General features: G+C 72.5%; 54 protein-coding genes (2 of these 54 cut by a window edge). 30 read left to right on the plus strand and 24 right to left on the minus strand.

The window, feature by feature from the left end; translation table 11 throughout:
• The 5 genes from ACIBR0_RS11160 to ACIBR0_RS11180 all read left to right on the plus strand — a co-directional run.
• On the plus strand, positions 1 to 867 hold the 3' portion of the coding sequence (locus tag ACIBR0_RS11160) for an LLM class flavin-dependent oxidoreductase (protein WP_396714449.1). It extends 165 nt beyond the left edge of the window; the window shows 867 of its 1032 coding nt (coding positions 166–1032); its start codon lies beyond the left edge, outside the window; it ends in the stop codon at positions 865 to 867.
• 37 nt (positions 868 to 904) lie between these two features.
• Entirely contained in the window at positions 905 to 1636 is a 732-nt protein-coding gene (locus ACIBR0_RS11165; protein ID WP_396714451.1) for an NADPH-dependent F420 reductase, read from the plus strand.
• Between the two features lie 38 nt (positions 1637 to 1674).
• Positions 1675 to 1929 carry a GNAT family N-acetyltransferase gene (locus ACIBR0_RS11170; protein WP_396714453.1) on the plus strand — a complete coding sequence of 85 codons (255 nt, stop codon included), beginning with the start codon at positions 1675 to 1677 and terminating at the stop codon, positions 1927 to 1929.
• 224 nt (positions 1930 to 2153) lie between these two features.
• Positions 2154 to 2657 (plus strand): GNAT family N-acetyltransferase, encoded by a 504-nt coding sequence (locus ACIBR0_RS11175; RefSeq protein ID WP_396714455.1) that lies wholly within the window; start codon positions 2154 to 2156, stop codon positions 2655 to 2657.
• A gap of 334 nt (positions 2658 to 2991) precedes the next feature.
• Positions 2992 to 4596, plus strand: coding sequence for a DHA2 family efflux MFS transporter permease subunit (locus ACIBR0_RS11180; protein ID WP_396714457.1), 1605 nt, complete (start codon positions 2992 to 2994; stop codon positions 4594 to 4596).
• A 155-nt stretch (positions 4597 to 4751) separates the two neighbouring features.
• Here ACIBR0_RS11180 and ACIBR0_RS11185 read toward each other — a convergent pair whose 3' ends face one another.
• Positions 4752 to 5093 carry a metalloregulator ArsR/SmtB family transcription factor gene (locus tag ACIBR0_RS11185; protein WP_357029018.1) on the minus strand — a complete coding sequence of 114 codons (342 nt, stop codon included), beginning with the start codon at positions 5091 to 5093 and terminating at the stop codon, positions 4752 to 4754.
• A 199-nt stretch (positions 5094 to 5292) separates the two neighbouring features.
• The gene (locus ACIBR0_RS11190) at positions 5293 to 5733 is read right to left on the minus strand and encodes a DUF6223 family protein (RefSeq protein ID WP_396714459.1); all 441 of its coding nucleotides are present in this window, start codon (positions 5731 to 5733) and stop codon (positions 5293 to 5295) included.
• Between the two features lie 228 nt (positions 5734 to 5961).
• Here ACIBR0_RS11190 and ACIBR0_RS11195 point away from each other — a divergent pair, with 228 nt between their 5' ends.
• From ACIBR0_RS11195 to ACIBR0_RS11210, 4 genes are all read left to right on the plus strand, one after another.
• Positions 5962 to 7092: a sensor histidine kinase gene (locus ACIBR0_RS11195; protein WP_396714461.1), complete on the plus strand. Its 1131-nt coding sequence runs from the start codon at positions 5962 to 5964 to the stop codon at positions 7090 to 7092.
• The gene (locus ACIBR0_RS11200) at positions 7089 to 7751 is read left to right on the plus strand and encodes a response regulator transcription factor (RefSeq protein ID WP_357028976.1); all 663 of its coding nucleotides are present in this window, start codon (positions 7089 to 7091) and stop codon (positions 7749 to 7751) included. Before ACIBR0_RS11195 ends, ACIBR0_RS11200 begins: the two co-directional genes overlap by 4 nt.
• Positions 7752 to 7803: 52 nt before the next feature.
• Complete coding sequence (locus ACIBR0_RS11205) at positions 7804 to 9159, plus strand: hypothetical protein (RefSeq protein ID WP_396714464.1); 1356 nt, start codon at positions 7804 to 7806, stop codon at positions 9157 to 9159.
• 199 nt (positions 9160 to 9358) lie between these two features.
• Positions 9359 to 9751 (plus strand): hypothetical protein, encoded by a 393-nt coding sequence (locus ACIBR0_RS11210; RefSeq protein ID WP_396714466.1) that lies wholly within the window; start codon positions 9359 to 9361, stop codon positions 9749 to 9751.
• Between the two features lie 96 nt (positions 9752 to 9847).
• On the opposite strand, the gene ACIBR0_RS11215 is transcribed toward ACIBR0_RS11210, so the two are convergent.
• The 4 genes from ACIBR0_RS11215 to ACIBR0_RS11230 form a co-directional block, all read right to left on the minus strand.
• On the minus strand, positions 9848 to 10681 hold the full coding sequence (locus tag ACIBR0_RS11215; protein ID WP_396714468.1) for a PIG-L family deacetylase: 834 nt from the start codon (positions 10679 to 10681) through the stop codon (positions 9848 to 9850).
• An 82-nt stretch (positions 10682 to 10763) separates the two neighbouring features.
• Positions 10764 to 11255, minus strand: a complete 492-nt coding sequence (locus ACIBR0_RS11220) for a hypothetical protein (RefSeq protein ID WP_396714470.1) — start codon at positions 11253 to 11255, stop codon at positions 10764 to 10766.
• 62 nt (positions 11256 to 11317) lie between these two features.
• Complete coding sequence (locus ACIBR0_RS11225) at positions 11318 to 12562, minus strand: MalY/PatB family protein (protein ID WP_396714472.1); 1245 nt, start codon at positions 12560 to 12562, stop codon at positions 11318 to 11320.
• A 27-nt stretch (positions 12563 to 12589) separates the two neighbouring features.
• Positions 12590 to 13342 (minus strand): GAF and ANTAR domain-containing protein, encoded by a 753-nt coding sequence (locus ACIBR0_RS11230; protein ID WP_396714474.1) that lies wholly within the window; start codon positions 13340 to 13342, stop codon positions 12590 to 12592.
• A gap of 255 nt (positions 13343 to 13597) precedes the next feature.
• On the opposite strand from ACIBR0_RS11230, the gene ACIBR0_RS11235 reads away from it, so the two are divergent.
• The 5 genes from ACIBR0_RS11235 to ACIBR0_RS11255 all read left to right on the plus strand — a co-directional run bounded on the left by ACIBR0_RS11235 (position 13598) and on the right by ACIBR0_RS11255 (position 21149).
• Positions 13598 to 13960, plus strand: coding sequence for an STAS domain-containing protein (locus ACIBR0_RS11235; RefSeq protein ID WP_396714476.1), 363 nt, complete (start codon positions 13598 to 13600; stop codon positions 13958 to 13960).
• 207 nt (positions 13961 to 14167) lie between these two features.
• Entirely contained in the window at positions 14168 to 16153 is a 1986-nt protein-coding gene (locus ACIBR0_RS11240; RefSeq protein ID WP_396714478.1) for a SpoIIE family protein phosphatase, read from the plus strand.
• 140 nt (positions 16154 to 16293) lie between these two features.
• Complete coding sequence (locus ACIBR0_RS11245) at positions 16294 to 18168, plus strand: transketolase (protein ID WP_396714891.1); 1875 nt, start codon at positions 16294 to 16296, stop codon at positions 18166 to 18168.
• Between the two features lie 97 nt (positions 18169 to 18265).
• Positions 18266 to 20503, plus strand: coding sequence for a molybdopterin-dependent oxidoreductase (locus ACIBR0_RS11250; protein ID WP_396714480.1), 2238 nt, complete (start codon positions 18266 to 18268; stop codon positions 20501 to 20503).
• 46 nt (positions 20504 to 20549) lie between these two features.
• Positions 20550 to 21149 (plus strand): TetR/AcrR family transcriptional regulator, encoded by a 600-nt coding sequence (locus tag ACIBR0_RS11255; RefSeq protein ID WP_396714482.1) that lies wholly within the window; start codon positions 20550 to 20552, stop codon positions 21147 to 21149.
• 155 nt (positions 21150 to 21304) lie between these two features.
• On the opposite strand, the gene ACIBR0_RS11260 is transcribed toward ACIBR0_RS11255, so the two are convergent.
• The 3 genes from ACIBR0_RS11260 to ACIBR0_RS11270 form a co-directional block, all read right to left on the minus strand.
• Positions 21305 to 21931, minus strand: coding sequence for a response regulator (locus tag ACIBR0_RS11260; RefSeq protein ID WP_396714484.1), 627 nt, complete (start codon positions 21929 to 21931; stop codon positions 21305 to 21307).
• Positions 21928 to 23199, minus strand: coding sequence for a sensor histidine kinase (locus ACIBR0_RS11265; RefSeq protein ID WP_396714486.1), 1272 nt, complete (start codon positions 23197 to 23199; stop codon positions 21928 to 21930). The genes ACIBR0_RS11260 and ACIBR0_RS11265 overlap by 4 nt, the downstream gene beginning before the upstream one ends.
• Positions 23200 to 23303: 104 nt before the next feature.
• Positions 23304 to 24233 (minus strand): hypothetical protein, encoded by a 930-nt coding sequence (locus ACIBR0_RS11270; protein WP_396714488.1) that lies wholly within the window; start codon positions 24231 to 24233, stop codon positions 23304 to 23306.
• 169 nt (positions 24234 to 24402) lie between these two features.
• Here ACIBR0_RS11270 and ACIBR0_RS11275 point away from each other — a divergent pair, with 169 nt between their 5' ends.
• The gene (locus ACIBR0_RS11275; RefSeq protein ID WP_396714490.1) at positions 24403 to 25731 is read left to right on the plus strand and encodes a nicotinate phosphoribosyltransferase; all 1329 of its coding nucleotides are present in this window, start codon (positions 24403 to 24405) and stop codon (positions 25729 to 25731) included.
• On the opposite strand, the gene ACIBR0_RS11280 is transcribed toward ACIBR0_RS11275, so the two are convergent.
• A complete protein-coding gene (locus ACIBR0_RS11280; protein WP_396714492.1) occupies positions 25676 to 26962 on the minus strand; it encodes an MFS transporter in 1287 nt (428 codons plus the stop codon). The genes ACIBR0_RS11275 and ACIBR0_RS11280 overlap by 56 nt on opposite strands.
• A gap of 116 nt (positions 26963 to 27078) precedes the next feature.
• On the opposite strand from ACIBR0_RS11280, the gene ACIBR0_RS11285 reads away from it, so the two are divergent.
• The 5 genes from ACIBR0_RS11285 to ACIBR0_RS11305 all read left to right on the plus strand — a co-directional run bounded on the left by ACIBR0_RS11285 (position 27079) and on the right by ACIBR0_RS11305 (position 31323).
• A complete protein-coding gene (locus ACIBR0_RS11285; protein ID WP_396714893.1) occupies positions 27079 to 28302 on the plus strand; it encodes a multidrug effflux MFS transporter in 1224 nt (407 codons plus the stop codon).
• Between the two features lie 105 nt (positions 28303 to 28407).
• On the plus strand, positions 28408 to 29334 hold the full coding sequence (locus tag ACIBR0_RS11290; RefSeq protein WP_396714494.1) for a hypothetical protein: 927 nt from the start codon (positions 28408 to 28410) through the stop codon (positions 29332 to 29334).
• A gap of 111 nt (positions 29335 to 29445) precedes the next feature.
• Positions 29446 to 29916 (plus strand): phage holin family protein, encoded by a 471-nt coding sequence (locus tag ACIBR0_RS11295; RefSeq protein WP_396714496.1) that lies wholly within the window; start codon positions 29446 to 29448, stop codon positions 29914 to 29916.
• Positions 29917 to 30002: 86 nt separating this feature from the next.
• Positions 30003 to 30128 carry a hypothetical protein gene (locus tag ACIBR0_RS11300; RefSeq protein WP_396714498.1) on the plus strand — a complete coding sequence of 42 codons (126 nt, stop codon included), beginning with the start codon at positions 30003 to 30005 and terminating at the stop codon, positions 30126 to 30128.
• 175 nt (positions 30129 to 30303) lie between these two features.
• Positions 30304 to 31323 carry a GGDEF domain-containing protein gene (locus ACIBR0_RS11305; RefSeq protein WP_396714500.1) on the plus strand — a complete coding sequence of 340 codons (1020 nt, stop codon included), beginning with the start codon at positions 30304 to 30306 and terminating at the stop codon, positions 31321 to 31323.
• Between the two features lie 21 nt (positions 31324 to 31344).
• Here the strand turns inward: ACIBR0_RS11305 and ACIBR0_RS11310 are convergent, their stop codons facing one another.
• The 3 genes from ACIBR0_RS11310 to ACIBR0_RS11320 all read right to left on the minus strand — a co-directional run bounded on the left by ACIBR0_RS11310 (position 31345) and on the right by ACIBR0_RS11320 (position 35563).
• On the minus strand, positions 31345 to 33081 hold the full coding sequence (locus tag ACIBR0_RS11310; RefSeq protein WP_396714502.1) for an FAD-dependent oxidoreductase: 1737 nt from the start codon (positions 33079 to 33081) through the stop codon (positions 31345 to 31347).
• An 82-nt stretch (positions 33082 to 33163) separates the two neighbouring features.
• The gene (gene glpK, locus ACIBR0_RS11315) at positions 33164 to 34681 is read right to left on the minus strand and encodes a glycerol kinase GlpK (protein ID WP_396714504.1); all 1518 of its coding nucleotides are present in this window, start codon (positions 34679 to 34681) and stop codon (positions 33164 to 33166) included.
• 48 nt (positions 34682 to 34729) lie between these two features.
• The gene (locus ACIBR0_RS11320; RefSeq protein ID WP_396714506.1) at positions 34730 to 35563 is read right to left on the minus strand and encodes an MIP/aquaporin family protein; all 834 of its coding nucleotides are present in this window, start codon (positions 35561 to 35563) and stop codon (positions 34730 to 34732) included.
• A 192-nt stretch (positions 35564 to 35755) separates the two neighbouring features.
• On the opposite strand from ACIBR0_RS11320, the gene ACIBR0_RS11325 reads away from it, so the two are divergent.
• Positions 35756 to 36523, plus strand: a complete 768-nt coding sequence (locus tag ACIBR0_RS11325) for an IclR family transcriptional regulator (RefSeq protein WP_396714508.1) — start codon at positions 35756 to 35758, stop codon at positions 36521 to 36523.
• Between the two features lie 43 nt (positions 36524 to 36566).
• Positions 36567 to 38090 (plus strand): glycerol kinase GlpK, encoded by a 1524-nt coding sequence (gene glpK, locus ACIBR0_RS11330; RefSeq protein ID WP_396714510.1) that lies wholly within the window; start codon positions 36567 to 36569, stop codon positions 38088 to 38090.
• Positions 38091 to 38140: 50 nt separating this feature from the next.
• Here glpK (ACIBR0_RS11330) and ACIBR0_RS11335 read toward each other — a convergent pair whose 3' ends face one another.
• The 5 genes from ACIBR0_RS11335 to ACIBR0_RS11355 all read right to left on the minus strand — a co-directional run bounded on the left by ACIBR0_RS11335 (position 38141) and on the right by ACIBR0_RS11355 (position 42470).
• Complete coding sequence (locus ACIBR0_RS11335; protein ID WP_396714512.1) at positions 38141 to 39730, minus strand: beta-1,3-glucanase family protein; 1590 nt, start codon at positions 39728 to 39730, stop codon at positions 38141 to 38143.
• A 169-nt stretch (positions 39731 to 39899) separates the two neighbouring features.
• A complete protein-coding gene (locus tag ACIBR0_RS11340) occupies positions 39900 to 40286 on the minus strand; it encodes a DUF2267 domain-containing protein (RefSeq protein ID WP_396714514.1) in 387 nt (128 codons plus the stop codon).
• A 298-nt stretch (positions 40287 to 40584) separates the two neighbouring features.
• A complete protein-coding gene (locus ACIBR0_RS11345; protein ID WP_396714516.1) occupies positions 40585 to 41733 on the minus strand; it encodes a hypothetical protein in 1149 nt (382 codons plus the stop codon).
• A 40-nt stretch (positions 41734 to 41773) separates the two neighbouring features.
• Complete coding sequence (locus ACIBR0_RS11350) at positions 41774 to 42049, minus strand: hypothetical protein (RefSeq protein WP_396714518.1); 276 nt, start codon at positions 42047 to 42049, stop codon at positions 41774 to 41776.
• A 22-nt stretch (positions 42050 to 42071) separates the two neighbouring features.
• Positions 42072 to 42470: a DUF2267 domain-containing protein gene (locus ACIBR0_RS11355; protein WP_396714520.1), complete on the minus strand. Its 399-nt coding sequence runs from the start codon at positions 42468 to 42470 to the stop codon at positions 42072 to 42074.
• A gap of 21 nt (positions 42471 to 42491) precedes the next feature.
• Between ACIBR0_RS11355 and ACIBR0_RS11360 the strand changes: the two genes are divergently transcribed.
• Both ACIBR0_RS11360 and ACIBR0_RS11365 read left to right on the plus strand, forming a co-directional pair.
• Positions 42492 to 42707, plus strand: coding sequence for a hypothetical protein (locus ACIBR0_RS11360; protein WP_396714522.1), 216 nt, complete (start codon positions 42492 to 42494; stop codon positions 42705 to 42707).
• A 127-nt stretch (positions 42708 to 42834) separates the two neighbouring features.
• Positions 42835 to 44382: a PP2C family protein-serine/threonine phosphatase gene (locus ACIBR0_RS11365; protein WP_396714524.1), complete on the plus strand. Its 1548-nt coding sequence runs from the start codon at positions 42835 to 42837 to the stop codon at positions 44380 to 44382.
• 21 nt (positions 44383 to 44403) lie between these two features.
• Here the strand turns inward: ACIBR0_RS11365 and ACIBR0_RS11370 are convergent, their stop codons facing one another.
• Positions 44404 to 45864 carry an SDR family NAD(P)-dependent oxidoreductase gene (locus tag ACIBR0_RS11370; protein ID WP_396714526.1) on the minus strand — a complete coding sequence of 487 codons (1461 nt, stop codon included), beginning with the start codon at positions 45862 to 45864 and terminating at the stop codon, positions 44404 to 44406.
• A 173-nt stretch (positions 45865 to 46037) separates the two neighbouring features.
• On the opposite strand from ACIBR0_RS11370, the gene ACIBR0_RS11375 reads away from it, so the two are divergent.
• A complete protein-coding gene (locus ACIBR0_RS11375; protein ID WP_396714528.1) occupies positions 46038 to 47063 on the plus strand; it encodes a hypothetical protein in 1026 nt (341 codons plus the stop codon).
• Between the two features lie 40 nt (positions 47064 to 47103).
• Positions 47104 to 48174, plus strand: a complete 1071-nt coding sequence (locus ACIBR0_RS11380) for a zinc-dependent alcohol dehydrogenase family protein (protein WP_396714530.1) — start codon at positions 47104 to 47106, stop codon at positions 48172 to 48174.
• Here the strand turns inward: ACIBR0_RS11380 and ACIBR0_RS11385 are convergent.
• From ACIBR0_RS11385 to ACIBR0_RS11405, 5 genes are all read right to left on the minus strand, one after another.
• Positions 48149 to 48610 carry a DUF1203 domain-containing protein gene (locus ACIBR0_RS11385; RefSeq protein ID WP_396714532.1) on the minus strand — a complete coding sequence of 154 codons (462 nt, stop codon included), beginning with the start codon at positions 48608 to 48610 and terminating at the stop codon, positions 48149 to 48151. The genes ACIBR0_RS11380 and ACIBR0_RS11385 overlap by 26 nt on opposite strands.
• 149 nt (positions 48611 to 48759) lie before the next feature.
• A complete protein-coding gene (locus ACIBR0_RS11390) occupies positions 48760 to 49167 on the minus strand; it encodes an arsenate reductase ArsC (protein WP_357037220.1) in 408 nt (135 codons plus the stop codon).
• On the minus strand, positions 49167 to 49940 hold the full coding sequence (locus ACIBR0_RS11395) for an aquaporin (protein WP_396714534.1): 774 nt from the start codon (positions 49938 to 49940) through the stop codon (positions 49167 to 49169). The genes ACIBR0_RS11390 and ACIBR0_RS11395 overlap by 1 nt, the downstream gene beginning before the upstream one ends.
• A gap of 59 nt (positions 49941 to 49999) precedes the next feature.
• Positions 50000 to 50695 (minus strand): helix-turn-helix domain-containing protein, encoded by a 696-nt coding sequence (locus ACIBR0_RS11400; protein ID WP_396714536.1) that lies wholly within the window; start codon positions 50693 to 50695, stop codon positions 50000 to 50002.
• 54 nt (positions 50696 to 50749) lie between these two features.
• On the minus strand, positions 50750 to 51127 hold the full coding sequence (locus ACIBR0_RS11405) for an ArsR/SmtB family transcription factor (protein WP_396714539.1): 378 nt from the start codon (positions 51125 to 51127) through the stop codon (positions 50750 to 50752).
• Positions 51128 to 51277: 150 nt separating this feature from the next.
• Here ACIBR0_RS11405 and ACIBR0_RS11410 point away from each other — a divergent pair, with 150 nt between their 5' ends.
• The 4 genes from ACIBR0_RS11410 to ACIBR0_RS11425 form a co-directional block, all read left to right on the plus strand.
• Positions 51278 to 51604 carry an ArsR/SmtB family transcription factor gene (locus ACIBR0_RS11410; RefSeq protein ID WP_396714895.1) on the plus strand — a complete coding sequence of 109 codons (327 nt, stop codon included), beginning with the start codon at positions 51278 to 51280 and terminating at the stop codon, positions 51602 to 51604.
• Positions 51604 to 52101 (plus strand): GNAT family N-acetyltransferase, encoded by a 498-nt coding sequence (locus ACIBR0_RS11415; protein WP_396714541.1) that lies wholly within the window; start codon positions 51604 to 51606, stop codon positions 52099 to 52101. The genes ACIBR0_RS11410 and ACIBR0_RS11415 overlap by 1 nt, the downstream gene beginning before the upstream one ends.
• A 75-nt stretch (positions 52102 to 52176) precedes the next feature.
• Positions 52177 to 53595 carry an FAD-dependent oxidoreductase gene (locus ACIBR0_RS11420; protein ID WP_396714543.1) on the plus strand — a complete coding sequence of 473 codons (1419 nt, stop codon included), beginning with the start codon at positions 52177 to 52179 and terminating at the stop codon, positions 53593 to 53595.
• On the plus strand, positions 53595 to 54418 hold the 5' portion of the coding sequence (locus tag ACIBR0_RS11425; RefSeq protein WP_396714545.1) for an MFS transporter. 430 nt of this gene lie beyond the right edge of the window; only the first 824 of its 1254 coding nucleotides appear in the window; its start codon is at positions 53595 to 53597; its stop codon lies beyond the right edge, outside the window. The genes ACIBR0_RS11420 and ACIBR0_RS11425 overlap by 1 nt, the downstream gene beginning before the upstream one ends.

Raw genomic sequence — 54418 nt, forward strand, 5'->3', positions numbered from 1 at the left:
GAGTACGCGGTGTCGACCCCGGAGACCGTGCTCGCCGGGATCGCCACGCGCACCGCGCGCATCCGCCTCGGTTCCGGGGTGACCGTGCTGAGCTCGGACGACCCCGTACGCGTGTTCCAGCGCTTCGCCACCGTGGACGCGCTGTCCGACGGCCGTGCCGAGGTCATCCTCGGACGCGGCTCGTTCACCGAGTCGTTCCCGCTGTTCGGCTACGACCTGGTTGACTACGACGCGCTGTTCGAGGAGAAGCTCGACCTCTTCGTGAAGCTGCTCGACGAGCGGCCAGTCACCTGGAGCGGCACCCTGCGCGCCCCACTGCGGGACGCCGACGTCTTCCCCAAGACCGAGTCGGGACGCCTCCCCACCTGGGTGGGCGTCGGCGGGTCGCCGCAGTCGGTCGTACGCACCGCACGTCACGGCCTGCCGCTCATGCTCGCCATCATCGGTGGCCCGCCCACGCGCTTCGCGCCCTACCTCGACCTGTACCGGCGGGCCGCGGCCCAGTTCGGCACGACCGCGCACCCGGTCGGCATGCACTCGCCGGGCTTCGTCGCCGACACCGACGAGGAGGCCAGGGAGGTGTTCTGGCCGCACTACCGGGTCATCCGGGACCGGATCGGCGCCCTGCGCGGCTGGCCGCCGATCCGCCGCGCCGAGTTCGACGCCGAGATCGCGCAGGGATCCCTCTACATCGGCTCGCCGGAGACCGTCGCCCGCAGGATCGCCCGCACGATCGACGACCTGGGCGTCGGCCGGTTCGACCTCATCTACACCGCGGGCGCGCAGCCGGTCTCCGCCCGCCTGCGGGCCGTCGAGCTGTACGGCACGAAGGTGATCCCCATGGTCCGCGACATCCTCGCCGGCTGACCTACCGACGGCTCAGCACCGAACGGAAGGGAACGACATGAACGACACCGCCCCCGACGGTCCCCGGACCCTCGGCATCCTCGGTGCGGGCAAGCTGGGCACCGTGCTGGCCCGGCTCGCCCTGGCCGCCGGTCACCGGGTGTTCATCGCCGGCTCCGGCGATCCCGCGCGGATCGCGCTGACCGTCGAGGTGCTCACTCCCGGCGCGGTCGCCACGACCGCGCACGACGCCGCGGCCCGCGCCGACATCGTCGTTCTCGCCCTCCCGCTCGGCAGGTACCGCACCATTCCCGCGGACGCCCTGCGCGGAAAGCTCGTCGTCGACGCCATGAACTACTGGTGGGAGGTCGACGGCATCCGCGACGACCTCACCGATGCACGGACGTCCTCCAGCGAGATCGTCCAGGCGTTCCTTCCGGGCACCCGTGTCGTCAAGGCGTTCAACCACGTGGGCTACCACGACATCGAGGACAAGGCCCGACCCGCGGGCGCCGCCGGACGTACGGCCGTCGCGATCGCCGGCGACGATTCCGCCGATCTCGCCGCCGTCGCCGCCCTCGTGGACGCGCTCGGCTTCGACCCGGTCATCGCCGGTCCCCTCGCCGACGGCATACGCTTCGAACCCGGCACCGAGCTCTTCGGCGCCGACGTCGACGCGGACGAGGTCCGCGCCAGACTCGACCGCTTCCCGGAGTCGGAGCGTGGGCGGATCGTCGCCCGCGCACGTGCCGGGACACGGGGCCTGATCGACCACGGAGGCGGACAGTGAGCGACGGGGACATGATCGTCGTTCGGAACAATCCGGACATGACGAGGTACGAGGTTCTGGTCGACGGCACCCTCGCCGGCTTCGCCGACTACCGCCTCGTCGACGACCGCGTGGTCCTCACCCACACCGAGGTGGACGTCGCCCACGAGGGGCGCGGACTGGGCTCGCGACTGGTCGGGGAGGCGCTTGAGGACATACGACGGCAGGGCCGATCCGTCGTCCCGCTGTGCTCGTTCGTCGCCTCCTACATCGGCCGCCACGCCGAGTATGCCGACCTGGTCCGGCACCCGTGACCGAGCCGGCGGCGCGGCGACCTGCGGGTTTCGATGGGTCGGCCTGGCGTCGACGGCGGGATGCGTCGTGAGACCCGGATGGCGGCCCGCGCCTGCGGCGCCACCGGGACCGCCCCCGTACTGCGACGGATCGTGCGGCGTGGAGCTCTAGTCGGCATCCGACCGGTCGGCGCGGCGACGATCGCCCGGCAGGGTCGTCCGCGCGGTGACTACTCTTCCGGGCCATGGGTGAGGCGCGCAGGGCCACGGCGGCGGACGCAGCGGAGCTGGTGCGTCTGAGGGGCGTGTTCCTGGGCGAGATCGCCGTGCGCGGCTCGGCCGCCGACGGGTGGCAGCGAGCGGCGTTCGAGACCCTCCGGACCCGGCTCGCTGCTCCGGACCCCACCATGGTCGCCTTCGTCGTCAACCGCACTGACCGGCCCGGCGCGTTGGCTGCCTCTGCGGTCGGTGCCGTCGACTGCCGGCTCGGCGGGCCGGACGACCCGACGAGCGAGCGCGGATACGTCTTCAACGTCGTGACCGAGCCGGACCAGCGGCGGCGGGGGTACGCCCGGCTCTGTATGGCGGCACTGCTCACCTGGTACGGCGACCGCGGAATCCGGACCGTGGACCTGCGCACCTCCGCGGGCGGGGAGCCGCTCTACCGCTCGCTCGGCTTCGTCCGCACGACGTCTCCCGCGATGCGGCTTCGGCTGCCGACGCCAGGCGCCGCAGAAGTGTCCGGCTGACAGGTGTACCCGCGAGGGTGTCCCTCCCCGTGGATGTGCACCCTGCTCAACTGCCGTTGACGCTGTCCTTCCGCGATCTCATGAGCATGGAGAAGGTCTCGCCGCTCCCACGCGCACCGCGACCGTGGTACGGGCTCGCCGCCGGTTGCCCGGACACCGGGCGTGATCGGCCTCACGTGGCCCTCTGCCGGTCGCTAAACAAGCGGCGGGGTGTCGGTGCCGGCGGATAGTCTTCCTGCGGTTTCACCCCTCAGCACGTCGCGCCCCTGTCCTGGCACGCGTCGCGCCGGCCACCACCGCTCATCCGTTCGGCCAATCTGACTCAGGAGATTTCGTGACACAGCAACCTGTCGCGACACCGCAGCCTGTTCCGACATCGGACAAGCTCGACGCCGCGGTCTTCAAGGTGGCGGGCGTCGTCGTGCTCGGCGCGATCATGTCGATCCTCGACGTGACGGTGGTGAGCGTCGCGCTGCCGACGTTCCAGAGCGAGTTCGACGCCTCCTACGCCCGCGTCGCGTGGACGATGACCGGCTACACGCTCGCGCTGGCCACGGTCATCCCGCTCAGCGGGTGGGCGGCGGACCGGTTCGGCACCAAACGGCTGTACATGATCGCCCTGGCGCTGTTCACGATCGGGTCGGGCCTCTGCGCCACCGCCGACACGATCGGAGAGCTGATCGGGTACCGGGTGCTGCAGGGCCTCGGCGGCGGCATGCTGATGCCGATCGGCATGACGATCATGACGCGGGCCGCGGGTCCGCACCGGATCGGCCGGTTGATGGCCGTCCTCGGTATCCCGATGCTGCTCGGCCCGATCGGCGGCCCGATCCTCGGCGGCTGGCTGATCGACGTGGCGAGCTGGCACTGGATCTTCCTGATCAACCTGCCGATCGGTGCGATCGGGCTCGTCTACGCCCAGATGGCCCTGCCGAAGGACAACCCCGAACCCTCGGAGTCGTTCGACTTCCTCGGCATGCTGATGCTCTCGCCGGGGTTGGCCCTCTTCCTGTACGGCGTTTCCACACTGCCCGAGGCCGGCACCTTCGCCGACCCCGAGGTGTGGCTGCCCATGCTGGTCGGCGCGGCGCTGGTGGTGGCGTTCGTCCTCTACTCCTTCAAGCCACGGCACCCGCTGCTCGACCTGCGGCTGTTCCATAACCGCAGCCTGACCATCGCGTCGGTGACCCTGTTCGTGTTCATCATCGCGTTCATGGGCGCCGGCCTGCTGTTCCCCAGCTACTTCCTGCAGGTGCGCGGCGAGTCGACGCTCACCGCCGGCCTGCTGATGGCGCCGCAGGGCCTCGGCGCGATGGTCACCATGCCGATCGCCGGCATGCTGGCCGACAAGGTGCCGGTCGGCCGTACGGTGCCGTTCGCGCTGGTGCTGATCGCGGCCGGGTTCTTCACCTTCACCCAGGTCGACCCGAACACGTCGTACGTGCTGCTGTGCGGCTCGCTGTTCGTGATGGGTCTCGGCATGGGTGGCACGATGATGCCGATCATGACCTCCGCGCTGCGGACCCTCTCCGGCCCGGAGGTGGCCCGCGGCTCGACCCTGGTGAACATCCTTCAACAGATCGGCGGCTCCGTCGGCGCCGCGGTGATGTCGGTGATCCTCACCAACGAGCTGAACAACTCCCGGCCGATCCCCGGCGCGGTGGACCCGAACGGCGCCCCGGTCACCGAAGCCGGCCTGGCCATCGCCGTGCAGCAACGGCCGGAGCTGACCCAGCAGTTCCCGGTCGAGCCGTCGGTCATCGAGCGCGGGCTCGACTTCGCCGCCAACTCCTTCGCCACGACGTTCTGGGTGGGCTTCGCACTGGTGCTGCTGACGTTCATCCCGGCCGCGTTCCTGCCCCGTCGGCGGGAACGCTCGCACCTGCTGGACGACCAGCCGGGCGACGAGCAGATCAGGACCCCCGTCGTCATCCACTGACCCGACCTGTCGGGCAGCTTGTCTGATCGTACGTTCTTACGACGGCGGAACCCGGGAGCACACGATGCTCCCGGGTTCCGCCGTCTCGGGCGACGTGCAGTTCGTCGTTCTTTCGCCGTGGGCGAAGGGCGGTGCGCGTCGGATCATCCTGCCCGTCAGCGGGCTCTCTTCGTCGCCCGCTTGCGGGGCGGCGTCAACAGGTCGGCTATCGCCGCGATCGCGGACGGCACCAGGCGGTAGTACGCCCAGACGCCGCGCTTCTCGCGCTCGAGCAGACCCGCCTCGGTGAGGATCCGGAGGTGATGACTGACGGTCGGCTGGGAGAGATTCAGCGGCGCGGTGAGGTCGGTGACGGACGCCTCGCCCTCCGGAGCCGACTGGATCAGACTGAGCAGTCGCAGTCGAGCCGGATCGGCGAAGGCCTTCAGCACTTCCGCGAGCCGCTCGGCATCGGCACGCTTGATCGGCTCGCCGGAGAGCGGCGAGATGGCAGGCATAGCAGTTTTCGCGGTTCCCACGTCTTACATCGTTCCATCAACACCGTCGACAGGCCGGTGGAACGCGCAGCAGTACCCGATGGCGACCTGCCGCTGCCCATCCTCGCCGTGCCATGGAGGGCTCCCCACACCCGCCGGAGAGCGCCCCGAGGGCAGAACCCGCGACATGGCACCGCCGCACCATGGCCGGGCCGGCCGCTCAGCCGGTGCGGCGGGAGCGGTGCAGAGCCAGTCCACCCAGGACCGTGGCGATCAGCCCCACGACCACGGCCACGTAGGCCCCGCCCCGGCCGTTGCCGGTGCCGATGCCGCTGTCGGAGGTGGCCACCACCAGCCCGCCGAGGGCCATGCCGATCAGCCCCGCGGCGAGGGCCACGGTGGCCCCGGGTCGTCCGGTCCCGGTGCCGACACGACTGGTGCGGCGGGCCAGAGCCAGTCCGGCGATGATCACACCGGCCAGCCCCAGCACGGCGGCCACCGAGGCCCCGAGTCGCCCGGCGCTCATGGTGGAGACACTGGCGGCGGCCGGCTGGCCCGAGACGTACGCGGCCGCCGGTGCGGCGAGCCCGAACCCTCCGAGCAGGGTGGCCGCGGCGGCGGCAAGCACCAGACGGATCATCTTCAGCGTTCCTGAGCTCATGGCTCTCCTCTTTCCTGCGTCTCGTTCCCGAGGTCCGGATGTCGCCTGATCATGTCGCCCGGGCCCGCCGCCGGTCGTCCTGCAGGCGTACGCACTTCGCGCTGCCACCGGTGGCGCAGCCGACTGCTGCGGACGTCGCAGACGGCGGGGAGGTACCGCGTGTGCGGTAGGCGGCGGCTCGTCAGCCAGGAGGAGTCGCCCGCGGCCGGACCTGGCTAGGGTGCGCTTGTGTACACAGGACGGGTCGGCGTTCCGGCCGGCATCAGAGATGGGGCCATCGCCGTTGGCGTCGCAGCGACGCTGCTGGTCGCCGCGCTGTCCGGGAAACACGTCGCCACGGACCTCGACCTGCTCGGCTACACCCTGTTGGTGGCGGGTGGTCTGGCGCTGTCCGCGCGCCGCCGGGCCCCGGTGCCCGTCCTGGCCGTCACCGGGCTCTGCGCGGTGGGTTACCAGGCGGTCGGTTTCGACGTGCCCGCCGTCGCGTTCCTGTTCGCGGTGTACGTCGCCGTGCGCGCGGGCCACCGCGGCGTCACGGTCGTGGCGGCTGTGCTGATGCTGGCCGCTCTTCCGCTCGCGGCTCTCACCCTGCCGCAGGACATGTCCGTGAGCGAGGCGCTCGCACGGGGGCGGGGCGCCCTCGAGCTGGCCTGGCTGGTCGCCGCCGGTGCCGCGGGTGAAGCGCTGCGGCAGGCCGAGCGGCGGGCGGACGAAGCCGAGCGCACCCGGGAGGAGACCGCGCGCCGTCGCGCCGACGACGAGCGGCTGCACATCGCGCGGGAGTTGCACGACACCCTCACCCACCAGATCTCGATCATCAAGGTGCAGGCCGAAGTCGCCGTCCACCTGGCCCGCAAGCGTGGGGAGGAGGTCCCGGAGGCCCTGCTGGCGATCCGGGAGGCCGGTCGTGAGGCGACCCGGGAGCTGCGAGCGACCCTGGGGGCGCTGCGCGACGACGGCAAGGCCCCGCCGCACGGGCTCGACCACCTCCCGGAACTGGTGGAACGGGCCCGCGCGACCGGCCTGGACGCGACGTTGACGGTCGAAGGACAGCGACACGACGTGCCGGCCGCGGTGGACCGGACCGCGTACCGGATCGTGCAGGAGTCGCTGACCAACATCGCCCGTCACGCCTCGGCCGCCACCGCGTCGGTCCGGATCGACTACCGTCCGGACGCCCTCGCCATCCGGGTCGAGGACGACGGCACGGCCATGCCGGACACCGCCCCGGTGCCCGGCGTCGGACTGCTCGGGATGCGCGAGCGCGTCACGGCCCTCGGCGGTCGGCTGCGCGCCGAACCACGGCACGAGGGCGGCTTCACCGTCCACGCCGAACTTCCCGTGGGCCGGACATCATGATCCGTGTCCTGCTGGTCGACGACCAGCCGCTCCTTCGCAGCGGCTTCCGCGCGCTCCTCGACGTCGAGGACGACATCGAGGTGGTGGCCGAGGCCGCCGACGGCAGGGAGGGCCTGGCTCTCGTCCGGGAACACCTGCCCGACATCGCGCTCGTCGACATCCAGATGCCGGTCATGGACGGCATCGAGACGACCCGGCGCATCGCCGCGGACCCGGCCCTGGCCCGGGTGCACGTCGTCATCCTGACCAACTACGGGCTCGACGAACACGTCTTCGACGCGCTGCGCGCCGGCGCGGCCGGTTTCCTCGTCAAGGACATCGAGCCGGAAGACTTCCTCCACGCCATCCGCGTCGCCGCGCGCGGCGACGCGCTGCTCGCACCGTCGATCACCCGCAAGCTGATCGACCGGTACGTCTCCGAGCCGCTCCACCCGGCCGCCGGCCCGGGCCTGGAAGGGCTGACCAACCGCGAACGTGAGGCCGTCGTCCTGGTCGCGCAGGGCCTGTCCAACGACCAGATCGCCGACCGTATGGTGATCAGCCCACTGACCGCGAAGACCCACGTCAACCGGGCCATGGTCAAGCTCCGTGCCCGCGACCGCGCCCAACTCGTGGTCCTCGCCTACGAATGCGGCCTGGTATCCCCCCGCAACCGCTGACATCGGCAGCCCCGGGAAGGACACGTGGCGGCGCAGCCGTACCCTTCGCTGCGTGACATACGGGGAGCCTGTGGCCGACGACCACCCGCCGACCACGCCCGCCGGGACCGGGCCGGCGCCGCATCCGCTGCCCGACCGGCGACCTCGCCGGCGCTGGCCGTTGTGGACGGCGTTCGTCGTGGTCCTGCTGCTGCTCGCTGGCGGCGCGTCGACGGTGCTGCCGGCCGGTGCGGTCCGCGGGACCGACGCGACGCTCGCGCGGATCGCCGCACCGGCGGAGAACCCGACCACCCGCGCCGCTCGGAAACTCGCCGAGCGGATCACCGTGCAGCTGGATCGGCAGTCCGGCGCGCTGCTCAGCGGAGACCAGGCCGCGTTCCTGGCGATCGCGGAACCGGCCGTGCACGCCAACCTCCGCCGCCGGTTCGCCACGCTGCGGGCGCTGCGGGTGAGCGACTGGCAGGGTCGGCCGAAGGGCCTGCCCACCGAGGCCGGACGACCGGGTGAGTGGCGGCTGTCGGTGGAGTTCCGGTACTGCTTCGCGGTGCCGGACTGCCGCCGGCCCAGTTCTGTGCTCGTCGAGACGCGGTGGCGCGACGGCGGAGCGGAGCCGCGCCTGCTCGAACTGGCGCAGTCCGAGCCCGTGCCGCAGCTGGCCGGCCGGGGGACCGTACAGGCTGGTGCCCTGCCCTGGGAGATCAGCAATATGGTCGTGGCGGTGGGCAGGCGCACGCTCGTGGCGACGACCCCTGCGTTCCGCCGGCACTTGCCGGACCTGCTGGCGCGGGCCGAGGCGGCGGCGCGGACCGCCGATCAGTACGTCGTGACCGGCGACCGACCGGACCGGTACCGGGTCTACTACGCCGGCCCCAAGGAGTGGAAACGCTGGTACGGCGGCGAGCAACCGGAGTGGGTCGCCGGGTACGCCATCGGCCTCGGCGGCGACCACGAGGTCGTGGTCAGGCACGACAGGTACACCGCCGCCGGGCTGGGTGAGCTGCTGCGGCACGAGCTGACCCACGTCGCCTCGCTGCCCGACCACGACGGTCTGGACGACTCGACGTGGTGGCTGACGGAAGGGCTGGCCGAGTACGCCGCCACGGTCGGTCGGTACAACGGGCTGACCGAGACGCGGCGGCTGGTCAAGCGCGGCTGGGACGGGAAGCTCGACACCCTCGCACCCACCGAGGACACCCCGGACGCGCGGGTGGTCGGTAGCTACGGGATCGCGTACCTCGCCGTCCGGTACCTCGTCGAACGGTTCGGCGAGGAGCGGGTCTTCGCCTTCGTCAAGGCGGTGATCCACGACCGTCGGATCCCGCGGCAGACGTCCGACGAGATCTTCGACGTGCCCTGGTCCACCCTCCACGCCGACTGCGTCAAGCACGTCCGGGGTGCCGCGGACTGAGCCACCATGTGCACCCCGTGCCGGCCCCGGTACGAGGTCGTGGCCGACGGGAAGGGAACTCGTGTTGGTGTCGACCCGGGGAAGACGTCGATGCTGGTTGCTGGCGGGGCTGCTGCTCAGCCTCAGTCAGGCTGGCGCGGCCTGCACGCATCCGCCCCGCCCGGACTATCGGGTGGGCTACGTACGGGTCGACGGACAGATGGCTGTCTACGCGCCGGTCTGCACCGGAGACACGGTGGCGGCGGTGCAGGTGGAGCAGATGCCCGACGTCGGCGAGAGCGGCGACGTGACGCTCATCTGGGACGCCGAGCAGCCGACCGAGGCGAGCGTGCGGGAGGGCCTGATCGTTCTCGGCACGGGTTTCGCCACCGTACGGCAGGCGCCACCGGCGCAGTTTGCCGGCGTGTTGTCGGTGGCGGTCGACACGACGGCCGGGCGGCGTTACTCCGCGGCGCTGCCGGTGCCGGACCGGACGGACCGGTTCCCGGCCGGCACGCCGCTGACCGACATGTCATTCGTCACCGAGGACGGGACGGCCGACTACACCACGATGCGGGCCCACTTCTCCGCCGAGTTCGACAACTGCGGGTGATTGGTGGGCAAGCCCTCGGAGGTCTGCCTCGCCCAGCGATCACCCGTCGAGCCCCGCAGGGTCGGCCGGCCCGGCCTCGGGAACGAGCCGAAACGGTCAGCGCAGTCCGGCGAACAGGTCGTTCTCGGGTACCGGCGCGCCGGTGGTGTCGCGGACCCGGACGAAGGTCTCCATGCCCATCAGCTCGGTGAACCGCTCCCTGCCCAGTTGCAGGAAGAAGATGTTCTCGGTCTGGCTGGCGTGCGTGGCCAACGCGTCGAACTTCTGGGCGCCGTAGTTGCTCGTGTCCACCCAGGTGGTGATCTCGTCGTCGGGCAGACCGAGCTGCGGCACCTGATCCGCCGACGCCGCGTCCGGCTCGGCCCACTCGACGCCGATCTCCTTCATGACCCGGCCGAACTCCTCGAACGCCGAGCGCGGCACGGTGGTCCAGTACACCTTCGCCGGGATGTCCGTCATCGCGACGGCGGCCATGGTGATGCGGTGGGCCTGGATGTGGTCCGGATGGCCGTAGAAGCCGTTCTCGTCATACGTGACGACCACGTCCGGGCGGTACCGCCGGATCAGCTCCGCCAGCCGGTCCGCCGCCTCCGCCACCGGGGTCGTCCAGAACGCGCCGGGCAGGTCGTTGGTCGGCCAGCCCATCATTCCGGAATCGGCGTAGCCGAGCGTCTCCAGGTGGGTGACCTTCAACGCCGCGCAGCTGGCCTCCAGTTCCTCCTGGCGCATCGCCACCACGGCGGCCGGCTCGTGCCCCGGGTCGCCGGGCTTGACCCCGCCAGGACCGTCGCCACATCGCCCGTCGGTGCAGGTCACCAGCACTGTCGAGATCCCTTCCGCCGCGTAGCGGGCAAGGACACCACCGGTGCTCGTCGCCTCGTCGTCGGGGTGGGCGTGCACCGCCATCAACGTCAGAGTTCGCTCAGCCATGCCGTCACCCTACGAGGGTCGTCGCTTCCGCGCGGGCCCGCGGACGCCGCCGCCGTACCCCGGCGACGATCCCCACCCACCGTCAGCCCTCCCGGTACGCGGGCAGCCCCAGCGCGGTCCGCACCCGGCCGGCCTCCGTGGCGCCACTGTGCGCCGCTGCGGCGCGGATCTCCCGCATCAGCGCGTCGGCGTCCGCCGCCTCGCCGGCCCGCCGCCAGTGCCGTAGCGCGACGTCGTTCTCCTTGAGGAGTGCGGCCATCGGCGCCCGTACCTCCGCCGGCCAGACCGCCTCGCGCAGCTCGACCGCGTGCGCCGCGTTCGTCCGGGCCACCTCGGCGGCCAGCGTCCGGACCGTCCGCCACGGCTTCCCGGCGTTGGCCGCGTCCTCCAGTTCTTCCAACGCGATGTTGTACGGCGCCACGATCGCCAGGTAGCGGCTCTTCGCCTCGGCGGGTGTCAGCGCGGCCGGGGTGGTCGGCGCGGCGCTCTGCCAGACCGGCGTCGACGCTCGGGGCCCGACCTGTTCGCCGGCGCCGCAACCGGCGAGCAGCACGGTCAGGGTCAGGACGGACATCCAGCGACGCACGGGGCTTCCCTTCTGGTCCCTCCGGTGCCGGCGCTCACTCATCCGAGGGCTCATCCCGCCGACCGGTGCGCGTCGACCGCCCGGCCCATGCGGGTGACGGCCTCGGTGAGGATCGTCGGCGAGGTGCCGAAGTTGAGGCGTACGAAGCCTGCCCCGCCGGTGCCGAAGACGTGCCCGGAACTGAGGGCGACCCGCGCGCGGTCGAGGAACATCTTCGCGGGCCCGGCGACGTCACTGGCCACGCCGGGTCCGCCGTCCGGCTGTTCGGTGTCGATGCCCAGCCTCGTGCAGTCCAGCCAGGCCAGGTAGGTGCCCTCGGGGCGGTGGTACGTGACCGACGGGAGGTGCGTGGCCAGCAGCGTCCGCAGGAGCGTGCGGTTGGCGTCGAGGCCGTCGAGGAGGAGGTCGAGCCACGGTCCGCCGGCGCGGAACGCGGCGGTGTGCGCGACGACGCCCAGGTGGCTCGGCCCGTGGCCGACCTCTTCCGGCATGCGGTCGAGGTCCGCGGCGGCCCGCGGCCCGGCGACGGCGAGCGCCGCCTTGAGGCCGGCGAGGTTCCACGCCTTCGAGGCGGAGACCAGGGCGAAAGCGTTCTCCGCGCCGGCCACGGCGAGGTACGGCGTGAAGTGCGCCCCGGGGAGCACCAGGGGGGCGTGGATCTCGTCGGAGATCACCCGCAGGCCGTGCCGGTCGGCCAGTGTGGCGACGGCCTCGAGTTCGTCGCGGCGGTGGACCGTGCCGGTCGGGTTGTGCGGGTTGCAGATCAGGAACGCCGGCCGGCGGCCGCAGGCCCGGGCCCGGCGGAAGGCCTCGTCGAGAGCGGCCGGGTCCATCCGCAGGTCCGGCCCGAGCGGTGCCTCGATCACCTGCCGGCCGGCGTGAGCCACGAAGGCGTAGAAGGGCGGGTACACGGGGGAGCAGACGACCACGGCGTCTCCGGGATCGGTCACGAGCCGGAGGACCTCGACGATGCCCATCATCACGTCCGGTACGACCGTCGTGTGGTCGGCGCGGAAGCCGTTCCAGCCCCAGCGCCGGGCGGCGAAGTCGCCGACCGCCTCCGCGTACGCCGTGCCGTGCGCGTACCCGGTGTCACCGAGGTCGATCGCGCGGTGCAGCGCGTCGCCAACCGGGGGAGCGAGGGGTACGTCCAGCTCCGCGACCCAGAGGGGGAGCACGTCGGGCGGGTGCATGCGCCACTTCACGCTGGTGCGCTGACGGAGTTCGTCCAGCGTCAGCCGGGTGAGGGGGTTCTGGTCCGCGGATCCGTCGGCGAAGGGGGCCGGGCTTGCCATGCCGCCCACCCTAGGCCGCCGCGCTGGTCACGACTGCTGGCGGGGCGTCACGAACCGGGGCGCCGGGTGCGGGGACTCGCCGGTGACCTGCGTGATGATCTCCACAGCGACGTCGCGCAGTTTGCGGTTACGGCGCTGCGACGCCTGCCGGAGCAGGGTGAAAGCCTCCGTGGCGGTGCACCGTTGTTGGCCCATCAGCACCCCGAGGGCCTGGTCGATGACGCTGCGGGAGGCCATCGCGTCGGTGAGCTGCTGGTGCAACAGCGCCTGGTCGGCCTGGCGGAGGATGATGGCCAGCGCCGCCGTCCCCTGGTCGGCGAACGCCACGGCGTTCCGGCGTGCCTTCTCGGTGAAGGCTCCGGGCTCGGTGGCGTAGAGGTTCAACGCCCCGACGGTCTCCCGGTCGACCGTCATCGGCAGCGACAGCGAGCTGACGATGCCGAGCCGCAGCGCGTGTTCCCGGTAGCGGCGCCAGCGGCGGTCCGCGCGCAGGTCGTCGACCTCAACGACCCGTCCACGGCGCAGGGCTTCGAGACAGGGCCCCTCGTCGGCGCCGTACTGGATCTCGTCGCCCTTCGCGGCGAGGTCGCCACTGCTGGCGACGGTGAAGGCGCCGCCGTCCCGGCGCATGGTCAGCCCGCAGGCCACCGCGGGAGTGACGACCTCCGCGGCGACCCGGACGACCTGGTCGAGGAACAGGTCGACGTGCAGCGAATCCGCGAGCAGGGTCAACAGCCGGCCGTACGCCGAGGCAAGGTGCGATTCAGCAGCGTCGGACACCACCGCCACCTCCTGAAAACCATGTGTCCGTTGTTCCACCGAAGGTGAGGACTGTCCTGGCCCGCTCCCCGGGGGAGCCGCCGGGCAGCGCGATTCGTCGCCGGCGGGCCCGCGCTGCCCGAGGGGCAGGGTGCGGATCGGGCGGGAGCAGGCTAGGGTCGACGTGGGTTCGGACATGAGCCCAGGACCAGTGCCACCCGCCGACGGCGGGCCGAGCGCCGACCCGGTCCCGACATCCTCACCGAGGAGCAGCTCATGTCCGTCCATCAGGCGCCATCCCGGGCGGTGCGGGGGACCCCCCGCCGGTCGACCCTGTCCCTCGCGGTCGCACGGGAAGGCCCGGCCGCGGTGCTGAGCGTCCGCGGGCCACTCGACATGGACACCGTCGGCCTGCTCGTCGACCTCGTGGACGGCGTGATGGCCGGCCAACCGCCCCCGGTGCTGGTGCTCGACATGAGCGGCGTGGACTTCTTCAGCGCCGCCGGGATCACGGCGCTGCTGACGGTGCGCGGGCGGGTCGCCTCGGGCGGATGCACGCTGGTGCTGCGCGAGCCGTCCCGGATCACCGTCACCGTCCTCGACCTGGTCGGCCTGCGGCACCAATTCACCACGGACTGACCTGCCTTTCCCTCCACGTCTGTCGGGTCGTACCCGTTGCTGGCCCGCTTGATCTACCCAGCAGTTGGATCAACCCAAACCCCGCTGGCGCTCATCCCGGTCCGGCAATCCACGCCCCGCTTCGCGGGCGCTCGATGCAACGGATTGGCGCGATGAGGGTGGAAATGGCAAGGTGCTGCTAGCCACGCCGGGTTAGGGGTAACACCAATGGTCCGTCCGCATGAAGCTCGCTGGTCTTCGGGCGACCCGAAGGCGGTGGTCGACGCTTTCGAGGACCTGCCCGGATTCGTATGGATCTTCGAAGGTCCTGAGCTGCGGGTCGTTGCCGCGAATCCGGCGGTGCGAGCGGCAGTCGGCAACCGCAGTGGTCTGATCGGCGAACCCTTCAGGCAAGCGGTACCCGAACTGGCAGGTCAGCACATCTTCGAACTCCTCGACCAGGCCCTTCAGGGTGTACGTTCGCACGGCTACGAGCAGCGCGTCCTGACCGACCGTGACGGCGACGGCCGGTTGACCGAGGCGTTCTACACCTTCGACATGGCGCCCTGGCGCAACCCGGACGGCTCGGTCCGCGGGGTGATCGTGCAGGCTGTCGACGCCACGCCCGTGGTGGCCGCCCGGCGGGCCGCCGAAGCCGCCGCCGCCACCGCCGAACGCCGCTACCGCCAAGCCGCTGGTCTGATCCTGGAGTTGCAGCGCAGCCTCCTGCCCGACGTGCTGCCCGTCCTGCCCCGCGTACAGGTCGCCGCTCACTACCTCGTCGCGGGCAACGACCTCGTCGCCGGCGGGGACTGGTTCGACGTCGTTCCTCTGCCCGACGGGCGGCTCGCGCTGACCGTCGGCGACGTGGTCGGGCACGGTGCGCAGGCCGCGGCGGCGATGGGTCAACTCCGCACCGTCACCCGGCAGGCGTTCCAGTCCGACGGCAGCCTGCCGCACGTGCTGAGCGTCCTGAACGCCTTCGCGGCCCAGGCCACCACGACCCGAGCGGCCACCACCTGCGTCGCCGTGCTCGACCCCACCACGGGCGCACTTGAGGTGGCCAGCCACGCACACCCACCGCCGCTGGTGATCGACGCCGCGGGCGACAGCCGGTACCTGCCTCTGGCGCCCGCGGGACCACTCGGCACGGGAGCCGGTCCCGCCCCGGTCCACACCTTCCGCCTGGCGGGCGGCGATGTTCTGCTGCTCTACACCGACGGCCTCATCGAGCGGCCACGGCAGAGCCTGCACGACAGCCCCGGTGCCCTGGCCACCGCCGCGGCGGCAGCTCGGCGCGACGTGCTCGACGAGGACACCACGCTGCCGGACCGACTACCCGATCGAATCTGCACCCTGGTCACGGAACGTCTCGCCCTGGCCGGGGGCGGCTTCGGCGACGACACCACGCTCCTGGCCGCCCACCTTCTGCCGGAGCCCGTCGCGCCCCTTCACCTCACTCTTCCCGCCGACCCGACAGCGCTGCGCCCGATGCGTCAACACCTGCGCGACTGGCTCAATCGGATCGGTGGCCGGGAGCAGGACGTCAGCGACCTCATCCACGCCGCAGGCGAGGCCGCCACGAATGCCATCGACCACGCCTACGGAAGCGGCACGTCGGGGGCATTCACGATGCGCGCCCGGCTGGACGAGCAGGGCGTCGTCCATCTCACCTGCACCGATCAGGGACAGTGGCGGCCCCCGGTCCACGACCCCGGCGGTCGCGGTCGCGGACTGACCATGATCCGGGGACTCGTCGACCGTGTGGAGGTCAGGCACACCGAAGCCGGCACCACCGTCAGCATGCGCCATCACGTCGGCCGGGCCACCGACGTCACCACCGTGGCCACCGCCCAGGCCGCCGGCCCGCACAAGCAGCCCATCGTGGTCGACGAGTTCGCGCTGGCCGTCATCGAGACCCCGATGGGCCGGACACTGCGGGTGCAAGGCCCGGTGGACCTGGCCACCGGCCCTCGGCTTCGCGCCGCGATCATGCAGGCAAGCCGGGGCGGCAGCCTTCCGATCACCATCGACCTCACCGCTGTCACCCACCTGACCAGCACCGGCGTTCAGATCCTGCACGAGGTCACCCGCACCATCACCGAGCTGCACGTCACCGCGAGCCGGCACAGCCCCGCCCACGGTGTACTGCAACTGACCGGACTGCGCCACCTTCTGGCTGATTCCCCTGGGAGTGGCACCCAGACCCACTGAAGCGCCGACGATGTGCCGCCTTCCTGGCTACGTTGACTGCGGAGGCGGTCAGCGGAAGCTGCCGCAGCGGTGAGGCGGGACGGCCCGTACCGGGTGGGCTGCCCGCGACGAGCGTGGCGCGAAAGGCGATGCCGGTGACGATGGAAGCGGAGCGCACCCTGCGCGAGGAGGACCTCACCCAACTGGCGGAGCTCGCCGCCCAGCTCCGGGTGGACTCGATCCGGTGCAGCACCAGAGCCGGATCGGGGCATCCGACATCCAGCCTCTCCGCCGCCGACCTGCTCGCGGTGCTGATGTCCCGGCACCTGCGGTACGACTGGGCGGACCCCCGCGGTCGCGCCAACGACCATCTGATCTTCTCCAAGGGCCATGCCTCGCCGCTGTTGTACGCGGTCTTCAAGGCCGCCGGTGCGATCACCGACCAGGAACTGGTCGAGACCTACCGCCAGTTCGGGTCGCGCCTGCAGGGACACCCCACGCCGGCGCTGCCCTGGGTGGACGTCGCGACCGGCTCGCTCGGTCAGGGGCTGCCGGTCGGCGTCGGGATCGCGCTCGCCGGCCGGTACCTCGATCGTCTGCCGTTCCGGGTGTGGGTGCTGTGCGGCGACAGCGAGATGGCCGAGGGCTCCGTCTGGGAGGCGCTGGACAAGGCCGGCCACTACGGGCTGCACAACCTCACCGCGATCGTCGACGTGAACCGGTTCGGGCAGCGGGGACCGACCGAGTTGGAGTGGGACCTGGACACCTACCGTCGGCGGGTCGAGGCGTTCGGCTGCCAGGCGCTCGTCGTCGACGGCCACGACCTGGTCGCCATCGACGAGGCGTTGGGCCGCGCCCGGCAGGCGACGGGTCCCACGGTGGTGCTCGCCCGGACGGTCAAGGGCAGGGGTGTGCCGGAGATCGAGAACCAGCCGGGATGGCACGGCAAGCAACTGGAACCGGAGATGGCCGAGCGAGCCGTCGACGCTCTCGGTGGGGTCCGCCAGATCCGCGTGGCGACGCCGCGGCCGGATCCCGTACCGTCGGCCCCCACGCCCACGGGCCAGCCGCCGGTGCTGCCCCGGTACGACAGGGGCGCGAAGGTCGCCACGCGGAACGCGTACGGTGACGCGCTGCGCGCGGTGGGGTCGCGGCCGGAGGTGGTCGCCCTGGACGGCGAGGTCAGTGACTCCACCCGTGCCGACCGGTTCGCCGAGGCCCACTCCGACCGGTACTTCGAGATGTTCATCTCCGAACAGCAGATGGTCGCCGCGGCGGTCGGGCTCCAGGTACGCGGGTACCGGCCGTTCGCCTCGACCTTCGCCGCCTTCTTCTCCCGCGCGTACGACTTCGTCCGGATGGCGGCCGTCTCCCGGGCGGACATCGCCCTGGCGGGGTCCCACGCGGGCGTGGAGATCGGGGCGGACGGTCCCTCGCAGATGGGGCTGGAGGACCTGGCGGCCATGCGCGCGGTGCAGGGGTCCACGGTCCTGTATCCCAGTGACGCCGTGTCCTGCGCCGCCCTCGTCGCCCAGATGGTCGACCGCAGGGGTGTCACCTACCTGCGCACCACCCGGGGCGGGCACCCCGTCCTCTACGACAACGACGACACCTTCCCCGTGGGTGGCAGCAAACTGCTCCGCGGCGGCGGCGACGACGATCATGTCGCGCTGATCGGGGCGGGGGTGACGGTGCACAACTGCCTCGCCGCCGCCGACGAACTGGCGCGCGAGGGGATCAACGCCCGGGTCATCGACCTCTACTCGGTGAAGCCGCTGGACCGGGAGCGGTTGATCGAGGCTGTCCGGGTCACCGGGGGCCGGCTGGTGGTGGTCGAGGACCACTACCCGGAGGGCGGCCTGGGCTCCGCGGTCCTCGAGTCGCTGGCCGACGTCGCCGAGCCGCTGCGCGTGGCACACCTGGCGGTGCGCGGGCTACCCACCTCGGGTAAGCCGGCCCAGTTGATGGACGAGGCCGGCATCGGGGTGAGCGCCATCGTCGCGGCGGCGCGCGCCCCGACTGCACAGCCCGGCTGACGTGACGGCCGCCGGTGGTGGCAGCGGGGGGTGACAGCCGTCCGGGCGGCGTGTCACCATACCGACCAGTCGGTATCCCATCGGAAGGGCCCCCGCGATGCCCGGAACGACCGCGACGCGCACGGCGTACCGCACCTGTCCCCTCTGCGAGGCCACCTGCGGCCTGACCCTGACCATCGCCGACGACCGGGTCACGCATGCCCGCGGCGACCGCGAGCACGTCTTCAGCCATGGCTTCGTCTGCCCGAAGGGGGCCGCGTTCCCGCAGCTCCTCGCCGACCCCGACCGCCTGCGTCGGCCGCTGCTGCGCGTGGACGGCACGCTGCGCGAGGTCGGCTGGGACGAGGCGTTCGCCGCCGTCGAGGCCGGGCTGAACGCCGCCCGGGCCGGCGGCCGCGACGCGGTCGCGGTGTACCTCGGCAATCCCAACGTGCACACGATGGCCGGCGGGCTCTACGTGGGCCCGCTCGTCCGGTCGCTCAACACCCGCAACGTCTTCTCCGCCAGCACCGTCGACCAGATGCCCAAGCACGTCTCCTCGGGCTACCTGTACGGCGACCCGAACGCCATCCCGGTGCCCGACCTCGACCGCACCGACCTGCTCGTCCTGCTCGGCGCCAATCCCTGGGAGTCCAACGGCAGCCTCTGCACCGCGCCGGACTTCCCCGGCCGGCTGCGGGCGCTGCAGGCGCGCGGCGGCCGGTTCCTGGTCGTCGACCCCCGCCGCACCCGTACGGCGGCCGCCGCCGACGAGCACGTGCCCATCCGACCCGGCACCGACGCGTTGCTGCTGTTCGCCGTCGTGCACACCCTCTTCGACGAGGACCTCGTGCGGCTCGGCCGGCTGGCGGAGCACGTCACCGGTCTCGACGACGTCCGGGAACTGTCCGCGGCGTTCGCCCCCGAGCGGGTGGCCGACCGGTGTGCGGTGCCGGCGTCGCGCATCCGTGAGCTCGCCCGCGAGCTCGCGGCCGCCCCCACGGCCGCCGTGTACGGGCGCATCGGCACCTGCACCGTCGAGTTCGGAACCCTGACCAGCTGGCTGGTCGACGTGGTCAACATCCTGACCGGCAACCTCGACCGGCCCGGCGGGGCGATGTTCCCCCTCGCCGCCCACCAACGCGTCCGCGCCAGCGGCCCGGGCAAGGGCTTCCGCACCGGACGCTGGGCCAGCCGGGTGCGGGAACTGCCCGAGGTCAAGGGCGAGCTGCCGGTCGCCACGCTGGCCGACGAGATCGAGACGCCGGGGGAGGGCCAGGTCCGGGCGCTGATCACCGTTGCCGGCAACCCGGTCCTGTCCACGGCGAACAGCGAACGGCTGGACCGCGCGCTCGGCTCGCTCGACTTCATGGTCAGCGTCGATCCGTACCTGAACGAGACCACCCGGCACGCCGACGTGGTGCTGCCGCCACCCGACCCCGCCCGCTCGGGACACTACGACTTCGCGTTCCTCACCCTGGCCGTGCGCAACGTGGCGAGCTACTCGCCGCCCGCGCTGCCACTGGATCCCGACACCCCCGACGAGTGCGAGATCCTCGCCCGGCTCACGCTGATCGCCGCCGGGCAGGGCGCCGGCGCCGACCCCGCGGTGCTGCACGAGCAGATGCTCGGCCAGGTGGTCGCCGAGGCGGCCGAGGGACTGGGCCGGCCGGCGGGTGAGCTGCGGGCGCTGGTCGCCGGAAACGGGCCGGCCGAACGCCTGCTCGACGCGCGGCTGCGGTTCGGCGCGTACGGCGACCTGTTCGGACAGCGACCGGACGGGCTGTCCCTGACCCGGTTGCTCGACCACCCGCACGGTGTCGACCTGGGACCGCTGCGACCGCGGCTGCCGGAGGTGCTGCGCACACCGACCGGAGCCGTCGACCTGTGCCCGTCGCCGATCGCGGCCGACGTGGCCCGGCTCCGCGAGGCCCGCGACGCGTCGCCGGAGGGCTTCGTCCTCGTCGGCCGCCGGCACCTGCGGTCGAACAACAGTTGGATGCACAACGTGCCGGCGCTGGTCAAGGGCCGGGACCGGTGCACGCTGCAGGTGCATCCCGACGACGCGGCGACGCTCGGGCTGGCCACCGGGCAAGCCGCGCGCGTCTCGTCGCGGGTCGGGTCGGTCGTCGTCGCGGTGGAGGTGACCGCCGACACCATGCCGGGCGTGGTGAGTCTGCCCCACGGGTGGGGCCACGACGTGCCGGGCACCCGCCAGTCGGTGGCGCGCGCGCATGCCGGCGTCAACAGCAACGTGCTCACCGACGAGACGGCGGTCGACCCCCTGTCGGGCAACGTCGTGCTCAACGGCATCCCGGTGCGCGTCGAGCCCACCGCACCGGCGGCACCTGCGTAGGCTGGCGCACCGGGCCGGCGGGCGGCCCCGGGAGGGACGGGCACCGGTGGGTCGGACGGGCGACGGCGAGGCGCTGCCGCAGCGACTGCTGGCGGTCGCCACCAGACTGTTCGCGGAGAAGGGCTTCGAGAAGACCTCGGTCCAGGAGATCGTGGAGGCGGCCGGGGTCACCAAGGGCGCGATGTACCACTACTTCGCCGCCAAGGACGACCTGCTCCAGGAGATCTACCAGCGGCTGCTGCGCATGCAGCGCGAGCGCCTGGAGGCCATCATGGCCGGCGCGCAGCCCGTGGCGCGGCGGCTGCACACCGCCGCCGCCGACGTGGTGGTCACCGCGATCGCCAACCTCGACGACGCCACCGTGTTCCTGCAGTCGATGCACCTGCTCTCGCCGGACCGCCAGCGCGCGGTGCGGGCGGCCCGCCGCGAGTACCACGAACGCTTCCGCTCGCTGGTCGAGGAGGGCCAGCGCGCCGGGACCTTCCGCGGCGACGTGCCGGCGGACCTGGTCGTCGACTACTTCTTCGGCGCGGTGCACCATCTGGGCGCGTGGTTCCGCAGCAACGGCCGGCTGACCCCGCAGCAGGTCGGTACCCACTTCGCCGACCTGCTGCTGTCCTCGCTGCGCCCGGAGCCCGGTCTCTGACCTTGATCGAAACCCTCATCGTGCGGGCCCTCTGCGAGCGCGACATCGCGGTCCCCGTGTACGACCACGGATGACGCGATCGGCCGCCACCACCGGCCCCCGGGGCGATCCTGGGTGGGGCACCGTGCCGGCCCGACCCCGGCCGCGGGCGCCGCTCAGGCGCCCCTGGCGAACAGGGCGAGGCGTACGCGGTTGGGGCTGTCGGTCTTGGTCATCAGGCTGGTGATGTGGGTCTTGACGGTGGTGACGCCGATGTGGAGCCGGTCGGCGATCTCCGTGTTGGAAAGCCCCTCGGCGACCAGGTTCAGCACGTCCTGTTCGCGCGTGGTCAGTCCCTGAGCGGGCCGTGGCGCTTCGGCACGGGCATGTACCGCACGCTGGACCAGGCGCTGCAGCACCTCCTGGCTGAACGGGCTGTCGCCCGCGGCGGCCCGGCGGACGCCGTCGAGCAGGTCGCTGGGTGGTGCGTCCTTGAGCAGGAACCCGCAGGCGCCGGCGGTCAGCGCGGGATAGAGGTGGTCGTCGTCGCCGAACGTGGTCAGCACCAGGACGCGGGTGGCGGGGCGGTCGGCGAGGATGCGGCTGGTCGCGGTGATGCCGTCGACGCCGGGCATGCGCAGGTCCATGACGACGACATCGGGGACGAGCCGCGCGGCGAGGGCGATCGCCTCGCGACCGTTGTCGGCCTCACCGACGACCTCGATGTCGGGCTGGGCGTCGCAGAGCATGCGCAGACCCGCGCGGATGAGGTGCTGGTCGTCGACCAGCAGGACGCGGATCACGCCGGCTCCGGCGCGTGCGGCCCGGCCGAGGTCTCGCGTGCCCGGGGCGTCGACGAGGCCGGCGTGACGGCGGGGGAGAGGGGTGACGCCGTCGGTCCGGTGACCGCGGCAGGGAGGAGGGTGCGGACCCGCCAACCCTCGCCGGTCGGGCCCGCCTCCAGGTGACCACCGAGGACGTCGACGCGTTCCCGCATACCGGTGATGCCGTGGCCGCCACCGGCCGGCACCGCCGCCGGCACCCGTCCGCGCCCGTTGTCCGAGACCTCCCATCGGACGGCTCCGTCGACCACGGCGACGGACAGGCGCGCCAGCGCGGACGTGCCGGCATGCTTGGCCACGTTGGTCAGCGCCTCCTGGGTCAGTCGCAGCACCGCCAGGCCCCGAACCGCGTCGAGTGAACCGACCGCCGGGTCGATGTCGGCCTCCACGGTGACACCCGCCTGGCGGGCCCGGTCGACGGCCGCGCCGAGGGCCGCCGGAAGCGCCGCCGGCTCGATCGCGGTCAGCGCCGCGTCACCGCGTACCCCGTCGGGGTCGCGCAGCACCGCGACCAGCCGGCGCAGGTCCGCCAAGGCCGCGGTGCCCGTGCCGTGCACGTCGTCGAACACCGCGCCCACCTGTGGAGGCAGGTCCGTGAGGACGTGCCGGGCCACGCCGACCCGCAGCACCATCGACGCCACGTGATGCGCGACCACGTCGTGCAGTTCACGGGCGATGGCGGTGCGCTCGTCGGCGCGGGCGGCGCGGCTCTCCGACTCTCGCCGGCGCTGCTCCTCCGCCGCCCGCTGCTCGGCCTGTCGGGCGACTTCGCCCGTGGTCCGGACGACCAGGCCCAGCAGCAGCGGCACGCCGACCTCCACCAGCAGGCCGAAGGCGCCGGAGAGGACCCGTCCGAACGGGTCGCCGATCGAGTCGGTCAGGTCGACCGCGACCAGCAGACCAGCGGCCAGCCAGATCGTGCGTGGCCGGGGCGCCCGCATGGCCACCTCGAGCAACGCCCAGCTGGCACCCACCTGGTTGATCGTCGTGTCGTCGAGGACGGGGATCGCGACCGCCAGCAGCGCGGCCTGCACCAGCAGGTTGGGCAGCGGTCGGCGGTGGAGCACCAGCGCGACCGCGAACGCGACCGCCGCGAGGAACCACTGCAGGGCCGTCGGTGAACGTCCGGCCTGGGTGCCGAAGACCAGATAGCCGACGCCGCTGAGGTCGAGCAACAGCATCCGCGCGAGCGTGTCCCGCGTGTCGAACAGTCGTGCCACCCACCCCACCGGATCAGCCTAGGCGCTGCCGGCGGCGCGCAGGAACCGCAGCAGGAGCATCAGCGCCCAGAACGGCGCGGCCACCGCGAACGTCAGCGTGAACAGGGTGGCGGTCATGCGGCCAGCGCCAGTTCCGGGCTGCGGCGGCGGGCCAGGACCACGCCGGTGGCGGTCGCCGTCGCGACCACCAGGGCCGCCCCGGCGGCCAGGGTGATCGCGTCCGGACGCAGGAGCGGTTGCCCGCGCAGGGCCTGCCAGGTCAACAGCATCGTGAGTACGCCGTAGGCCACGCCGGCGACCACCAGCAGTCGCACGCGGCTGCGCTCGTCGAGCCGCGTGCCGAGGAACCGGCTCAGGAGGATCGCCAGGATCGGCAGCGCCTGCAGGGCGTGCAGTCCCACGAAGTGCCCGATTCGCAGGTCCCCGCCGGTGGTGCTCCAGCCGACCAGCGGCAGCCCGGGCCCTCCGTCCGGTACGCCCACGCTGTGCGCCCCGCTGATCCCCTCGATTCCCGAAGCCTGCCCGGGCAGCACCATCGGCACCGCCGCCAGCATGCCCAGCAGGGTCAGGCCGAGCCCCAGCCCGACCGCGTACGCGGCGACCCGGTCCGCCAGCCGCTGAGACAGCACGACGATCCCGATGACGAGGTGCGCGACGAACAGCACCATGATCGACGCGCCCATGGCCTGCCACAGGACGGCGTTCAGCGCGCTGGTCTCGTTGTAGTGGCTGGTCGTGCCGCGTAGCACCTGCCCGACGATCACCACCATCTCCGCCACCGACATCGCGACGACGACGGTGCCCGCCCACTCCGCGAGCCGGCTGCGCTGCGGCAGGAGGGAGAGCATCCAGGCGAGGGTGGTGCCGTACAGCACGAACGACACGGCGAACTTGAACGGCTTGAGCCAGATCGGTACGCCGGTGAGGACACGCGGATCGGCGACGATGCCGACCGCCGAGACGACGGCGAGCACCGCCATCGCGGAGACGAAGACCATCATGGGGCGGTGCCAGTGTGCCGCCCGGTGCAGCGCGGTAGTCATGTCTGTAGATGCTGGTGAACCGGCACCCGCGTTGCGCCCGACCGCGAGCCCGGGTTGTGGCCGGCGGTCGGAGCGCCGCCTCCTCCCTGGGTAGCAGGCGAATACCTCCCGTTTCGCGCGCGCCCGACCGTCGCATCGCACACAGTGGTGGCGTGGTCGAGGAGGAGACATGACGGGGTTGCGGACCGACCTGTACGAGCTGCGGATGGCGGCCAGCTACCTGCGTCGCGACATGGTGGAGAGCGCCACGTTCAGCCTGTTCGCCCGCCGTCTCCCGCCACGGCGCGGCTTCCTGGTGGCCGCCGGGCTGGGCGAGGCGCTGGCGTTCCTGGAGGGCTTCAGGTTCGACGACGACGAACTGGACTACCTGCGCGACGTCGTCGGGCTCGACCAACCGGCTCTCGCCGCGCTCGCGCGACTGCGGTTCACCGGCGACGTCTGGGCCGTGCCGGAGGGTCGCGTGGTGTTCGCCGACGAGCCGCTGCTGGAGGTCACCGGGCCGATCGCCGAGGCGCAGCTGGTGGAGACCGGTGTGCTGAACCTGCTCACCTTCCACACCACGGTGGCCAGCAAGGCGGCCCGCTGCCGCCTCGCCGCCGGCGGCGCCCAGCTGATCGACTTCGCGTTCCGCCGTACGCAAGGGATCGAGGCGGGGGCGGCCGTGGCGCGGGCGTCGGCCATCGCCGGCTTCGCGGCGACCAGCCACGTCGAGGCCGCCCGCCGCTACGGGCTGCGGCCGTCCGGAACGATGGCCCACTCGTACGTCGAGGCGTTCGGAGACGAGCGGGCCGCGTTCCGCGCGTTCGCCACGGACTTTCCCACGAACCCCGTGTTCCTCGTCGACACGTACGACACGCCCGCCGGAGTGCGGGCCGCCGTCGACGTCGTCACCGAGCTGGGCCTGACCGGGCCGCTCGGCGTCCGGCTCGACTCCGGAGACCTTGCCGCGCTGGCCCGGCGGACCCGCGCGATCCTGGACGGTGCCGGGCTGACCCGGGCCCAGATCGTGGCGAGCGGCAGTCTGGACGAGGACGTCATCGCCGCGCTCGTCGACCAGGGCGCGCCGATCGACGCGTACGGCGTCGGCACCCGGATGGGCGTCTCCTACGACGCGCCGTCCCTGGACAGCGCGTACAAGTTGGTCGCCGTCGGCGACCGCCCGGTGCTCAAGCTGTCGCCCGGCAAGGCCACCCTGCCCGGTCCCAAGCAGGTCTTCCGCGATCCCCGTGGGACGAGCGGCGACGTCGTGGGGCTGCGCGACGAGCCGCCACCGGGCGACCGGGAGCCGATGCTCGTGCCGGTCATGCGCGGCGGCCGTCGGCTCGACGACGCCGATCCGGCCGCCGAGGTGCGCGCCGCACGCCGCCGGTTCGACGCGGACCTCGCGTGGCTGCCCGAGGCGGCGCGCAGGCTGGCGGACCCGACGCCGCTCACCGCCACCGTCAGCCCGGCGCTCGCCGCGCTGCGCGACCGGGTGGCGCGCGTCGCAACGTCCTGACCAGCACGACCAGCGCCACCACCTGAAGTGCGACGGTGACGGCCACCAGTAGCGGGACGGACGTCTCGTACAGCCCGCCCGCCAACGCGCCACCCGCGGCGGCGGCGACACCGACCACCGCACCGAACATGCCGTACGCCGTGGCCCGTCTGTCCGGCCCCACCAGGTCGGCGACCGTGGCCTTCAGCGTCGACTCCTGCATGCCCAGGGCGGCGCCCCACACCAGGACGCCCGCGAGGGCGGGCGCGAGCGTGCCGGAGAAGGCCAGAGCGGGCACGAGGGCGGCCGCGACCGGCAGGAAGACGAGGACCACGCCTCCGTACCGGTCGTACGCCCAGCCGGTGCCGACCGCGGCCACCGCGTCGACGACCATCGCCGCGGCGTACAGCACGGGCACCGCCGAGGCGGGGAGCAGGCCGGCGCTCACGAGATGGAAGGACAGCACCCCGAACGTCGCGAACCCCGTCATGGTGAGCCCCGCGAACACCGCGTACACCCAGAACCGGCCCGGCAGGCGGGCGGCATCCCCACTGCCTCGCGCCCGACGGGGCGTCCGTTCCGGTGCCGCCGGCGCGGAGGTGTCGCCCCGTTCGTAGCGGGCCGGGCGGGGGACCCGGACCCGCAACCACACCACCAGGGCGAGCGCGAGAGCCCCGGGGACCGCGAGCGTGAGCAGCGCCGGCCCGTAGTCGTCCCCCGTCACCGCCAGCACACCGGCCACCGCGAGTGGCCCGACCAACGCGCCGGCCTGGTCCAGCGCCTCGTGCACCGCGAACCCGCGTCCGCGACCGGTCACGGCCGACGCGTGTGACAGCAGGGTGTCCTTCGCCGGCTGCCGTACCGCCTTCCCGATCCGCTCGCTGATGATCAGAGCGGAGGCCACCCACAGCACCGAGGTCAGGCCCAGCAGCGGCACGGAGACGACGGTGAGGCCGTAGCCGGCGATCGCCCACGCCCAGAAACGGCCGGTACGATCGGCCAGCGGCCCGGACACCAGGCGCAGGACGAACGCCGACGCCTCACCCACGCCGGTGACCACCCCCACCACCAGGGCACTCGCTCCCAGGTGGGCCAGCAGGGGTCCGGTGATGGACCGCGCACCCTCGTAGACGACGTCGGCCAACATCGCCACGACGCCGAACCACACCACGAACCGCCACGCCGACAGGTGGCCGGCCGGCGCCACCGAGGGACCGGTGGAGGCCCCCGCGGGCGTCGGTCCGTGTGCCATCACCACCAGTGTGATCTCCGTCGCCTCCCGGCCGAGGGGGAATCAGAGCACCGGATCTGGATTTGCAGTTGGACGTGACTTCTGCACCGTTCCCCGCGCACACGCCGGGGGACCTCATGAGCCCCCGGCAGCGACTGCGGCTCGTCCTCGTCCTCGGATCGCTGATCGCGGTGGGTCCGCTGACCATCGACATGTACCTGCCCGCGCTCCCCGCGATCGTCGCCGACTTCCAGACCACGTCGGCGGCGGTCCAACTGACCCTCACCGGCACGCTGGCGGGCCTCGCCGTCGGCCAGTTGCTGATCGGCCCGCTGTCCGACGCCGTCGGCCGGCGCGCGCCGCTGATCGGCGGCGTCGCGCTGCACGTCGTGGCGTCCCTGCTGTGCGCCGTCGCACCGAACATCGCGGTTCTCGGTGGACTGCGGGTGGTACAGGGTCTCGGCATCGCCGCGGCCTCGGTGGTCGCGATGGCGGTGGTCCGCGACCTGTTCAGCGGCGCGGCCTTCGCCACGCTGCTCTCGCGGCTGCTGCTGGTCATGGGTGCGGCGCCGATCCTCGCTCCGACTCTCGGCGGCGGGTTGCTGCGCTGGACGGACTGGCGCGGGGTGTTCGTGGCCCTGGCCGCCTTCGGTGTGCTGCTCGTCGTGGTCGCCGCGCTCGGCCTGCCCGAGACGCTGCCGCGCGACCGGCGCCGGCGCGGCGGAGTGGTCGCGACGCTGACCGTGTACAGCGCGCTGCTGCGGGACCGTACGTTCGTGGGTCTGGTCCTGGTCGCCGGACTGGCCATGGCGGCGTTGTTCGCCTACGTGGCCGGGTCGTCGTTCGTCCTGCAGGAGCAGTACGGGCTCGACGAGCAGCAGTTCGGGCTCGCCTTCGGCGCGGGCGCGGTCGGGCTGATCGCGGCGACCCAGTTCAACGTACGGCTGCTGCGCCGCCACTCGTCGCAGCGGATCCTCGTCGCCGCCCTGGCCGTGGGAACCGTGGCCGGGCTGGCGCTGCTCGGCTTCGCCGCGACCGGGTTCGGTGGGCTGCCGAGCCTGCTGGTGTCGTTGTGGGTGGTGCTCGCCGCGGCGGGCCTCGCGATGCCGAACGCGCCGGCCCTGGCCCTGGCACGGCACGGGGAAGCGGCCGGCACGGCGTCCGCCCTGCTCGGCGCGGTGCAGTTCGGCGTCGGCGCGCTGGCCGCGCCCCTGGTGGGCGTGCTCGGCACCGGCGCGGTCGCCATGGCCCTCGTCGTGGCGGGTGGCATGGTGGCGGCGACGGCGGTTCTGCTCGTGGTGGTGCGGCCGGGCCGGCTCGTCGACCTCGACGCCGGTGCGGTGGTCGTGGCGGCGCACTGAGAATGCTGGGCATGCGGTCCTGACAGCCCCGAAGACGTGCGTGACACCGCTGTCGTCGACGTGCGAAGCTACCGGTCGGTAACCTCATCGGCGGAAGGCGGCGACATGACCGACGTGGCGGATCTGAGCTGGCAGAAGCCGGGGGTGCTCGACCCGGCCGTCGTGCGCCACGCCTGGCGGGTGACCGAGCCGCTGCACGGGATGATCTACTTCGTGCCCGAGGCGCACGAGCGGTACGCCGCCCTTGGCATCGCGGAGCCGGCCGGCTACTTCGCCTCCCGGGCGGCTGCCCTGGGGCCGGTCGGTCCCGGCCCGGTCGTCGCCAGCTTCTTCAACTTCAACCCGGACCTCGTGGCCCGGGTGCTGCCGGCCGCCTGGGAGCGGGCGACGCCGGCGGCCGTGCTGGCCGCCCGGCTGGAGGCCGCCGGTGCGGCCCTGACGCGCGCGCTCGGCGACGTGGTGCACGGCCCGGAGATGGCCGAGGCGGCCGAGTTGGCCCGCCGCGCGGCCGAGTCCGCCACCGCCTGGCCGGAGGGTCGGCCACTGTTCGCCGCCCATGCCGCGCTGCCCTGGCCGGAGCAGCCGCACCTGATCCTGTGGCAGGCCCAGACGGTCCTGCGGGAGTTCCGCGGCGACGGGCACGTGGCCGCCCTGGTGCTCGCCGGTCTGAGCGGGGTGGAGGCGCTGGTGCTGCACGCCGCATCCGGCGCGGTGCCGGTCCGTTTCCTGCGCCGCACCCGCGGCTGGAACGCGGAGCAGTGGGCCGACGCGGTCGAGCGGCTGCGCGCCCGCGGACTGGTCGAGGGCGACGAGCCGACCCTGAGCGACAGCGGACGGGCGCAGCGCGCGTGGATCGAGGCGGCCACCGACCGGCTCGCCACGCCCGCGTACGCGGTGCTCGGGGCCGACGGGTGCGCGCGCCTCGCCGAGCTGACCCGGCCGATGAGTCGCGCCGTGGTCGACGCCGGCCTGCTCAACGTCGACAACGCCGTGCCCGCACGTTCCGACCGGAGCGCGTCGCCCTCGACCTGAGTCCGGCCCGTCCGTAACGCACCGTGATGTCTGCCGTCCGGAGCGCGAGCGGGCAGGTGTGGCGGTGACGTTTGCGGGTAAGTCGCTGCCCGCAGCGGACGAGGGGGACCCATGAGTGAAGCAGCAGCGAGACGGCCCGGAGCATCCGGCACGGCCGTCGGTCCGACCGAGCGCCTGGCCGCGGACGTGGCCGAGGTGGTACGCGAGGAGGTCCGGGAGGTACGTACCCAGCTGATGCGGGCGGCCGGCCCGACGGGAGTCGGCCTGGCGCTGCTCGCCACCGCCGGAGGGTGTCTCGTCCTGGGAGCCGGTGCTGCCTCGACCACGGTGCTGCGCCTGCTGGAGACCTTCCTGCCCCGCCGGCTCGCCACCGCGGGACTCACCGGGGGCTACCTCGTGGCCGCCATCGTGCTGGGACGGGCCGGCATGGAGCAGTTGCGGGCGGCGGGTGGCCACTCGGCCTGGCTGGCGGACGAGATGCAGGACGCCGTCACCACGACCGCGAGTCGGGTGGTGCCGGCCGGTGCCGCCGCCGTTCGGGACGAGCTGGACCAGTTGAGTGCCAGCAGGCAGGACCGTTGACGTCGACATGCGGGGTGCCGCCCGGCCTGCCGGCCGCGCGGTGACGACCGCCGAACACCATCCTTGCGTCGAGAGGGAAGGTAGCCATGTCGGACAAGTCGCACCAGAAGAACAACGTCAAGAAGCAGGGCAAGACGTTGAAGGAGAAGCGGGCGGCGAAGAAGGCCAAGCACGCGGCCAAGGCTTCGTCGATCCCGCCGACCGACCACTGAACGACCACTACGCTCCGCGATCCCGAGCGCCACCCTAGGTGCGATCTCGTCCTGGTAGGACAGTTGTGGACGAGGGGCTATTGACTGTGAACTAACCCACACCATTGAATGTCGACGTGCGAAGACGCCTGGTCAGACCCGTCGTCAAGGGGCAGTGGGTGCGGTGGACCATGGGATGAACGAGCGCCGACGGCGGATGGCCCTCAGCGCGGCATTGCACGTCGGCTCCCACGGGGTCGCCATCGTCTACTGCCTCATGACGATCCACGAGCCCAACCGGACCCTCATGCTCGCGGCGTACGGCTGTGGGATGGCGGCCGGCACGGTCGGGCTGTGTGTGGCGAAGAGGATCACCACGAAAGCGGGCGCGTACCTCGTCTCGTTCACGATCCTGCTGGTCACGCTCCTCATGGCGGCGCTCGGCGCGTACTGGGACGGTGGCGCCGCCTCGCCGGCCACCCTGGGGTTCGTGACCACCTCCGTGTTCGTCGCCAGCCTCACGCCGCACCTGCGGCTGTTGATCGGGCTGGAGGCGCTCATCGTCGGGTCCTACCTGGCCGTCGCCGCGGCCGGGCAACCGACGCGGCCCGGGCACGTCTTCATCTACGTCGCCGGGATGCTGGTGCTGATCTCGGTCTGCGCCACGCAGACCCGCATCGTGGCGCGGCAGCGTTCCCAGCTCCGGTCCCTCGCGACGCTGGACCCGCTGACGGGCGCCCTGAACCGGCGCGGCCTGGCGGACTTCGCCGGACCACTGTTCCGGGGCTGTCGCCGCCCCGGAGTGTCCCTGCTGTGCCTGGACCTGGACGACTTCAAGCTCGTCAACGACCGTCTCGGCCATGCCGCCGGCGACGCGCTGCTGCAACGGACGGTGGCGGCGGCGCGGGAGGCGGTGCGTGCCGGCGACGCCATCGCCCGGGTCGGTGGAGACGAGTTCGTGGCCGTCCTGGTCGACGCCCACGAACTCACCGCGCGGACGGTGGCGGCGCGCATCGACGGGGCCCTGCGCGAGCACACCGGCGTCAGCATCGGCTGGGCCACCGCCCCGCACGACGGGGACACGCTCGAGACGTTGATGCAGGTGGCCGACCAGCGCCTCTACCGCGTGAAACAGGACCGCTGCCGCACCGCCCACCGGCCGTCGAGGACGGGGTACGGCCTGCTGGCCGGTTCGCCGGACCTCGGCAGCCCGTAGCGGCGCCCCGCCGGAGGTCGCTCAGGCCGCCACGGCCACCGCCGGCACCACCGCCGGCACCACCTCCGGCGCCCCGAGGCGTACGGCGTCGGCCGTCGCGTCGTCCGGCTGCTCGTTCGCGGCGCGTTCTGCCTCGACCCGCGCGACGTAGTGCGCCACCTCCCGCTCGATCCGCTCGTCGTCCCAGCCGAGCACCGGAGCCATCAGCCTCGCCGCCGGCCGGGCGGCCGTGAGGCCCCGGTCGAAGCTCTCGATCGACACGTGGGTACGCCGCGTGAGCACGTCCTCGAGATGCAGCGCACCCTCGGCCGAGGCCGCGTAGACGACCTCCACCCGCAGGTAGTCCTCCGCGCCGTCGAGCGGCTCGCCGAGCGTGGGGTCGGCCCGCAGCAGCGCCAGCACCTCGTCGACGGCCGCGCCGTAGCGCCGCAGCAGGTGCTCCACCCGGTCCACGTGCAGGCCGACCTGCTGCGCCAGGCGGCGGCGCTGGTTCCAGCGGGCGACGTGGCCCTCCGCGCCGAGCAGCGGCACCTGGTCGGTGCAGGAGGCGGGCACCGAACCGCCGAGGCCCCGCACCGCCTCGTCGACAGCGTCCCGCGCCATCACCCGGTACGTCGTGTACTTGCCGCCGGCCACCAGCACGAGACCGGGTGCCGGGGTGACCACGGTGTGCTCCCGGGACAGCTTGGCGGTCGCGTCGGACTCCCCGGACAGCAGCGGGCGCAGGCCCGCGTACACGCCCGCGACGTCGTCGCGGGTCAGCGGGGTGGCCAGCATGGTGTTGACGCGCTCCAGCAGGTAGTCGATGTCGCGGCCGGTCGCCGCCGGATGTGCCTTGTCCAGGTCCCAGTCGGTGTCGGTGGTGCCGATCAGCCAGTGCCGGTCCCAGGGGATGACGAACAGCACGCTGGACTCGGTGCGCAGGATCAGGCCGGTGGTGGACCGGATCCGGTCGCGCGGCACCACCAGGTGGATGCCCTTGGAGGCGCGTACCTGCACCGGCGCCCGCTCGCCGACCAGGGCCTGTATGTCGTCGGTCCACACCCCGGTGGCGTTGACGACCTGCCGGGCACGCACCTCGAACACCTGGTCCGTCTCCTGGTCGTGCACGCGCGCGCCGGTGACTCGGGCGCCCTCCCGCAGCAGGTTCACGACCCGGGCCCGCGACAGCGGGTGCGCACCGTGCGCGGCGGCGGTGCGGACGAGGAATGTCACCAGCCGGGCGTCGTCGACCTGGGCGTCGTAGTACTGCAGGGCGCCGACGAGTGCCTCGGGCCGCAGCGACGGGCAGGCGCGCAGCGCCGCTCGGCGGCTCAGGTGCCGGTGGGCCGGCACGCCGCGCGCGTGGTTGCCGGACAGGCTCATCGTGTCGTAGAGCAGCACGCCGGCGCCGGCGTACAGCCGTTCCCAGCCGCGGTGGCGCAGCGGGTACAGGAACGGCACGGGGCGGACCAGGTGCGGGGCGAGTCGTTGCAGCAGCAGGCCCCGCTCGCGCAGAGCCTCGCGAACCAGCCCGAAGTCGAGCATCTCCAGGTAGCGCAGGCCGCCGTGGATGAGCTTGCTGGACCGGCTGGACGTACCGCTGGCCCAGTCGCGGGCCTCGACGAGCCCGACCGACAGGCCCCGGGTGACGGCGTCGAGGGCGCAGCCGGCGCCGGTGACGCCACCGCCGATCACCAGGACGTCCAGTTCCTGGCCGCTGCCGAGGGCGGCGAGGGACCGCTCGCGGGCGGCCGGTGACAGTGTCGCGGGGTGCATCCGTCTTCTCTCTCCTGTGGAGGGGTGGGGCGGCCGGCGAGAGTGCCGGCCGCCCGGATCCGTGCGGGGATGGGGGTACGCGTCAGCCGACGTCGACCCAGTCGAGGGTGCGCTGGACCGCCTTCTTCCACCGGGCGTAGCCGGTCTCGCGCTGCTCCGGCGACCACCCTGGCTGCCACCGCCGGCTCTCGTTCCAGTTCTCGCGCAGCTCGTCGGTGTCCTTCCAGAAGCCGACGGCGAGGCCGGCGGCGTACGCCGCGCCGAGCGCGGTCGTCTCGGCAACCACCGGCCGGCTGACCGGCACACCGAGGATGTCGGCCTGCATCTGCATGCACAGGTCGTTGACGGTGACGCCACCGTCCACCTTGAGGCACTCCAGGTGCACTCCGGAGTCCTGCTCCATGGCCTCGGCCACGTCACGACTCTGGTAGCAGATTGACTCGAGGGTGGCGCGGGCGATGTGGGCGTCGGTGTTGAACCGGGAGAGTCCGACGATCGCGCCGCGAGCGTCGGAGCGCCAGTAGGGGGCGAACAGGCCGGAGAACGCCGGCACGAAGTACACCCCGCCGTTGTCCTCCACCTGGCGGGCCAGGATCTCGCTCTGCCCGGCGTTACTGATGATCTTGAGCTGGTCGCGCAGCCACTGCACGGCCGAGCCGGTCACCGCGATCGACCCTTCGAGCGCGTACACCGGTGCCTGGTCGCCGAACTGGTAGCACACCGTGGTGAGCAGTCCTGCCTTCGACCGCACGATCTCGGTGCCGGTGTTGAGGAGCATGAAGTTGCCGGTGCCGTACGTGTTCTTCGCCTCGCCAGGGGCGAAGCAGACCTGCCCGACCGTGGCGGCCTGCTGGTCGCCCAGGTCGCCCGTGAGCGGAACCGCGCCGGCGAACGGGCCGTTCATGCTGCAGCTGCCGTACGAGCGCGGGTCGGACGACGGGCGGATCTCCGGCAGCATGGCGCGCGGGATGTCGAAGAACGACAGCAGCTCGTCGTCCCAGTCCAGCGTCTCCAGGTTCATCAGCATGGTGCGGCTGGCGTTGGTGGGATCCGTGACGTGCACCCCGCCCTCGATGCCACCGGTGAGGTTCCACAGCAGCCAGGTGTCGGTGTTGCCGAAGACCGCCTCGCCGCGCTCGGCGGCCTCCCGCACCCCGTCGACGTTCTCCAGGATCCACTGGATCTTCCCGCCGGAGAAATACGTCGCCGGCGGCAGCCCCGCCTTGCGCCGGATGATGTCGCCCTTACCCTCGCGTTCCAGCGCGGAGGCGATGCGGTCGGTACGGGTGTCCTGCCAGACGATCGCGTTGTAGTAGGGCCGCCCGGTCCGGCGGTTCCACACCACGGTGGTTTCGCGCTGGTTGGTGATGCCGAGCGCGGCCAAGTCGGAGGCGGTCAGGCCGCGGGCGTTCATCGCGGTCTGGATGACCGTCTGGGTTCGCTCCCAGATTTCGAGGGGGTTGTGCTCCACCCAGCCGGCCTGCGGCAGGATCTGCTGGTGCTCGAGCTGGTGGCGGCCGACCTCGTTGCCGCCGTGATCAAAAATCATGAATCGGGTGCTGGTGGTGCCCTGGTCTACCGCGCCGACGAAGTCAGCCATTCGGGTGTCTCCTTTGTGTTCGTCCCGGGGGATGTGGACCGGAGGATGTCAGACGCGGGCGGGCTCGGCCGGGACCGCGACGGTCTCGGTGGCCAGGGTGCCCGGCTCCAGCTCGTCGTCGCTGGGCAGGAAGCGGCCGATGATCAGCTCGTAGAGGCCGGCACCGATGACGCCACCGATGAGCGGCCCGACGATGGGCACCCAGAAGTACGGATATCCGCTGGTGTCCTGGAAGGCCGTTTCGTAACCGGTCAGGAACGAGGCGAGACGGGGGCCGAAGTCGCGGGCGGGGTTGATGGCGTAGCCGGCGTTGACGGCGAAGGCCATGCCGATCGCCACCACGATCAGGCCGACGATCAGCGGGGCGAGGTTGCCGGCGGGCAGCGAGTTACGCGCGTCGGTGACCGCCAGGACGAGGAACAGCAGGATGGCCGTGCCGATGATCTGGTCGCGCAGCGCACCCCACTCGGTCACCCCGGCGCCCGGCAGGGTGGAGAAGACGCCCTGGCTCTTGCTGGTCAGACCGGGGTCGAACCGGGACAGCACCTCGCTGTAGTTCCACCGGATGATCAGGGCCGCGACGAACGCGCCGGCGGTCTGGGCCAGCGCGTACGGCATCACCTTGCGCCAGGAGAAGCCCTTGAAGACGGCCAGGGCGACGGTGACCGCGGGGTTGAGGTGCGCGCCGCTGATCCGGCCCGCCACGTACACGCCGAGCGTGACGCCGAGGCCCCAGGCCCAGGCGATGCTGTCGAACTCTCCGGTTCCCGCCGCGGCCACCTGGGCGACCACGCCCACGCCGAACAGGATGAGGATCGCGGTGCCGGCGAACTCGGCGGCCAACTCGCCGACGAGCCCGGGGACTTTCAACCGTTGCGCCATGGGTGCCTCCAGAGGTGGTGGGGGGTGACGGCCCGCTGCGTGGGGGGAGCGGAGGGCCGGCCGGTAACGCCGAGGCGTCGGACGTGACCGTGTCGTGAACCGTAGGAAACCCCTCGAGGCCCGGTCAACGAACCCCGGTCGACAATGTCGAACACTGTTGCGGCCACCGGAATGCCGTTAGCATTCCGGCCCATGCCGGGTCAGGTGCAGTCCATCGCGCGGGCCGCGGCGATCCTCCGCCTGCTCGCCAGCAGCTCCGGCCGGCTCGGTATCGGGGAGATCGCCCGGTCCCTCGACCTGCCCAAAGGCACCGCACACGGCATTGTCCGCACCCTGCAGGACGTCGGCTTCGTGGAGCAGGACAAGACCTCCGGCAAGTACCAACTCGGGGCGGCGCTGCTGCACCTGGGCACCAGCTACCTCGACGTCAACGAACTGCGCTCACGCTCGATCAACTGGGCCGACCCGCTGGCCGCGCGCAGCGGCGAGGCCGTCCGTATCGGCACCCTGTTGGACGGCAAGGTGCTGGTGGTCCACCACGTCTTCCGCCCCGACGACACCCTGCAGACCCTCGACGTCGGATCCCTGCTGCCCCCGCACGCCACCGCGCTCGGCAAGGTCCTGCTGGCCTACGACGTCGGTGCTGCCAACGCGGTCCTGCAGGGCGAACCCGAGCCGTACACCCGGCGCACCCTGGTCACCGCCCGGACCCTCGCCCGGGAGCTGACCAGGATCCGGGACAACGGCTGGGGCGCCGAGATCGAGGAGATGACCCTCGGCGAGGCCGGGATCGCCGCGGCCATCCGCGGCTACGGCGGCCTCGTCGTGGGCGCGATCGGGCTCTCCGGCCCGGTCGACCGGGTCTGCGACGGACAACGCCAGCCACGCCCGTCGCTTGTCGCGTACGTCCGCGACGCCGCCCGGGCGGTGTCCCGGGATCTCGGCGCCGCCCGCTGGTGAGCCGTCCACCCTGCCCCGCCCCCCGCGCCAGAGAGGACGAGGAATGACTGACAGCTACGTCGTCTCCATCGACCAGGGCACGACCTCGACCCGCTGCATCGTGTTCGACCACCGGGGCAACCTCGTCTCGGTGGCGCAGCGGGAGCACCAGCAGCACTTCCCCCGGCCGGGCTGGGTGGAACACGACGCGCTGGAGATCTGGCGCAACGTCGGCAAGGTGGTGCCCCGGGCCCTCGCCCAGGCCGGCATCGTCGCCGGTCAGGTCGCCGCGATCGGCATCGCCAACCAGCGGGAGAGCACCGTGGTGTGGGACCGGCGCACCGGCGCACCGGTGGCGCCGGCGATCATCTGGCAGGACACCCGCACCGACGCGCTGGTGGAGACGCTGAGCCGGGCGCCTGCTGCTGCGAACCTCCAACAGCGGTGCGGGCTGCCGCTGGCCACGTACTTCTCGGGCCCGAAGCTGCGCTGGCTGCTCGACCACACGCCGGGGCTGTCCGAGCGGGCGGAGCGCGGCGAGGTGCTCTTCGGAACGATGGAGAGCTGGCTGATCTGGAACCTCACCGGCGGGCCGGACGGCGGTCTGCACCTGACCGACGTGACCAACGCCAGCCGCACCATGCTGATGGATTTGCACACCCTCGCCTGGGCCCCGGACCTGCTGTCCTTCTTCGGCATCCCGGCCGCCATGCTGCCCGAGATCCGCTCCTCGTCGGAGGTGTACGGCACCGTGACCGCCGTCCTGCCCGGCGTGCGGATCGCCGCAGCGCTCGGCGACCAGCAGGCCGCCCTGTTCGGCCAGACCTGTTTCGCACCGGGCGACGCCAAGTGCACGTACGGCACCGGGAGTTTCCTGCTGCTCAACACCGGTACGGAGCCGGTGAACTCGAGACACGGTCTGCTCACCACCGTCGGCTACCAGATCGCCGGCGAACCGGCGGTCTACGCCCTCGAAGGATCCATCGCGATCACCGGTTCCCTGGTGCAGTGGTTCCGCGACCGGCTGGAGCTGATCAGCAGCGCGCCGGAGATCGAGACACTGGCCCGGACGGTGGACGACAACGGCGGCTGCTACATCGTGCCGGCCTTCTCCGGGCTGTTCGCGCCGCACTGGCGCAGCGAGGCGCGCGGGGTCATCGTCGGGCTCACCTCGTACATCACGAAGGGGCACCTGGCCCGGGCGGTGCTGGAGGCCACCGGATGGCAGACCCGCGAGGTGGTCGATGCGATGAACGCCGATTCCGGCCTGACGCTGACGGCGCTGCGGGTGGACGGCGGGATGACCGCCAACAACCTGCTGATGCAGTTCGTCGCCGACGTGCTCGCGGTGCCGCTGGTGCGCCCGATGGTCGCCGAGACGGTCTCCCTCGGCGCCGCGTACGCCGCCGGGCTGGCGGTCGGTTACTGGCCCGACCTGGAGGGGCTGCGCCGCAACTGGCACCTGGCCGCCCGCTGGGTGCCGGAGATGGACGACGCGGTCCGCGCGGAGGAACGGGACAACTGGCGGCGGGCGGTGGAGCGGACCTTCGACTGGGTCAAGCCCCGGGCCGGGGCCGCCGATGGATGACCGGCGGCGAGAGCCGCCACGGTGTCACCGGGACGGCTCTCGCGGGTGGGTCAGCCTCTGCGCCACTTCTGGTTGGCGGTGCCGGCGCAGTCCCAGAGCTGGAGCCGGGCGCCGTCCGCGCCGTTCCAGTCCTTGATGTCGACGCACTTGTTGGCCCGCAGGTTGACCAGGTCACCGGCGGCCGTGAGGGTGAACTGCTGCGCTCCGGTGCCGTTGCAGGTGTAGAGCTGGATGACAGCGCCGTTCCCGGTCGCTCCGCCGTCGACGTCCATGCACTTGTTGTTCTGGCTCTGCAGCGCGGTACCGGTGAACGTCCACTTCTGCGCGTTCGTGCCGTTGCAGCCCCACATCTGCAGCTGCACCCGGTCGGCGAAGGTGGAACTGGGCACGTCGATGCACTTGTTGTTCCAGTTGCTCACCAGCGCCGAGCCGCCACCGGGGTTGCCCGGACCGGCGCCGAACGGGCTGAGGATCAGCCCGGCCGAGCGCGGGTCGCCGTCGTGGACCAGCGACTCGAAGGCACCGACGTCGTCGAAGGCGAAGGCGTACGCCTTGCCGTCGACCATGTTGGCGTGGATGACGCGGGCGTAGTGGTTGGTCGGGTTGTTGCGGTAGAACTCGACGGGGTTGGTGCTGGGCTGGGTGTCGATGCTGCCCAGGGTGCCTCGGTTCAGCGCGGCGCAGAGCGTACGGGAGATCGGACCGACCACCTGGTCGTTCGGTGCGGGCAGGTCGCCGTCGCAGCCCCACACGCTGGCCGACGAGGGCCGGTTGAAGGACGCGACCACCTGGCCGGCGCCGTTGGTGAAGGTCATGACAGTGCCGGAGGTCCGCCCGAAGTACCGGATGGTCGGTTGGTTGGCGAACGGCACGACGGTCAGGGTCCTGGTGGTGTACGCGTTCCACGCCGAGGCGATGTACGAGTCCAGGTAGGTGGAGCTGAGCAGACCCGCGCCGGCGGCCTTGCCCGGTGCCAGCACGCGCAGCACCGTCCCGTCGGACCGGGTGTACACCGTGTTCGCCCAGCCGGGTTGGGATCGGATGCCGTCGATGATGGCGTTGCGGCCGTTGCTGACCACGTCCCCGGTGCGCCTGGTGACACCGTTGGCGCCGGTGACGCTGACCGCGTGCGGCACCGCGAACATGTCGACCTGCGAGCTGTTGAGCCACAGCCCGGCGTCGTTGTAGGTGAACTCGCTCCAGTCGAACAGGATGTCCCGGTTGGCGTCCCCGGGCGCCCAGGGCGCGGGCTGCACCAGTCCGTCGGGGGTCAGGAAGAACCGGAGTTTCTCGCCGAAGGAAAAGTAGACGCGGCCGGAGAAGCCGCGCGGGAAGCGGATGGTGGCGGTGCCGCCAGTGCCCGGGCCCGGAATGGAGGCGTCGGGCGCGGGCGCCGGCGGGTTCTGGCCGCCGGACCAGGGGATGAACGTGCCGGCCTGGTCGACGTAACCGAGGCGGTTGCTGGTGAGCTGGATGCCGATCACGTAGAGATGGACGGCCTCGGCGCGGCCGGTGTTGTTGGTCACGGTGACGGGCAGCAGCGTGGGGCCGACCGCCTGGGCGGGGGAGGCGACGGCGATCGTCGGGACGGCGACGACCAGGACGGAGACAGCGGTCAGGAGTCTTCTTCGGATGCCCACGGCAACTCCTCGGGGGTGGCGGGCGGGTGAGAGAGCGCTCTCTCAGACTCCAACTGTCAACTACGCGTGTCAATAGAAGGTCGACGATGCATCGGGCGACGGGAGGCACAAGACCCGCCTCCGAGGAGGCGGGTGCGGGTGCGGTGGTCCGAGGGCGGCGCGGGTGGTGTCAACCGCGCGGGGTGGGGACACCGAAGAGATCGACGATGCCGCCGGGAAGCTGGGCGAGCAGGTCGGCACGCTCGTCGTCGTCCAGCGCGTCCGCGACGGTGCGCAGCACCGCCTGCGCGTGCTGGCGGACCAGGTCCGCGTCCGCGCACTGCTCCCGCTCGCCGACGATCCGCAGGAAATCGCCGACGTCCCACCGTCGGCCCTGGGGATTACGCGTGACGTACCGGTCGACCCGATCCGGTAGCTGTGCCGCGAGATGGTCGGCCTCGCGTCCGGCGAGTCGTTCGCCGAGCACCGACAGGACGGCTTGGACGGACCGTGCGGCCTCCTCGTCGCTGAGGTTGGCGCGCTGCCGCACCGCGGAGATCAACTGCTCGTACTCCATGACCCGCTCCTTCCCCCCACGGTCCCGGCTCCTCCGGTCGGGACCCCTGCGCCCTACGCCGGTGTCGTCGTCGCCACGACAACAGCACGGGGCGCGACGGATTACCCGGTACGCGGGAGCAGAAGCCACCCGCCACGGGAAAGGTTGCGACCGTTACGGCATCGCGGTGTTCCGGCTGCCCGGTCTCGTGCCGATCGTCCTCGCCGTCCGGTCCCGCGCCCTCAGGGTCGTACGCACGACAGGGGTCCACCAGCGCACGTGAAGGAATGCCAGGCACGTGGTGAGCAGGGCGGACTCGCTACTCGCTCGGCTCCGGCGCGGTTTTCGACGGCGCCGCGGTCCTCGGCGGTGGTGCCGTGGCGGGGGTCCGACCCGTGGTTGGCACAGGACGGACGGTGGGACGGGGACGCCGTGTGTGGTCCTTCGTCGCCACCGGTGCGGCGTTTGCGGATGCCCACGGCGGGACCGGTGACGTGCCCGGTGCCGGTTGCTGGCCTGTCCCGTCGGCCCGCGCCGTGGTGCTGAGGGCGGCGGGCAGGGTCGGGGTGCCGGTCGACGTGACCGGCTCCGGGAAAGTGGCGCCGGCGGGGCCGGGTGGGTCGGTGGCGAAGGGAGCCGACGTGCCGGCCTCGGCCCGGTACGGCGGGTCGGTGGACGCAGCGTTGAAGGCTGCGGTGGTCAACGCGGCGACGATGACAACCAGGGCGACTGCCGCGCTCGTGCGGCGGTCCGGCCGCAGGGCGGTGAGCGGCGCGTCCGTCGGTCGTGCGGGCGGTGGTGGCACCGGTCGGGTCGCCTCGTGAGCGGTGAGGGAGGCATCGATGTCGGCGACGACGTCGGCACGGCGCCCGGTGGCGGCGGCGAACGCGAGGGTGAGGTAGAAGCGGAAGTTCACCACCGCGGCGGGTGGAGCCAGGAGCCCGGCCAGGCGGGGCTCCTCGGTGCTGTGCAGCAGCGACAGTGGAGCGTCGGTGTGGTGCGCGAGCCCCGTGACGTCCGCGTACCTCCATTCGCGCTCGCCGCCCGACCCGGAGAACGTGACCCGCTGACTGGTGACCACGAGGGCGCCGTCGTCGACGATCCGAAGGCCGCTCGGTGAGCCCCGTCCACCCGGGGTGGAGCGTACGCCGATCGTCACGCCGGGCGCCGGCAACCCGACGGCGTGCCGTGCGGGAACCTCGACCAGCTGCACGCCCGTCAGGACGCGGTAGACCACCTCGTGGTCGGCGAGCTGCACCGGCAGGCCGACAGTGGAAGGCAGGTAGCCCTGGAAGCCGGCGGCCTCGATCCGCAGCCGCGTGAGATGGTCGTGGTGCCGCTGCCAGGTCGAGGCTGCCTCGTCATACGCATGCTGCCGCCGGTCGTCCTCGCGGCGGGACCACCTGGTCCGCCAGCGGGGAGGGTCTCCGGTCTCCGGGCCGTCGATGACCGCTGATCTCGGCGTCACATCCGGTACAACTGATGACGGGCGATGAAGGACACGACCGTCAGTCCCGGCGGTCCTCGTCCGGCGTCGGGATCTCCTGGTTCTGCTCCAGGGCGTCCGCCGTGCCGAGGTCGCCGCGCACGGCGTCGGCGAGGTCGGTGCGGTCGCTGGGGGCAGCCAGGACGCCCTGCTCCGCCAGGTCCGCCTCGGACGCCTCCGGCACCGCGTGCGAGACCGTGTCGGCCGGGCCGACCACCGTCTCTTCCTGTCGTTGTTCCTGCGCGTCCGCCTCGGAAGCCTGGCCCAACGGGTCGGCGTCGTCCCGGTTCACAGCCATCACGGTCTCCTCCGGGCGATCGTCAGGCCTGCCGGCGGACGAACGGCGCGGTCTGGTCGGCGACGTCGCCGTACTCCGCCGGCAGTTGCGTCACCACCTGTTCGTAGTCGGTGGGGTCGAGGGCGTCCCGGAGGACGTCGAAGACCGCCGTCACCCCGTCCCGCGCCCGGTCCGGGGCGAGGTCCGCGCGACCGCTGACCCGCGCGACGAACACGTCGAGGCCGAACCGCTCGGCGGTCTCGCTGCCACCGAAGGCGTACGCCCGCAGGTCGCCGGGAAGGTGGTCGGCCAGGTCCCGTGCCTCGCCGCCGTCGATCCGTTCGGCCAGGGTGGTCAGCGTGGCCCGTGTGACGGCGGTGGCCTGCTCCGACGACATCCCAGAACGCGTCGCCACCAGGGCGACGAACTCGTTGTCGTTCACTGTGCGGCCTTCCTCTCGCCGGTGGGCCACCCGAATTCCCCGGCTCGACGTCCGCAAACGGGGCCGGCGCTCGGCGCGGACCGGGCCATCGAGGCGGCCACCAACCCGAACGTCCGCTTCACCAACATGGTCACGGTCTCCCTCGGCGGCGTCGGCGCCATCAACCGCGTCGTGAACAACACCGGAGGAGCGGCGAACGCCGCCAACCAGGTCGTGTATCTGACGAACCATCCGTAAGCGGCACGGCGGCGGGCCGGTACGGAGGCGCCGGCCCGCCGCCCGACCCGGTCCCCGCCGATGGGTCGGAAGGCACCGGCGTCGGCCGGGCAGCCGTGGCTCCACCATGGATGACTAGGCTGCTCGCATGGTCGACCACGGCATGCCCGGCGAGCATGCCGCCGTGATGCAGCCGGGCGCCTCGACCGTCGAGGCGGTGCGGGAGATCCTCTCCGCGATCCCGGCCGGATGCACCTGGCTGCTGCCGGTGACCTCGGCCGACGGCCAGGTCGTCGACTTCCGGGTCGCGGCGACGAGTGACCGGGGTGACGTCTACGGTCGGGGTGCCGGGCGGGTCGGGGGACTGCTGAGCGAGTTGTACCCCGCTGTCGTGGACGGCCCCCTGTGGCAGGTCTACCACGAGGTGCTGGCGAGTGGGGAGCCGCGCCGACTCCCCGACTTCCGGTACGCGGGCAGGCAGGCGGGCGTCGTCGCGGACTCCCTGTTCGACGTGACCGCCCACCGGGTCCTCGGCGGCATCCTGGTGTCGTGGCAGCGCCTGGACGAGGACCGGCGCCGGCTGGAACACACCGAACTGCTGGGCAACCTGGGCTGGGCCGAGTACGACGTGGTCACCGGGACCAGCGAGTGGTCACCGGGGCTGTACCGGATCTTCGAACGCGACCCCGGCCTGGGTCCGCTGTCCCGGGCCGAGCAGTCCGCGGCCGTCGTGCCGGCCGACGACGGACTGCGCGAGGCGGCCTGGCAGACGCTGGACAGCGGCGCGTCCTCCGACGTCACGGTGCGCTTCCGGGCCGGTACGTCCATGAAGTACCTGCGGATCCTCTCCGACGTCGCCCGCGACGCCGAGGGAGCCCCGCTGAAGATCTACGCGGTGGTGCAGGACGTCACGGCGCGGGTGGACTCGCGCTCCGCCATCGAGCGCCTCAGCGACCAGCTGCGGACCCGCGAGATCACGGCCCTGGCCGAGCACCGTCTCGCCGGGCAGTTGCAGAGCCTGATCCAGCCGGTGCCGCGCGAGCCGGTGCCGCTGGCGGGTGTCGAGGTTCTGGTCGGCTACCTGCCGGCCGAGCGTCTCGTCCAGGTCGGCGGCGACTGGTACCACGCGCAGACCCTGCCCGACGGGTCGGTCGCGCTCGCCGTGGGAGACGTCGCCGGGCACGGGCTGGAGGCGGCGAGCGGTATGGCCCACCTGCGGTTCGCCCTGGTGGCGTGGCTGTCGATCGGCATCCGGGACCCGGGCGTGCTGCTCGGCCACATGAACCGGCTCTGCCGTCAGCTCGACATCACCGGCACCGCGGTGATCGCCTTCTACGACGCCTCGACCCGGTCGTTGTGCTGGGCCCAGGCGGGCCATCCGCCCCCACTGCTGTCCCGTGCCGGGACCACCACCACGCTCGACCGTCCGCCGGGCCTCCTGCTCGGCGCCAACCCCCACGCCACCTACCCGGTGGTCACGGCCCGGCTGCGGACCGATGACCTGCTCCTGCTCTACACCGACGGGCTGGTGGAACGGCGCTCCGCCTCCGTCGACCTGTTGGCCGGGGTGATGCAGGCGTTGTCCGCCCTGTCCCGGAACCCGGGAGGTCAGACGCTGCCCCGGCTCCGGGACCTGGTGCACCAACCCAGCCCGGACGACGACACCTGCACGTTGGCCGTCCGCGTGCTGCCCTGACAGCTCCTGCTCCGCGGCCCGTCACCAGGCGCAGGGTGCGTAGTCCTTGAGGAAGCACCCGTACAGGTCCTCGCCCTGCTCGCCGCGGACGATCGGGTCGTACACCCGGGCCGCGCCGTCGACCAGGTCCAGCGGGGCGTGGAAGCCGGCGTCGGCCAGCCGCATCTTCGTCGGGTGGGGCCGCTCGTCGGTGATCCAGCCGGTGTCGACGCTGGTCATCAGAATGCCGTCGGCCAGCATCTCCTGCGCGCTGGTCCGGGTCAGCATGTTCAACGCGGCCTTGGCCATGTTGGTGTGCGGGTGCCCCGGCCCCTTGTAGCCGCGGGCGAACTGGCCCTCCATCGCCGACACGTTCACCACGTACTTGCGGCGGGCGGGCGCCGCGGCCATCACCGGTCGTAGCCGGCTCACCAGGACGAACGGCGCGGTCACATTGCACAGCTGCACTTCGAGCAGCTCGACCGGGTCCACCTCGTGCACCCGCTGCACCCAGCTGTTGACCGGGTCGAGGTCCGGCACCAGGCCGCCGGCGTCGATGGCGGTGGCTGCCGCGATCCGCTCCGGCGAGGCGGACCCGCTCGTCAGCGCCAGCGCGGTGAGCGCCTGCGGAGTGATCGCGGCCGACTGCGGCGACGTCGTCAGGCTGCCCACCGGATCGTCCCGGCCGACCGGCTTGGCGAAGGTGATCATCTCCGGCAGCGGCCCGTCCGGCAGGGCCGCCGCCTCCGCGGCGACGAGGTGCGCGTACGCCCCGGCCGTGCGACGGACGGTCTGCGCCGCGTTGTTGATCAGGATGTCCAGCGGCCCCTGCTCGGCGACCGAGTCGGCGAGGGCGATCACCTGGGCGGGGTCACGCAGGTCGATACCGACGACCCGCAGGCGGTGCAGCCAGTCCCCGCTGTCGGGCATCGCGGCGAACCGGCGGACCGCGTCGTGCGGGAACCGGGTGGTCACCGTGGTGTGCGCACCGTCACGCAGCAGCCGCAGCGCGATGTACATGCCGATCTTCGCCCGGCCGCCGGTGAGCAGTGCGCGCCGGCCGGTGAGGTCGGTGCGGGCGTCGCGGCGCTCCCGGTTGAGTGCGGCGCAGGGCGGGCAGAGCTGGTGGTAGAAGGCATCCACCTCGTGGTAGCGCTGCTTGCACACGTAGCAGCCGCGCGGGTTGTGCAGGAAGCCGGCCGTGGCGCCCGCGGTGGGGGAGGCGAGCGGGACGCCCTGGGTCTCGTCGTCGATCCGGCCGGGGGCGCCGGTGGCGGTGGCTGCCGTCACCGCGCGGTCGGCCGCCGCGATGGCGTTCCGCCGTTCCTCGCGTCGCCGTTGCTTGATCACCTTGTAGAGCCTCGCGGTGGCCCGCTGCACCCGTACGACGTCCGGGTGATCGGAAGGCAGGTCCTCCAGAGCCTCGAAGACACTGAGGCAGGTCTCCAGTTGGCTTCGGTCGATGCCGGTCTGGCTGCTGTCGGTGATGTCGTCCGCCGTCATTCGTTACGTCTCGTCCCGTTCCTGTGCCGGGTCCTCCCGGCCCACCCCTCGTCCGACCGGGAACTGTACGCACCGCACGGCCCCGGACGCATCCCTCGGCCGTTCGTCAGCCCGGGACCGCGAGCTGCCGGAACCGGCCCGGGGTGACGGAGAGCACCGCTAGCGTCGGGACCATGCCCGCCCGTCCGTCCCGCTGGTCCAGGCCGCTCCGGGTACTGGAGGCGCCGTCGTACCTGCAGGCGTTCGTCCTCTCCGGCGTGGTCACGGTGCTGGTCACCCGTGCCTATCTCCAGGCGGCCGACTATCCGCAGCTCGGCGGGGGTGGGCTGCACATCGCGCACGTGCTGTGGGGCGGCCTCCTGATGACGGCCGGCCTGGGGGTGGCGCTGGTCTTCCTCGGCAGTGCGGCGCGGAGCCTCGGCGCGGTTCTGGGCGGCATCGGGTTCGGGCTCTTCATCGACGAGGTGGGCAAGTTCGTCACCGCCGGGACCGACTACTTCTACGCCCCGGCCGCCGGCATCATCTACGGTGCCTTCGCCCTGCTGGTGGTGATCACCCAGGCCCTCCGGGGGCAGGTCCGGCTCTCCGGCCCGGAGCGGACGGCGAACGCCCTGTACGGCGTCGTCGGTGGGCTCCGCACCGGCCTCACCGATGATCGTCGCGCGGCGGTGACCCGGCTGGTCCGTGGGTGCGGTCCGGACGTCGAGGAGGGGGTGGCCCGGCTGCTCGACGCGGTGCCCCGACGCGAGCCGCCCGGCTCCCGGTTCTGGGAGCCCTGGCTCAGGTTGGCCCGCCGGGCGGTGGTCTGGGTGACCACCCACCGGTGGGTGGTGGCGCTGGTGGTGCTCTACCTCGTCGGCGAGCCGTTCGTCGTCGTGGGGAACGTCCTTCTGGACGCGGTCACCGGCCAGTTGGACGACCAGCGGGAGTGGCGTGCGGTGCTCGGGGTCTCGGCCTCGGCGCTGATCACCGTGGTGCTCAGCATCCGTGGGGCGTCGCTGCTGCCACGCGACCGGGTGCGGGCGTTCCGGCTGTTCAAGCTCGCGCTCCTGGTGGACCTGCTGTTCGGGCAGATCTTCAGTTTCACCGTCAACCAGTTCGGGGCGCTCTCCGCGCTCGCGGTGGACCTCTTCCTGCTCGCCGTGGTGACCGCCGAGTACCGCCGGCTCTGCCGGCAGGCCCCGGCCGCCGGCCCCTGACCTTCGCCGACCATGGCCTCGGCGTGTGACGATGCGGTTCATGCGTGCAGTGATCTTCGACGAGTTCGGTGCCCGACCCGAGGTCCGGGACGTCCCGGACCCGGTCCCGCCGTCCGGGGGCGTGGTCATCCGCGTCGAGGCGACCGGACTGTGTCGCAGCGACTGGCACGGCTGGCAGGGGCACGATCCCGACATCCGCCTGCCACACGTTCCCGGCCACGAGTTCGCCGGCGTGGTCGCGGCGGTCGGCCCCGGCGTACGCGGCTGGCGGCCCGGCGACCGGGTCACCGCGCCCTTCGTCTGCGCATGTGGGCAGTGCCCGACCTGCCTGGCGGGCGACCAGCAGGTCTGCGAGCGGCAGACGCAGCCGGGCTTCACCCACTGGGGCTCGTTCGCGGAGTACGTGGCGGTGCGGAACGCCGACGTCAACCTGGTCCGGCTCCCCGACGAGCTGGACCACCCGGCTGCGGCGGCGCTGGGCTGCCGCTTCGCCACGGCGTTCCGGGCCGTGGTCGGCCAGGGGCGGGTCGCCGCGGGCGAGTGGGTGGCGGTGCACGGGTGCGGCGGGGTGGGGCTCTCCGCCGTGATGATCGCGGTGGCGTGCGGCGCGCGGGTGGTGGCGGTGGACGTGGCCCCCGGCGCCCTCGACCTGGCCAGGAGCTGCGGGGCCGCGGTCGGTCTGGACGGTCGCGCCCTCGCCGGACCGGGAGAGGTGGCCGCGGCCGTGCGGGAGGTGACCGGCGGCGGCGCCCACCTGTCGCTCGACACGTTGGGCAGTCACGCCACCTGTACCGCCTCGATCGAGAGCCTCCGGCGGCGTGGCCGCCACGTGCAGGTCGGACTCCTTCCCGCCGCCCAGGGCCGCCCGGCCCTGCCGATGGAACTCGTGATCGCGTTCGAGCTGGAGCTGCGGGGCAGCCACGGCATGCCCGCACACGCCTATCCGGAGCTGCTCCGGCTGGTCACCGCCGGCGTACTGCGTCCCGCCGAGCTCGTCACCCGCACCATCGGCCTCACCGGAGCGCCCGACGCGCTGGCCACGATGGACCGGCCCGCCGCCGGCGGAATGTGCCTGATCCGCCCCGTCAGGCGGGGTCGATCGCGAACATGAAGCAGCCGTAGAGCACGTTGCGGCTGTGCAGGGTGGCCACGTCCGGGCGGGCGAACAACTGCGCGATGGCCGTCTCCGCCCGGGTGCCCTCGACGGCGAGGGCGTCGGCGATGCGGCCGGTCCGGTCGTACGCGCGGAAGACCTGACGGCGGTGGCGGAACCCGGGCGGGTACGTGGTCCGCTCGGCGTAACCCTCGCACGGGTCGGCGTGCACGAAGACCGGGCCGATCTCGCGGTAGGCACCCGCGGTGCCGTCGGGGCGGTACGCGACGAGCGCCAGGCGTTCACCGACGTGGGCGTCGCGCAGGCAGCACCGCAGCGGGGCGCCGTCCTCCTCGGCGACGAACGGTGCGAAGCGCTCACCGGCGTCGTCGGTACCGTCGTGACGCAGGGTGTCCAGCCGCGTCGCGGAGATCGGGGTGATGAGGAAGCTCATACCTCCGACGATGCCGCCGTCGGACGTCGACGTCTCGCGGAAATCGGTCGTGGCACTTCACGACGTGCGGCCGGACGGTCCGAGGCGGCGAACGACGCCGGGTCCGCCCGGAGCGGGCGACACCGGCGCCGTCGGACCGGCGGCCCCGGTCAGGCGGTGGGGCGCAATTCGGCGAGGAGCTTCTCCACCCGGGTGCGGATGTCGTCGCGGATCGGGCGTACGGATTCGACGCCCTTGCCGGCGGGGTCTTCGAGCTTCCAGTCCTCGTAGCGCTTGCCGGGGAAGACCGGGCAGGCGTCGCCGCAGCCCATGGTGACGATGACGTCGGAGGACTCGGCGGTGGCGTACTCGAGGAGCTTGGGGGTCTGGTCGGTGATGTCGATGCCCACCTCTCGCATGGCCTCGACCGCGGCGGGGTTGACCGTCTCGGCGGGCGCCGAGCCGGCGGAGCGGACCTCGACGGTGTCACCGGCGAGGTGGCGCAGCCATCCGGCGGCCATCTGGGAGCGGCCGGCGTTGTGCACGCAGACGAAGAGGACGCTGGGCTTGTCGGACATCAGGAAGCCTTTCTGGCAGTACGGGTGGAGAGGTGCTGGTCGAGGGCCGGGTCCCGGTCGTCGGTGGGCACGACCACCTGGTCGGCGGCCTGCCCGGCATCGGGGTAGAGGGCGGTCAGGAGCCCGATGCCGACGGCGAGGCCGACGATCTGGGCGACGACGAAGCCGGGCACCGAGGCGGGGGCGATGCCGGCGAAGGTGTCGGTGAAGGCCCGACCGACGGTCACCGCGGGGTTGGCGAACGACGTGGACGAGGTGAACCAGTAGGCGGCCCCGATGTACGCGCCGACCGCCGCCGGGGCGACCGGAGCGCGGCCGGAACGTGCCAGCGCGAAGACGAGCAGGATCAGGCCGGTGGTGGCGACGACCTCGCCGAGCCACAGGTTGCCCGCCGCGCGCTCCTTGCCCGACCAGGTCACGGCCGTCAGGTCGAACATCAGGTTCGCCAGCACCGAGCCGGCGACGGCGCCCGCGACCTGTGCGGCCACGTAGCCGCCGAGGTCCCGGCCGGTGAGGCCGGTGCCGGCGCGGCGGCCGAGGAGCCAGTCGGCGGCGGAGACGACCGGATTGAAGTGCGCGCCGGAGACCGGGCCGAAGATCAGGATCAGCGTGCCCAGGGCGAAGGCGGTGGCGATCGAGTTCTCCAGCAGTTGGAGCCCGACGTCGGCGGGGGAGAGGGTGGCGGCCATGATGCCGGAGCCCACCACGGCGGTGACCAGCAGAGCGGTGCCGGTGAACTCGGCCAGCAGGCGCCGCCGGAGTGCGATGGTCATCAGTCTGTTCTCTCCCGGTGCAGTAGGGCCGCGGGCCATGTGTCGGCCCGGCGGGTGATTCAGCGGTCTCCCGAGTTCAGTGCCGGGGTGATGACGGGGGCGACGCGGTCGACGCGGGCGGCGAGATCGGCGAAGGCAGCCTCGAACGCGTCGTCGGTGTCGACCCGGACCGGGTCGGGCACCGACCAGTGCAGCCGGGGCCGGCTCGACCCTGTGAGTTCCTCGTGGGCGCTGTCGCAGACGGCGATGACGAGGTCTTCGTCCCGCACCACGTCGGAGACGTGGGCGGTGCCGGTCGGGTCGATCGTCAGCCCGTGCTGGTGAGCCACGGCGACGGCGCGCGGATGCACGTGGCCGGCAGGCTTCGTCCCCGCGGACGCCGCTGCGGTGTGGGTCCGGTCGGACCACAGTGCGGCGGCGAGCTGGGAGCGGGCGGAGTTTCGGGTGCAGACGAACACCACCCGCCCCACCCCGGCCAGCGGCGCCGGGGTCAGCACGGCCAGGGCCTCGGGCCGCAGTCGCAGGTAGGTGCGGCGCCGGTCGCCCTCGGAGCGGCCACGAACGACCAGGCCCGCGCGGGTGAGGACCTTGACGTGGTGGGCGACCAGGTTCGTCGGCATGCCCAGGTCGTGGGCGATCTCGCCGGGAGAGGCGTCGCCCAGCGCCAGCGCGTCCACGATCTCCAGGCGCGCCGGGTCGCCGAGCGCGGCGTGGATCCGTGCGCGGCCCTGCAGCGAGTCAAGCTCAGCGTTCATTGACTCAACTATCGCTGAGTCAATTCGACACTGTCAAGCTGACATGGGCGCGGCCTACGCGGTGGCGGGCGGTTCGACGGCGAGCAGGCCGGCGAGTTGGCGCAGAATGGCCGGCCGAGCCCGGTAGTACACCCAGGTGCCCCGCCGCTCGGCGTCGACGAGGCCGGCCTCGCGCAACGTCTTCAGGTGATGCGAGATCGTCGGCCCGGTCAGGTCGAACGCCGGGGTCAGGTCGCAGACGCACGCCTCCCCGCCGTCCGCCGAGGCGATCATCGACATCAACTGCAGCCGCACGGGGTCCCCGAGCGCCTTGAACGCGGGCGCGAGGACGGCGGCGGTTTCGGCCGGCACCCGGCGCCGGGCCAGCGGCGGGCAGCACGGCGTGTCGGCGGTGAGGTCGACGACCGGAAGCGACGCCCCTTGTTTTGACATGCGTCTAGGTTGACAGACGCCTAAGCAGCGTGCAACTGTCTGATTCGACGAACGTCAAGACAAGCGTCGGCGGGAGGGGGGATCGTCATGACCGGTCGCAGCGCTAGACTTTAATCGCCAATCGGCGATGGACGATAGAGGGGGATGGGTATGGAGGAACTGCTCGACCGGGCGACGGCGCAGACGTACGCGTCGTGGTTCCGGGCCCTCGCGGACCCGACGCGGGTGCAGATCGTCGAGTACCTGGCTCGCCATGCCCGGCCCATGAGCGTGGGCGAGATCGTCGCCGCCGTCGGCCTGGCGCAGTCCACCGTCTCCCAGCACCTGAAGATCCTGACCGAGGTGCGGTTCGTCCTCGTCGAGCCGGTCGGTACCGCCCGGCACTACCGCATCAACGACGCCTGCGTCGGTTGTTTCCCCTCCGCCGCCGACGTCGTCATGGGCCGACCCGCCCCGAGCCCGAACGGAGCCTGCTGATGCCCGACGTCACCGTCCGCCCCATGACGGCCGCCGACGCCCGGCGGGTCCTGTCGATCTACCAGGCCGGCCTCGACGGCGGCCACGCCAGCTTCGAGACCACCGCACCCACCTGGGCCGTGTTCGACGCCGGCAGGCTGCCCGACCACCGCTTCGTGGCGGTCGACGCGGGCGGCCGGGTGGTCGGCTGGGTCGCCGTCTCGCCGACCTCGACCCGCGCCGTGTACGCGGGCGTGGTGGAACACTCCGTCTACGTCGACCCTGCCGCGCAGGGCCGCGGCGCGGCCCGGTTGCTGCTGGACGCGCTCGTCGCCTCCACCGAGGCGGCCGGCATCTGGACGATCCAGTCCGGCGTCTTCCCCGAGAACGCCGCCAGCCTCGCCCTGCACGAACGGGCCGGCTTCCGGGCCATCGGTGTCCGGGAGCGGGTCGCGCGCCACCACGGCCGGTGGCGCGACGTGGTCCTGCTCGAGCGGCGCAGTCCCGTCATCGTCTGACCCTGCCTGGCCCAGAGCGCGGGGCCAGCTTCCACCCGCTTGATTCGATATTTGTCTACCCAGAGGAGTTGTCCGATGAGCACCCTGAACGAGCTGCCCGTCGTGGTGATCGGTGCCGGCCCGGTCGGCCTGGCCGCCGCCGCGCACCTGCACGAGCGCGGCATCGCCTTCACCGTCCTCGAAGCCGGCGACACCGCCGGCGCCGCGGTGCGGCAGTGGGGACACGTGCGGGTGTTCTCGCCGTGGCGGTACGACATCGACCCGGCCGCCCGCCGCCTCCTGGACGACTCCGGCTGGGTCGCCCCCGACCTGGAGGCCCTGCCCACCGGCGCCGAGTTGGCCGGCGACTACCTTCAGCCCCTGGCCGAGCTGCCGGCGATCAAGCCACACCTGCGCTACGGCGCCCGGGTCGAGGCGATCAGCCGGCTCGGCCTGGACCGCCTGCGCACCGCGGGACGCGAGACGACCCCGTTCCTGATCCGTCTCACCGACGGCGAGGAACTGCTCGCCCGCGCGGTGATCGACGCCTCCGGCACCTGGGGCGTCCCGAACGTCCTCGGCGCGTCCGGCCTGCCCGCCCGGGGCGAGGCCGACGTGACGGCGTACCTGGAGCACGCGCTGCCCGACGTGCTGGGCCCGGCCCGGCACCGGTTCGCCGGCCGGCACACCCTGGTCGTCGGCGCCGGCCACTCCGCCGCCAACACCCTGCTCTCCCTGGCGGAGCTGGCCGAGTCCACGCCGGGCACCGAGGTGACCTGGGCGATCCGATCCACTTCGCCGTCGCGCACCTACGGCGGCGGCGACGCCGACGCCCTTCCGGCGCGGGGCGCCCTCGGCTCGCGGCTGCGCGCCCACGTCGACGCCGGCCGGATCCGGCTGCTCACGGGCTTCTCGGTGCAGGCCCTCGCGCCGGTCGGTGACCGCGTGAGCGTGGTCGTCCGGCATGCCGACGGTGGCGAGGAGTCGATCACCGTGGACCGCGTCGTCGCGGCCACCGGCTTCCGTCCGGACCACTCCATCGCCGCCGAGCTGCGCCTGGACCTGGACCCCGTCATGGGAGCCACCCGCGCCCTGGCGCCGCTGATCGACCCGAACGAGCACTCCTGCGGCACCGTGCCCCCACACGGCGTGGACGAGCTCGCCCATCCGGAGACCGGCTACTACGCCGTCGGCATGAAGAGCTACGGCAGGGCGCCGACGTTCCTCATGGCCACCGGCTACGAGCAGGTCCGTTCCGTCGTCGCCGCTCTCGCCGGCGACTGGCAGGCGGCGCGCGAGGTCCAGCTCGACCTGCCCGAGACCGGGGTCTGCACCAGCAACCCCGACGACTCCGCCACCGGCGACAGCTGCTGCGGGCCGACGCCGGCCGCCGAGCCGGCGGCGCGCGGGCTCGCCACCGGTGTCTCCGGTGGCCTGCTCGCCGGGCCGTTGAGTCTGGTCACGCTCGACGCCGCCGCCGCGGGCGGCCAGACCGGCGGCTGCTGCGGCAGCTGATGCCCGCCACCACGACGGTGCCCGCCGACCTCACGGTCGGCGGGCACCGCGGTTGGCGCGTCGTCGCCGCCCTCGCCGTGACCTCGACCGTCGGCTACGGCACCCTCCACTACGCCTACGCGGTCCTGCTCACCACCATGGCCACGGACCTCGGCGCGTCCACCACCGCGGTCACCGGTGCGCTCACCGCCAGCGTCCTGGCCGGCGCCGTCATGGCCATCCCCGTCGGCCGGTGGCTCGACCGCCACGGTGGACGTGCTCTCATGACCGCCGGCTCCCTCACCGCCACCGCGCTCCTGATCGCCTGGTCGCAGGTGCGGACCATCGGGCAGCTGTACGCCGTGATGATCGGCGTCGGGATCACCGGCGCGATGGTGCTCTACGAACCCGCCTTCGCCGTCATCGTCTCCTGGTTCACCCCCGACCGACGGGCCACCGCCATGCTCGCCGTCACCGTCGTCGCCGGATTCGCCAGCACCATCTTCATGCCCCTGACCGGTGTCCTGGTGGCCCACCTCGGCTGGCGCGGCGCGCTGCTCGCGCTCGCCGCCGTCCACGGCGCGGTGACCGTGCCCCTGCACGCCCTCGCCATCCGCAGGCCCCCACACACCACGGCACCCACCCCCTCGGCGCGAACCGACCACACCCGACGCCAGGTCGCGGCGGCGCGCACCGCCCTGCACGACCCTCGGTTCTGGATCCTCGCCGCCACCCTCGTCGCGCACGGCGCCGCCACCAGCACCATCGGCGTCCACCTCGTCGGCTACCTCGTCAGCCGCGGCCATCCCGCCACCGTCGCCGCCACCGTCGCCGGCCTGCTCGG

The sequence above is a fragment of the Micromonospora sp. NPDC049497 genome, assembly GCF_044465805.1.
In the GTDB taxonomy this organism is placed as follows: Bacteria; Actinomycetota; Actinomycetes; order Mycobacteriales; family Micromonosporaceae; genus Micromonospora.

Excerpts from the sequence above, each read along its gene's own strand:
- ACIBR0_RS11380 (WP_396714530.1), top strand. The coding sequence starts at position 47,104 with ATGCGTGCAGTGATCTTCGACGAGTTCGGTGCCCGACCCGAGGTCCGG.
- ACIBR0_RS11320 (WP_396714506.1), bottom strand. The coding sequence starts at position 35,563 with ATGGCGCAACGGTTGAAAGTCCCCGGGCTCGTCGGCGAGTTGGCCGCC.
- glpK (WP_396714510.1), top strand. The coding sequence starts at position 36,567 with ATGACTGACAGCTACGTCGTCTCCATCGACCAGGGCACGACCTCGACC.
- glpK (WP_396714504.1), bottom strand. The coding sequence starts at position 34,681 with ATGGCTGACTTCGTCGGCGCGGTAGACCAGGGCACCACCAGCACCCGA.
- ACIBR0_RS11365 (WP_396714524.1), top strand. The coding sequence starts at position 42,835 with ATGGTCGACCACGGCATGCCCGGCGAGCATGCCGCCGTGATGCAGCCG.
- ACIBR0_RS11215 (WP_396714468.1), bottom strand. The coding sequence starts at position 10,681 with ATGGCTGAGCGAACTCTGACGTTGATGGCGGTGCACGCCCACCCCGAC.
- ACIBR0_RS11290 (WP_396714494.1), top strand. The coding sequence starts at position 28,408 with ATGACCGACGTGGCGGATCTGAGCTGGCAGAAGCCGGGGGTGCTCGAC.
- ACIBR0_RS11415 (WP_396714541.1), top strand. The coding sequence starts at position 51,604 with ATGCCCGACGTCACCGTCCGCCCCATGACGGCCGCCGACGCCCGGCGG.
- ACIBR0_RS11385 (WP_396714532.1), bottom strand. The coding sequence starts at position 48,610 with ATGAGCTTCCTCATCACCCCGATCTCCGCGACGCGGCTGGACACCCTG.
- ACIBR0_RS11210 (WP_396714466.1), top strand. The coding sequence starts at position 9,359 with ATGGCTGTCTACGCGCCGGTCTGCACCGGAGACACGGTGGCGGCGGTG.
- ACIBR0_RS11295 (WP_396714496.1), top strand. The coding sequence starts at position 29,446 with ATGAGTGAAGCAGCAGCGAGACGGCCCGGAGCATCCGGCACGGCCGTC.
- ACIBR0_RS11370 (WP_396714526.1), bottom strand. The coding sequence starts at position 45,864 with ATGACGGCGGACGACATCACCGACAGCAGCCAGACCGGCATCGACCGA.
- ACIBR0_RS11240 (WP_396714478.1), top strand. The coding sequence starts at position 14,168 with ATGGTCCGTCCGCATGAAGCTCGCTGGTCTTCGGGCGACCCGAAGGCG.
- ACIBR0_RS11420 (WP_396714543.1), top strand. The coding sequence starts at position 52,177 with ATGAGCACCCTGAACGAGCTGCCCGTCGTGGTGATCGGTGCCGGCCCG.
- ACIBR0_RS11410 (WP_396714895.1), top strand. The coding sequence starts at position 51,278 with ATGGAGGAACTGCTCGACCGGGCGACGGCGCAGACGTACGCGTCGTGG.
- ACIBR0_RS11165 (WP_396714451.1), top strand. The coding sequence starts at position 905 with ATGAACGACACCGCCCCCGACGGTCCCCGGACCCTCGGCATCCTCGGT.
- ACIBR0_RS11375 (WP_396714528.1), top strand. The coding sequence starts at position 46,038 with ATGCCCGCCCGTCCGTCCCGCTGGTCCAGGCCGCTCCGGGTACTGGAG.
- ACIBR0_RS11400 (WP_396714536.1), bottom strand. The coding sequence starts at position 50,695 with ATGAACGCTGAGCTTGACTCGCTGCAGGGCCGCGCACGGATCCACGCC.
- ACIBR0_RS11390 (WP_357037220.1), bottom strand. The coding sequence starts at position 49,167 with ATGTCCGACAAGCCCAGCGTCCTCTTCGTCTGCGTGCACAACGCCGGC.
- ACIBR0_RS11270 (WP_396714488.1), bottom strand. The coding sequence starts at position 24,233 with ATGACTACCGCGCTGCACCGGGCGGCACACTGGCACCGCCCCATGATG.
- ACIBR0_RS11200 (WP_357028976.1), top strand. The coding sequence starts at position 7,089 with ATGATCCGTGTCCTGCTGGTCGACGACCAGCCGCTCCTTCGCAGCGGC.
- ACIBR0_RS11250 (WP_396714480.1), top strand. The coding sequence starts at position 18,266 with ATGCCCGGAACGACCGCGACGCGCACGGCGTACCGCACCTGTCCCCTC.
- ACIBR0_RS11325 (WP_396714508.1), top strand. The coding sequence starts at position 35,756 with ATGCCGGGTCAGGTGCAGTCCATCGCGCGGGCCGCGGCGATCCTCCGC.
- ACIBR0_RS11300 (WP_396714498.1), top strand. The coding sequence starts at position 30,003 with ATGTCGGACAAGTCGCACCAGAAGAACAACGTCAAGAAGCAGGGCAAG.
- ACIBR0_RS11235 (WP_396714476.1), top strand. The coding sequence starts at position 13,598 with ATGTCCGTCCATCAGGCGCCATCCCGGGCGGTGCGGGGGACCCCCCGC.
- ACIBR0_RS11280 (WP_396714492.1), bottom strand. The coding sequence starts at position 26,962 with ATGGCACACGGACCGACGCCCGCGGGGGCCTCCACCGGTCCCTCGGTG.
- ACIBR0_RS11175 (WP_396714455.1), top strand. The coding sequence starts at position 2,154 with ATGGGTGAGGCGCGCAGGGCCACGGCGGCGGACGCAGCGGAGCTGGTG.
- ACIBR0_RS11170 (WP_396714453.1), top strand. The coding sequence starts at position 1,675 with ATGACGAGGTACGAGGTTCTGGTCGACGGCACCCTCGCCGGCTTCGCC.
- ACIBR0_RS11190 (WP_396714459.1), bottom strand. The coding sequence starts at position 5,733 with ATGAGCTCAGGAACGCTGAAGATGATCCGTCTGGTGCTTGCCGCCGCC.
- ACIBR0_RS11225 (WP_396714472.1), bottom strand. The coding sequence starts at position 12,562 with ATGGCAAGCCCGGCCCCCTTCGCCGACGGATCCGCGGACCAGAACCCC.
- ACIBR0_RS11305 (WP_396714500.1), top strand. The coding sequence starts at position 30,304 with ATGAACGAGCGCCGACGGCGGATGGCCCTCAGCGCGGCATTGCACGTC.
- ACIBR0_RS11350 (WP_396714518.1), bottom strand. The coding sequence starts at position 42,049 with ATGGCTGTGAACCGGGACGACGCCGACCCGTTGGGCCAGGCTTCCGAG.
- ACIBR0_RS11275 (WP_396714490.1), top strand. The coding sequence starts at position 24,403 with ATGACGGGGTTGCGGACCGACCTGTACGAGCTGCGGATGGCGGCCAGC.
- ACIBR0_RS11185 (WP_357029018.1), bottom strand. The coding sequence starts at position 5,093 with ATGCCTGCCATCTCGCCGCTCTCCGGCGAGCCGATCAAGCGTGCCGAT.
- ACIBR0_RS11310 (WP_396714502.1), bottom strand. The coding sequence starts at position 33,081 with ATGCACCCCGCGACACTGTCACCGGCCGCCCGCGAGCGGTCCCTCGCC.
- ACIBR0_RS11220 (WP_396714470.1), bottom strand. The coding sequence starts at position 11,255 with ATGTCCGTCCTGACCCTGACCGTGCTGCTCGCCGGTTGCGGCGCCGGC.
- ACIBR0_RS11340 (WP_396714514.1), bottom strand. The coding sequence starts at position 40,286 with ATGGAGTACGAGCAGTTGATCTCCGCGGTGCGGCAGCGCGCCAACCTC.
- ACIBR0_RS11245 (WP_396714891.1), top strand. The coding sequence starts at position 16,294 with ATGGAAGCGGAGCGCACCCTGCGCGAGGAGGACCTCACCCAACTGGCG.
- ACIBR0_RS11395 (WP_396714534.1), bottom strand. The coding sequence starts at position 49,940 with ATGACCATCGCACTCCGGCGGCGCCTGCTGGCCGAGTTCACCGGCACC.
- ACIBR0_RS11405 (WP_396714539.1), bottom strand. The coding sequence starts at position 51,127 with ATGTCAAAACAAGGGGCGTCGCTTCCGGTCGTCGACCTCACCGCCGAC.
- ACIBR0_RS11285 (WP_396714893.1), top strand. The coding sequence starts at position 27,079 with ATGAGCCCCCGGCAGCGACTGCGGCTCGTCCTCGTCCTCGGATCGCTG.